Source organism: Enterobacter sp. HMSC16D10 (assembly GCF_001807145.1).
Lineage (GTDB): Bacteria > Pseudomonadota > Gammaproteobacteria > Enterobacterales > Enterobacteriaceae > Enterobacter > Enterobacter roggenkampii.
Genome location: NZ_KV787862.1, coordinates 180,514 through 234,201 on the forward strand (window position 1 = coordinate 180,514; position 53,688 = coordinate 234,201).

Sequence of the window (53,688 nt, forward strand, 5' to 3'; positions counted from 1 at the left end):
TAAACGGCCTTTTCGTTCAATATTTTCTCAATCTAGCAACGGGATCTGCCTTTTGCAAACTTAATTTAACATTTGACAAACAATTTATTTGCATACAGATTCGATAGGGTGGACATTATATTTGACAGTCCAGAGCAGCGAACGCAAATCCCAAAAACGGTGGTAAATCATGGAAACCAATATCGTAGAAGTTGAGAACTTTGTGCAGCACACGGATGAGAGGCGGGGCAGCGCCTTTACGCAGGAAGTGAAGCGCTATTTAGAAAAGTATCCTGACACCCAGTTTATTGATGTCCTCCTGACCGACCTGAACGGCTGTTTTCGCGGCAAGCGCATCCCGGTTGCCGGACTGAGCAAGCTTGAAAAAGGCTGCTATTTCCCGGCATCGGTTTTCGCCATGGACATTTTAGGTAACGTCGTGGAAGAGGCGGGTCTGGGGCAGGAGCTCGGCGAGCCGGACTGTATCTGCGTGCCGGTGCCGGGCACCCTGACGCCGTCCGCCGCCGACCCGGAATACATTGGTCAGGTGCAGCTCACCATGGTCGATGAAGATGGCGCTCCCTTTGACGTTGAGCCGCGGAACGTACTCAACCGACTCTGGCAGCAGCTGCGCCAGCGCGGCCTGTTCCCCGTGGTAGCGGTAGAGCTGGAGTTCTATTTACTTGACCGTAAACGCGATGCCGACGGCTATCTGCAGCCACCCTGCGCGCCGGGCACCGACGTGCGTAACACGCAGAGTCAGGTCTACTCGGTTGATAATCTTAACCATTTTGCTGACGTGCTGAACGACATTGACGAACTGGCGCAGCTGCAACTGATCCCCGCCGACGGGGCAGTGGCTGAGGCCTCCCCGGGCCAGTTTGAGATAAACCTGCACCATACGGAAAACGTGCTCGATGCCTGCGATGATGCGCTGGCGCTTAAACGTCTCGTCAGGCAGATGGCGGAAAAACATAAGATGCACGCCACGTTTATGGCAAAGCCGTATGAAGAACATGCGGGCAGCGGGATGCATATCCACATCAGCATGCAAAACAACCGAGGCGAAAACGTGCTCGCAGACGCCAACGGCGAGGATTCCGCGCTGCTGAAACGCGCGCTGGCCGGGATGATCGACCTGATGCCTGCGTCCATGGCGCTGCTGGCACCGAACGTCAACTCCTACCGCCGTTTCCAGCCGGGGATGTACGTGCCGACGCAGGCGTCATGGGGACACAATAATCGCACCGTTGCCCTGCGTATCCCCTGCGGCGATCGCCATAACCATCGGGTCGAGTACCGGGTGGCGGGCGCTGACGCGAATCCGTATCTGGTGATGGCGGCGATTTTTGCCGGCATTTTACATGGGCTGGATAACGATTTACCCCTGCAGGAAGAAGTGGAAGGCAATGGTCTGGAGCAGGACGGGCTGCCGTTCCCGATTCGTCAGAGCGATGCGCTGTGGGAATTTATGCAAAACGATAGCCTTCGCGAGCGGCTGGGCGAACGTTTCTGCCACGTCTATCACGCCTGCAAAAATGATGAATTGCTGCAGTTTGAACGCCTGATTACCGAAACGGAAATTGAGTGGATGCTGAAAAACGCCTGATGACGTGCCCCGGTAAGGGGCCGCTTTGTTTCATCTGACACGTATCACCAAACGGCCTGCGCGGAGCCTGGCCTAACTGTTCGCTGGCACGCCAGCTTTCTCCCGGGAGTCGCGTTATGGAGCGCAGGCGGCACAGGGATTTTCTTAACGACACTGTGTGACGAGGTAGGAAATGATGCAGATGTTCAACTATCCGCAGGGCGAAGGGGGCCAGTCAGGCGCCTGCTGTGAGTGCGAGCCAGAGACGGTGCGCTGGTACGATCGCGTGTGTTCTTTACAACTTCCCCCTTTGCTAAGCAGGTTTGCGTTAAGGACAGCGCGATTGCAAACCACGGTAAGCATGGGGGGGACGGTTTATGGCGACTAACACCTCTCTTGACTCGCCGCGCATGGCCGGCAGAACCCGGCTGCGCAGTTCCCTCAAGCTCTGGCAGGTGGTCATGATGGGGCTGGCTTATCTCACCCCCATGACCGTGTTTGATACCTTCGGCATTGTGTCCGGTATCAGCAATGGCCACGTGCCCGCCTCGTATCTCCTGGCGCTGGCTGGCGTTATGTTTACCGCCATCAGCTACGGCAAACTGGTACGACAGTTCCCGGAAGCGGGCTCTGCGTACACCTACACGCAGAAATCGATCGGCCCCCATTTAGGCTTTATGGTCGGCTGGTCATCGCTGCTGGATTATCTCTTCCTGCCGATGATCAACGTGCTGCTGGCGAAGATCTACCTTTCCGCGCTGTTCCCTGAAGTCCCGCCGTGGGTCTGGGTGGTGGGGTTTGTGACGATCCTGACGCTGGCGAACCTGAAGAGTGTGAATCTGGTCGCCAACTTTAACACCCTGTTTGTGCTGGTGCAGATCGCCATCATGGTGGTGTTTGTCATACTCGTGGTGCACGGTCTGCATAAGGGCGAGGGCGTCGGCACCGTCTGGTCGCTCCAGCCGTTTATCAGCGAGAACGCACACCTGATCCCGATTATTACCGGCGCGACTATCGTCTGCTTCTCTTTCCTCGGCTTTGACGCGGTCACCACGCTGTCGGAAGAGACGCCAAACGCGGCGCGGGTGATCCCCAAAGCCATTTTCCTCACCGCTTTGTATGGCGGGCTGATATTTATTGTTGCCTCGTTTTTCATGCAGCTCTTTTTCCCGACGATCGCGCGCTTTAAAAACCCGGACGCCGCGCTGCCGGAAATCGCGCTGTACGTGGGCGGCAAGCTCTTCCAGTCGGTGTTTCTGTGTACCACGTTTGTGAATACGCTCGCTTCAGGCCTGGCCTCGCATGCCAGCGTCTCTCGCTTACTGTATGTGATGGGGCGTGACAACGTGTTTCCGGAGCGGGTGTTTGGCTACGTGCATCCGAAATGGCGTACGCCAGCCCTGAACGTCATTATGGTTGGGATAGTGGCGCTGTCGGCCCTGTACTTCGATCTCGTGACCGCGACGGCGCTGATCAACTTTGGCGCGCTGGTGGCGTTTACGTTTGTTAATCTCTCGGTGTACAACCATTTCTGGCGGCGCAAGGGGATGAACAAAACGTGGAAAGATCGGTTCCACTATCTCCTGCTGCCGCTCATTGGTGCCGTCACGGTCGGCGTGCTGTGGATAAACCTCGAAGCGACGTCCCTGACGCTTGGCCTCATCTGGGCGGCGCTGGGGATCCTTTACCTGACATGGCTCACGCGCCGTTTCCGAAAACCGCCTCCGCAGTTTGAAGCCGGTAAGATAGAACAGGCCTGGGATTCCTGAACGAAAAACGGCACCAGTATGCTGGTGCCGTTTTTCGGGAAACGGACGTCTGCCCGCGAGCATATTATCTCAGACGTTTATGCAGGCTTCCCCCCACCAGCAACGCCGCGCACAGCATCAACGCAATAAACCCGCCCACGCCGTTCCAGCCGTAGTGATGCCAGAACACGCCGCCGAGCGTCCCGGCGATGCTGGACCCCAGGTAATAGCTAAACAGATAAAGAGACGATGCCTGACCTTTGGCGCGACGCGCGCGCGGGCCAATCCAGCTGCTGGCAACCGAGTGGGCGGCGAAGAAACCCGCGGAGAAGAGCAGCATGCCGGCAAAAATCAGCCACAGGGAGGAGAAGAGCGTCAGCAGCAGGCCGACCAGCATCACCGATGTGAAGAACAGCATGACCGGGCCGCGGCCATAGCGGGCGGTCATTGCCCCGGCCTTCGGCGAACTCCACGTTCCGGTCAAATACGCAACCGAGAGTAAACCGACAAGAGCCTGGCTGAGATGCCACGGCGAGAGCATCAGGCGATAGCCAATATAGTTAAACAGCGTGACGAACGAGCCCATCAGCAGGAAGCCGGTCAGGAACAGGCGCGGCAGCCCTTTGTCGCGCCAGTGCAGGCGGAAGTTGATAAACAGCGTTTTCGGGCGCAGCGATGTCGGGCGGAAATGACGCGATTCCGGCAGAATTTTCCAGAACATCAGGGCAGAAGCCAGCGCGAAACAGCCGATGACCGCCAGCGCAATACGCCAGCTAAAGAAGTCCGTGAATACCCCGCTCAGCAGACGCCCGCTCATCCCGCCAATCGAGTTCCCGCTGATGTATAGCCCCATAGAGAAGGCAACAAAGCTCGGGTGGATCTCTTCGCTGAGGTAGGTCATCCCGACTGCCGCCACGCCGCTGAGCGAGAGCCCGATCAGCGCGCGCATCACCAGAATGCCGTGCCAGCTGGTCATCATGGTCGAGAGTAGCGTACAGACCGAGGCCAGCATCAGCGCGGTTACCATCACCTGTTTACGGCCGATGGCGTCGGACAGCGGCCCGGTAAAGAGCAGGCCAACCGCCAGCATACCGGTTGAAATAGAGAGGGATACGCTGCTGCTGGCGGGTGAAACGCCAAACTCATGGGAGAGCACGGGCAGGATCGGCTGAACGCAATAGAGCAGGGCGAAGGTCGCCAGACCGGCGGAGAAGAGCGCCAGCGTGACGCGCATAAATTGGGAGGTACCACGTTTAATGAACTGAACCGGCTGCGATGTTGCAGGTAAATCATCGATATCGCTCGCCGGATCGATATCAATGGCAGTTGTACGACTCACACAGTTTCCTTGCTTAAACATCCCCGTGATTTCTGGTGACGGGTATGACCACCTGATAAGGGTAGGAAAATGTAAATATTCTGTCTAATATATTAATAATCTCAAATGATACTTTAGAAATATGAATATCGAGCTGCGTCATCTCCGCTACTTTGTCGCCGTCGCCGAAGAGCTGCATTTTGGCCGCGCGGCGGCGCGGCTGAACATCTCTCAGCCGCCCTTAAGCCAGCAGATTCAGATCCTGGAGCAGCAGGTCGGGGCGCGCCTGCTGGCCCGCACCAACCGCAGCGTGAGCCTGACGGCGGCGGGTAAGCAGTTTCTCATCGACAGCCGACAAATTCTGAGCATGGTCGAGGACGCCGCCGCCCGGGCAGAACGGCTCTATCTCGGGGAGGCCGGAGAGTTGCGCATCGGGTTTACCTCGTCGGCACCGTTTATCAGCGCCGTCTCGGAAACCCTGTCGTCATTTCGTCGCCATTTCCCGGATGTTCATATTCAAACGCGCGAGATCAACACCCGCGAGCAGATCGCGCCCCTCAATGAAGGTTCGCTGGATCTGGGGCTGATGCGTAATACCCAGCTGCCGGACTCGCTGGCGTGGGAGGTGATCCTGCGCGAGCCGCTGATGGCCATGATCCCGCACGATCACCCGCTGGCGTCGCGTCCGGCGGTTTCGCTGGCAGACCTGGCAAACGAGCCGTTTGTCTTTTTTGACCCGCAGGTCGGAACGGGTCTGTATGACGATATCCTGGGGCTGATGCGCCGCTACGATCTTGCCCCGGTCATCACCCAGGAAGTCGGGGAAGCGATGACCATTATCGGCCTGGTCGCCGCCGGGCTGGGGGTGTCTATTCTTCCGGCCTCCTTTAAACGGGTACAACTGCGCGAAATGCGCTGGGTGACCATCGCCGAAGAGGATGCCGTTTCAGAGATGTGGCTGGTCTGGGCAAAACATCGCGAACAGAGCCATGCCGCACAGCGCTTCAAAAAGCAGTTGATGAACGCCTCCGCCGGGCGGCATTTTCAGGGAAAAGTGGGCAAAAATGTGCAGTAAATCACATGGCTAAGTAAATATTTGACGACAGCCCTGCAAGTGCTTCACCATAGCCAACAGTTTATTTCGAAGCTCGAAAATAAGGGAGTACGAGGTGGTCGCTGATAGTCAGCCAGGGCATATTGATCAGATTAAGCAGACCAACGCTGGCGCGGTGTATCGCCTGATTGATCAGCTTGGTCCGGTTTCGCGTATCGATCTTTCGCGCCTGGCACAGCTGGCACCCGCCAGTATTACCAAGATTGTCCGCGAGATGCTGGAAGCGCACCTGGTTCAGGAGACGGAAATTCAGGAGCCGGGCAGCCGTGGCCGTCCGGCAGTCGGGCTGGTGGTGGAGACGGAGGCCTGGCACTACCTGTCGCTGCGCATCAGCCGGGGGGAGATCTTCCTTGCGCTGCGCGATCTCAGCAGCAAGCTGGTGGTGGAAGACCGTCTTGATCTGCCGCTCAACGCCGGGGAACCGCTCCTCGACGCGATTGTTTCGCATATCGATCGCTTCTTTATTCGTCACCAGCAGAAGCTTGAACGCTTAACGGCCATTGCCATCACCATGCCGGGTATTATTGATACCGAAAATGGCATTGTTCACCGCATGCCGTTTTACGACGATGTTAAAGAGATGCCGCTGGGGGAAGTTCTGAAAAACCATACCGGCGTGCCGGTCTATATTCAGCATGACATCAGCGCCTGGACCATGGCGGAGGCGCTGTTCGGCGCGTCACGCGGGGCGAGGGATGTGATTCAGGTGGTTATCGATCATAACGTCGGGGCAGGCGTCATTACCGACGGACGTCTTCTCCACGCCGGAAGCAGCAGTCTGGTGGAAATTGGCCATACCCAGGTCGACCCATACGGCAAGCGCTGCTACTGCGGGAACCACGGCTGTCTGGAGACCATTGCCAGCGTGGAAAGCGTGCTGGAGCTGGCGCAGGTCAGGCTCAGTCAGTCCATGAGCTCATCGCTGCACGGACAACCCCTCACGGTGGATTCTCTCTGCGCCGCGGCGCGTCAGGGCGATCTGCTGGCGAAGGACATCATTACCGGGGTGGGGAATAACGTTGGCCGCATTCTGGCGATTATGGTGAACCTCTTCAACCCGCAAAAAATCCTTATTGGCTCACCGCTGAGCCAGGCGGCGGAGATCCTCTTCCCGGCGATTACGGCCTGCATTCAGCAGCAGTCGCTTCCCGCCTACAGCCGGAACATTGCGGTAGAAAGTACCCAGTTTTCCAATCAGGGCACGATGGCCGGCGCCGCGCTGGTCAAAGATGCCATGTATAACGGCTCGCTGTTGATCCGCCTGTTACAGGGTTAACTCTTTTTTGCAGATGTAAGAAAAATTGCGCTATCTCAAGCCGGGTAGCGCACGCATCCCGTAGACTTCCTCCACTGAATTATTTACCTGGTTTATATTTTCGAAGCATACCCAAGAGGTGGAGTGAGTCATGCTTAAGCGTTTCTTTGTTACTGGTACAGATACCTCTGTCGGCAAGACCGTTGTATCCCGCGCATTGCTGCAGGCGCTGGCAGCAAGCGGTAAACGAGTGGCAGGGTACAAACCGGTCGCAAAAGGGAGTAAAGAGACGCCAGAGGGATTGCGTAATAAAGACGCCCTGGTACTGCAAAGCGTCTCGTCACTGGAACTGCCTTATCACGCGATCAATCCTATTGCGTTAAGCGAAGAGGAGAGCAGCGTGGCGCACAGCGGCCTGATTAATTACCCTCTGCTGTCCAACGGTCTGGCGAGCCTGTGCGAGAAGGTCGATCACGTGGTGGTGGAAGGCACGGGCGGCTGGCGCAGCCTGATGAACGACCTACGCCCGCTGTCGGAATGGGTGGTGCAGGAACAGCTTCCGGTGGTGATGGTGGTGGGGATCCAGGAAGGGTGCATTAACCATGCGCTGCTGACGGCGCAGGCGATTGCCAATGACGGCCTGCCGCTGGTTGGCTGGGTGGCCAACCGCATCAACCCTGGTCTGGCGCACTATGCGGAGATCATCGACGTGCTGAGCACCAAACTACCCGGACCGCTGGTGGGTGAACTGCCTTATCTGCCTCGCGCCGAGCAGCGCGAGCTAGCGCAGTACATCGATCTCTCTGCCCTCAGTGGCGTGTTGACCGTAGATCGAGTCGTGGCGTAACGTCCGCGACAGCACGGACGCCAGCACGCAGGCGACCAGCAAACCGGGCAGTAAAAAATATTGCCCGGTCATTTCACAGACCATCAGCGCCGACATAATGGGCGCATGCGTGGTCGCGGCGAGTAGCGTCGCCATCCCCGCCAGCCCAAGCAGAATCGCCGTCTCAGCGCCCGGCAGCCACAGCGCGAAAAGCTGTGCAAACAGCATGCCCGTCGCCATGCCGACAAACAGCGTGGGCGTGAACACCCCGCCCGGCGCGCCCGATCCGCTGCTCGCCAGTACCGCCAGTAGTTTACAGATAAAGACGCCTGCAACGATCGACAGCAGCGGTGGGGCGAGCAGAAAAGCCTGCACCACGCTATAGCCGTTCCCCCACACCTTCGGCGTCAGAAGAGACAGCAGCCCGACGATCGCACCGCCGAGCGCCAGCTGCCACGGCGGCGAAAGCTTAAGGCGCAGGAACAGCCCGTGGCTGAACGCCATCAGCCACATCAGCAGCGGTCCGCAAAGACCCGCCAGCAGCCCCATGGCGACCAGCAGGGCATAATCAGTTGCGGTGAGTGTGCCGCTCAAATGGACCGCGTAGAGCGTGCCGGTTCCCGGCGCCAGGAGCTGCGTGGTGAGAAGCGCCACTACCGCCGCGATAACCACGGGCCCGAGCGAGGCCAGCATCAGCGTGCCAAACAGAATCTCCGCAATGAACAGGCTTCCGGCTAACGGAGCATGGTAGGCGCTGGCCATCCCGGCCGCGGCACCGCAGGCGATCCATAACTTCCATTCGGATTTGGGCGTAAAGCGCCGGGCAAAAAAGGAGGCGGCGAGGGCGGCAAGCAGGATCATCGCCCCTTCACGCCCGATGGCGCTTCCGCTGGCCACGACCAGCAGCGAGGCAAGGGATTTCACCAGGCTGGCGCCGTAATCAAACTGACCGTCGCCGGTCTCCAGCGCTTCCATATAATCGGTGGGGGCATGAGGCCGCTGGGCGGTCAGCCGTTGCCATCCCCATAGTAACAGTCCCGCAGCCAGCCCGCCCAGCGCGGGCGTCAGCGCGCGCCGCCAGGGTGAGAGCGACGCGGCGGCATTCACCAGGCTACCGCTGTCGTTGCTGAGAAGCAGCCATTCCAGCAGATACATGCTGTGGCGGAACACCGCCACGGCCAGCGCGGCCAGCACGCCGGTGACGGTAGCAATCAGCAGTCGACGAAACATCGCGCGGATGTCGGGGTACGTATGAAGACGTTGCATGGGTCGCGAGTAAACGGGAAAGATACAATATTGTGGCGGGAAATCGCGGGGTTAGCAAAAGGTATGCGTGCGGAAAAGCCGGGCGATGCCCGGCCTGAAAGATTAGTTCTCGCTATGTATATTCAGCGCCCGACGCGTACGACCTGAACTGAGATACTCGGCTATATAGTCCTGAGAAATCTCGCCGTTGTAGCGCCCGTCCTCATCCACGATCGGCATCCAGCTGGTGTTGCTCTCATACAGGCGTGACAGCACCACGCGCAGGTTGTCTTCGGCTTTGCCGGTCATGCGGAACGGATGCAGGATGTCGGCGCAGGTCCCGCTGGCGTTACGCGCTTCGCGACGCTTCACAAAGCCCAGCGGCTTGCCGTGCTCGTCCACCACGGTGATGGCGCGGATATCGTTATCATCCATGGTGGCAAAGGCCTCTGGAAGCGGGGTAGAGCCACGTACCGTGATAGTGGGCTGCTGGTCAGTGACGTCGCCCGCCGAGACCAGCAGCAGACGCTTCAGCGTGCGGTCCTGGCCGACAAACGAGCCAACAAACTCATTCGCCGGTTTCGCCAGCAGTTCGTCCGGGCTGGCGCACTGGACGATTTTCCCCTGCCGGAACACCGCAATACGGTCGCCAAGCTTCAGGGCTTCATCGATATCGTGGCTGACCAGCATGACGGTTTTTTTCAGCTTGCGCTGCATCTCGAGGAACTGGTTCTGGATCACCTCGCGGTTGATCGGGTCCACCGCGCCGAAGGGCTCATCCATCAGCAGCACCGGAGGATCCGCCGCCAGGGCGCGGATCACGCCGATGCGCTGCTGTTGGCCGCCGGACATCTCGCGCGGATAGCGATTCAGGAACTTATGCGGATCCAGCGCCACCATATCCATCAGCTCTTCGGCGCGGGTTTTACAGCGTGCTTTATCCCAGCCCAGCATGCGCGGTACGACGGTAATGTTCTCTTCGATGGTCATGTTCGGGAACAGGCCAATCTGCTGGATCACGTAGCCGATGTTGCGGCGCAGGGTGACGGTGTCCATCCCGCTGGTGTCTTCGCCGTTGATCAGGATCGTCCCGCTGCTCGGCGTAATGAGGCGGTTAATCATCTTCAGGGTGGTGGTCTTCCCGCAGCCGGACGGGCCGAGCAGGACGCACATTTCCCCTTCGGGCACGTTCAGGTTGACGTTGTCGACGGCCTTAAAGGTCTGGCCGTGCTTCTGTGAAAAGTGTTTGGTGAGGTTTTCCAGTTTTATCATTATCGAATCCCCTTCGGAGTCAGTACCACCTGCAAACGGTGCAGCAGCCAGTCGAGCACAATCGCTAAAAGACAAATCATCAGCGCGCCCGCAATCAGCATGCGGATATCACTCCCGCCAATACCGTTAAGCAGCAGCAGGCCCAGACCGCCCGCGCCGATCACCGCGGCAATCGCCATCACGCCGATGTTCATCACCACGGCGGTGCGGATCCCGCCGAAAATCACCGGCAGCGCCATCGGAATTTCGACCCAGCGCAGGCGCTGCCAGAAGGTCATGCCGATGCCGCGCCCGGCTTCGCGCAGGCCCGGCGGCAGGCTGTCGAGCGCCGTATGGGTGTTACGCACAATCGGCAGCAGCGAGTAGAGAAACACCGCTGTGATCGCGGGCAGGGCGCCAATCCCCTGACCGATCAGCGAAAAGAGCGGAATCATCAGGCCAAACAGCGCAATGGACGGGATGGTCAGCACGATGGTGGCAATCCCCAGCACCGGCGTCGCCAGCCACTTGTGGCGAACAATCAGAATGCCCAGCGGTACGCCGATGAGAATGGCTAAGCCCACGGCCAGCGCCACCAGCCACAGATGCTGCAGCGTCAGGGTTAAGAGGTAGTCCCAGTTGTCCAGAATGTAGTGAATTGTCTCCATAGCGCCTCCTACAGCAGCTGTTTGCTACGCAGGAAATCACGGGCGACCTGCTGCGGTGACTGATGGTCGATATCCACCTTCTTGTTCAGTTCGGTGATAACGTCGTTGTTGAGCTGGGCCGAGAGGGTGTTGAGCGCCTCTTCCAGGCCCGGATTGGCCTCCAGCGTGTCCTTACGCACCACCGGGGTGACGGCATAGCTCGGGAAGAAGCCTTTATCATCTTCCAGCACCTTGAGGTCGAAGCCCTTCACGCGCCCGTCGGTGGTATAAATCAGCCCGGCGTCGACGAAGCCGTCGCGCACCGCGTTATAGACCAGACCGGGGTCCATCTGACGGATCTGCGGGCGGTCCAGGTCCATCTTATAGGCGGCCTGAAGCGGCTTCATGCCGTCGCTGCGCCCGGCAAATTCCAGGTCTAGGCCCAGCAGCCAGTTTTTGTCCGGGTTGGTTTTACGGATCTGCTCAATCTTCGCCACCATGTCCGACATGGTGTTGATATGTTCCGCCTCGGCGCGCTTGCGCTGCATCGCGAACGCATAGGTGTTGTTCATGTCGGCGGGCTTGAGCCAGACCAGACCGTGCTTCGCGTCCAGACGTTTCACCGTCTCGTAAGACTCCTGGGGCGACATGCGCTTGTTGATATGGTTAAAGATGATTAATGACGTGCCGGTGTACTCCCAGGTCATATCAATCTGCTTGTTGATCATCGCGTTGCGGGAGATCACCGTGGCGATATTGGTTTGCGGCTGAACCTGAAAGCCTTTCTTTTGCAGGTACTGCACGGTCATCGCCGAGAGAATGTGCTGCTCGGTAAAGCTCTTGGTCGCCAGAATAAGCGGGGCCGCAATGGTCTGGCCGGTGAACAGCGCCGCGGCACACAGCGCCGCCAGGCCGGATATCAGTCTCATAAAAGCTCCTTGTTATTGTTATCGAGCGAGATGGGGACTCATCACGCGACCCAGCGCCGCCAGCAGGGTATCGAGGATCAGGGCGAACAGGGCAGTGGCCGCCGCGCCGAGGATCAGGGTCGGGAAATCGTTCAGGTAAATGCCGGGGAAAATCAGCTCGCCGTAGCTGCTGGCACCGATCAGGAACGCCAGCGGTGCGGTACCGACGTTAATGGCGGTGGCGATGCGGATCCCCGAGAGCATGACCGGCCAGGCGGCAGGCAGCTCCACCTGGCGCAGACGCTGCCATTTGGTCATCCCGATGCCCTTTGCCGCTTCCAGCAGCGACGGCGGGACCGAGCACAGCCCGGCATAGGTGTTGCGCACGATCGGCAGCAGCGAGGCGAGGAACAGGGCGATGATGGCCGGCGTATCGCCAATACCAATCACCACCATCGCCAGCGCCAGCACGGCCAGCGGCGGCAGCGTGTTGCCGACGTTGAAGATTTGCATCACATATTCGGCGATACCCCGCGCGGCCGGGCGGCTCAGCAGAATACCGGCCGGAATACCCACCAGCAGGGCAAAGAACATTGATGAGAAAACCAGAATCATATGCTGTTGCCCGAGATAGATCAGGTCAACCTGACGCGCTCTGAGGGTCTCCAGCCCGATCCCCCAGACGAGGAGGGCGAGAACCACGATAATGGCGCCGACAAACAGCAGCGAACGTTTGAATAATGGGTGCATTGCGGTGTGTCTCCCTGTGCGCATGCGTTATAGCAACCACCGGTTGCCTGTTGTTATGCCATGTTTCGGCAGGGGTAATTGACCTATAGCAAGCGTTTGGGAAGGGTTCCAGCGAAGGGGCAAAATCAGTAACCCCATGAAACTAGTGGCAACCTGAGGTCAGGCCTTATGGCATAAGGCCTGATTGTGGGGCGGGCAGAATAGTCCTAAAGCGAATATTTAGATGTGACAGTGTCACATTTAAAGGGCGCTTACGCCGATTACAGGTCATTACCTTCATAGAGGGGCACGAACCCGTCGAACCCGCGACGAGACGGTGATTATTGAGACGGTGGCGACAACCGCAAGCATCACCCCCAGCGTCAGCATGGCGTTAAAGCCAATCCATCGGAACAGCAGCAGCCCCGCGATGCCGCCCGTAATGAACGAAAACAGGGTGGTTAAGTGGGTTTTTAGCTGACTTTTTTGCGCCGCCGTATCTTTGGAGTAATCCCTGCGCAGCATCGCCACCATGACGGAGGCCAGGGAAATCCCCGCGTCCGTCAGCGTGCCGGTAATGTGCGTCGATCTTACCCGTCCGCCGGAAAGCTGCGTGGAGGTGGAATTATGAATGCCCATCAGAAAGCAGAGAAAAAGAATAATCTCGCGATTGCTGGTGAGCGCATGGAAATACATTTCGTAGAAGGAAACGCCGGTCAGTAATATCCCCTCGACAAAAAGGATCTGGCAAAAAACCAGCCTGACGTTATGGATAATTCCCCATATCACGATCGTGCGCGCAATAATGGCGCCAGCCACAAAAGAGAGAATTATCGAGCCGAAGAAAATCATATCGCTCAGATCGGTAGAAGAAACTTCGCTGGATAACTGTGAGGTGTTGCCGGTCATGTGTGAGGGGAAAAAGCCAAATGCCCCGAGGGCGATGGCGTTCAGCAAACCTGCCGAGGTCGCCAGCCAGAGAGCAAGCCGGCGATCCTCCTTATGCGTTCGTTCTTTCTTGAGTTTAATCAGCAAGAATACCTCCGGGTTGAGCTTTGCCTGACTATTCAGGCTAGCAAAGCGGTGCAACGGGCTGTCCAGGATATGGCTTAATTATTATTCCCTCTGACGACAATCAGGGTTTCGTAATTAAATAAAACAGCCTCGTTGCGGTATTCATTCAGGCATTAAGTTTTATATCATGCCGTTATTGCCGTGACGCAAAAATGCCGGACGCTGGTTAAGTCGCTCGAACCAGGCCTCAATGGCGGGCACGTCTGGCTTATCAAACGGCGTCATTTTCCAGCGATTCACCGACAGCCCAAGCACCACGTCCGCGAGGGTAAACGTCTCGCCCGCCGCAAAGGCCCCGGTGCGCTGCAGCTGGTTTTCCAGAATGGTGATGCAGTGGTTCCACTCTTTGATTCCCGCCGCAATGCGCTCAGGGTCGTTAAAGTCCGGGTTTTTACGCCCCAGCGCCGGGAAGACATAGCGCCAGGCGTTGTTAAATTCAGTGGCCTGCCAGTCCATCCAGCGCTCAACGTTGGCGCAGGCCTGCGGTTCTGCGGGCAGCAGATCGTGACGTTCGGCCTTGCGCGCCAGATAACGGCAGATGGAATTGGACTCCCACAGCACGAAATCACCGTCTATCAGCACCGGCACCATGGCGTTGGGGTTCAGGGCGCGAAAGGCATCCGTTTCCGTCGAGGCGAAACCGCTGCCGTAATCTTCCTGCTGATAAGTGATGCCCGCTTCTTCGCAGGTCCAGAGCACTTTACGAACGTTGATGGAGGTGGTTTTGCCGAGGATGCTGATCATTGCGCAGGTGTCCTTTAATGGATGTTATTGTTTAAAAACAATACACGATCGGTGAAGAAAAGCGTCAAAAAATCATCCGGCGCGTTATTTGTGAAGACGCGAAAGCAGAAACGTTAGCGCTGCCGCAAAGAGGAGCACTATGCCACTCAATGCAAACGTGCTCTGCCAGCTATAACGATCGAAGGCTATACCGCCCGCCGTTGAGCCGAGCGCAATGGCGAGCTGGATCACCGCGACCATCAGTCCACCGCCTGCTTCAGCATCCTTCGGCAGCGTTCGAGCAATCCACGTCCACCACCCCGTCGGCGCTGATGTTGCCAGCATCCCCCATAGGCCTGACAGCAGGGCCACAATCCACACGTTATGCCCGGCGAGAATCAACGCGACTGCGATGACCGCCATCAGTAGAGGGATCGCGATCAGCGTTATGTAAAACGCGGCATTAAGCACCAGGGCAACGAAAAGGGTGCCCACAAAACCTGCAACGCCTATGGTGAGCAAAATTAGCGACAGCCCGGCTCCGCTCACCCGGGTGACGGTTTCAAGGAACGGGCGCAGATAGGTAAACAGCGCAAACTGCCCCATAAAGAACAGGCCGCAGGCCAGCAGACCAACGGAAACGGCAGGCTGGCGGAATAACCGAAAAACACTTCCTCGTGATGTACCGTTTTTACGCGCGTTCATGTCAGGCAGGCTTAAACACTGCCAGATGAACGCGACTATCGCCACGGGCACCAGACAAAGAAATGCGCCGCGCCAGCCAATAGTGGCCCCAAGATAGCTGCCAAGCGGGGCGGCCACCACCGTTGCCAGCGCGTTACCGCCGTTGAAAATGGCCAGCGCGCGCGCAACCTTATGCGGCGGAACAAGGCGAATAGCCGTTGCGGCAGACATGGACCAGAACCCGCCTATAGCGATACCGATCAGCGCGCGGCCCGTCATGTAAACCAGATAGTTTGGGGCGAAAGCGATAATCATCCCCGAGAGCGCCATCAGGAGCGTCATGCCCAGAAGAAGGTGTTTGCGGTTTATATTCCCGGCAAGCCGGGAAAGGAAGAGGCTGGTCAGCACCGCCAGCGCGCCGGAAATCGCGATCCCCTGGCCAGCGAGACCCTCCGTAACGCCCAAATCTCTGGCAAGGGGAGTAAGCAGGCTGACGGGCATAAATTCCGAGGCAATCAAGACAAATACGCACAGGGTCATGGCAAAAACGCCACTCCAGTGTGCATGCTCTGTGTTCTGTGATGTGGTGCGGCTCAGTGTAGACATAGTCAGATTTCACAAAGAGCCACCCGTATAGGGCGGGTGGCGTAGAGGTTTATTTCAGGTTGGTTTTGAAAAACTGCTCAAACTGGCCGAACGGGATCTTCCCGGCAACGTTGTCGTAGAGATCGACATGGTTTGCGCCCGGAACAATCACCAGTTCCTTCTGCTTGCTGCCGACCGCTTTAAACGCATCTTCCGCAAAGTAGCGGGAGTGTGCCTTTTCACCGGTTACGATAAGCGTTGGGATAGTAATTTCCCTGCCGTAGCTCAGCAGCGGCATATTCATAAATGATAATGGCGTGGTCGCGGTCCACGCGCCGGTGGAGTTGACGGAGCGCGCATGGAAGCCGCGCGGCATACGGTAGTAGTCAAAGAATTCTTTGAGTACCGGATTCGGGTTGTCACGTAACGCCTCCGGCAGAATACGTTCAGCTGCCGTCACCTTGCCGTTCTCATCGACATAAATGTCATGGCCGCCGTGCGCGAAGGTACCGTTCTCAGCATCTTTCCAGCGCTGTGCGTTCAGATACTGCAGAACGGCACGGCGGTCAGACGTTGAATAGCGATCTTTCCCGTCGCCCACGCCGTGGCCCATCGCCCGGCTCATGTCATACATCACGCTGGTGGCGACCGCCTTCACGCGGGTGTCCATGGATGCTGCGTTGAGCGCCATACCGCCCCAGCCGCAGATGCCGAGAATACCAATGCGGTTACGATCAACCTCTTTCTGCAAACCGAGGAAGTCCACCGCCGCGCTAATGTCTTCGGTGTTGATATCCGGAGACGCTACGTTGCGCGGCTGGCCACCGCTTTCGCCCGTATAGGACGGATCGAACGCCAGGGTTACAAACCCATTTTCTGCCAGGGTTTGCGCATACAGGCCGCTGGACTGCTCTTTGACCGCGCCAAATGGCCCGCTGACCGCAATCGCCGCCAGCTTGCGGTCGCCGCGGTTTTTGGGAAGATACAGATCGCCTACCAAAGTGATCCCGTATCGGTTCTGGAAGGACACCTTACGGTGATCGACTTTGTCACTTTCGGCAAAGGTTTTATCCCATGTGCTCACCATCGAAACAGGCGCGTTTGGGTTGGTGGTTTCTGCATAACTCATTGTTGTCACTCCACTTAATGATGCACATAGCAGCATCGCAACGGACAGTTTTTGGGTAAATGTTTTCATAGAAATGAACCCTGGGTTGTTGTGTTGCGGTCATTATAGTTAGCAGAAATAGTGCTGATTAGAGGGCGAAAGCTGCTAGGATTCATATCATATTGTTATAAATGGGTGGGGATGATGGCGAAACGGGAAAACTATAATGAGCTGTACCTGTTCATGCAGGTGGTACGGGAGGGGAGCTTCACGGCGGCCGCGCTTCGGCTTGGGCTGGCGCAATCCGGGATCAGCCGCTCGGTTCGCGAGCTGGAAGAGCGATTGGGCGTTCAACTTCTGGTCCGCACCACGCGCAAGCTCTCGCTCACCCATGCCGGGGAACAGCTTTATCAGACCGCCGAGTCTGCATTCGATACGCTCGATACGGGTCTGGCGACCCTGGCACACTATCGTCAGACGCCGTCCGGCACGGTGCGTATTAATGCCAGCCAGCACGCTATCGATAAATGTCTGCTGCCAAAGCTCGCCATTTTTAAACAGCGTTACCCGGACATCAGGCTGGAACTGATCAATGAAAGCCGCTTCGTCGACATTATCGCCGAGCGGTTCGATGCGGGTGTCAGACTGGGGCCGGAAGTGGGGCAGGGAATGATTGCTGTGCGTATCACGCCTGATATGGAAATGGCCGCGGTGGCTGCCCCGGAACACTTCAGACGCTACGGTTTTCCGCAGACGCCAGCCGATTTAGTGGCCCATCCCTGCATTGCTTACCAGTTCGCCGACGGTAGTGACTATCAGTGGGAACTGGTGCAGGACGGGAAAAAAATCACCCATCGGCCAGAGGGGCAATGGGCGCTGTCTGACAGCTACATGGAAGCCGAGGCCGCCCGGCTGGGGCTTGGGCTGGCCTATGTCCCGGTGGAGCTGGTGGCTGACGATCTGGAGCGCGGAACGCTTATCCGGGTGTTGCAGCGCTATAGCCTGCGCATGGACGGGTTGTACCTCTATTATCCGCACCGCAACGTGTCGCCTGCCCTGAGGGCTGTGATCGATACGCTGAAAATTTAGGGCGGCATAACATCACGAGAGCGGACATTCAAACTGCCCGCCGGTGAGCCATGACTAAAAATAAATCAGGACCGCTGTGGTGAGGCAAATTTTGCAGCAATCATTTCAGATGTGGGCTGTATTCCCCCAAGACTCCACTGTTCCGGTTCATGCTCGTCAATACGGATCCATACTGAACGCCGGAATTCAGGATCGCCGTTTCCCTCAATTTCAACAATAAGGTCAGTCATACGACGTAGCAGTTCTTTTTTTTGCTCCGAATTCATCATTCCTTTAATGGTTTGCACATTTACGAAGGGCATTGTATTCTCCTTAAATAACTAAGTCTTTAAATCATACTCAGGTTACGAGGCAAACGAAGAGATGTCAAAAAATAAATCATTACCGTACTTATTACCTGAGCTTTGTGGGTTAGCGGCGGCCGCTGAGCTTCTTGGCGATCAATGGGTTTTGTTGATTCTGAGAGAGGCGTTTTATGGGGTAACACGCTTTGAAACGATACGGGATCATACAAAAATCACCCGGCAGACGCTGGCGAACCGGTTAAAAAAAATGACTGAACTCGGCCTGCTTTGCAAAATCCCTTATCAGGAAGAAGGGGCGCGTGAACGGTATGAGTATGTTCTTACCGCCAAAAGCCGCAGCCTTGCGCCGATTCTTTTCTCTTTGATGGAGTGGGGTCATAAAAACATACTGCACGACGCACCACATATTGCCTTAACAGACAAAGAAAGTGGAGAAGTGGTGAATAGCGCCTATGTTACCGTCGACGGTAAGTTCGTTGATCCTAAAAACGTTCGGTTAACGTTTCACGACAGCCAATACTCCGCCGCCATGCCCCAGGCGCCTGACCATACTGACGCTTAAAGCTGCGGTTGAAGGAATGCCGGGAGTCAAAGCCCAGCGAGAGCGGTGATTGATACCCTTAAAATTTAGGGCAGCGTTGTCATTCTGGAAGGCGCCTCGCAAACCGCAAAGTAACCTTATGAAATTCAGCGTGATGTCTTTTCCTCTACGGGGCGCGGTCGTAAAGTGCCTGCGTTGCGGCACATCCGCAATCGGGCGTAGGAACCCGCATCTACAGAGCGATATTTATATGTCGCGACAGCGCCGATCTCGTTAAAATTGCGGTGGCGCTGACGGAGCAGCCGCAAGGCTGGCCGTTTTCTCTGTGGGCGGTATTCCTACCTCTGTCAGCGCTACCCCCTCGAGCGTAGGAACTCATCGGGTGGTTCACCCAATTTATACACTGAGGATGCCTTACGATGGCTACTATCCCAACCCTGACTTACCTTCCATCTGACGAAAACGTCATTCTGCAACCTATCTCCCGACCGCTTCCGGCCGATGCCGATCTCTTTGAGGTCGCCGACAACTGCGCCGCGCTGGTGAGCGTGCTGGTCGAAACCGATGATGTCGCGAGCCGTACTGCGCTGTGCGAGCGTCTCCTTGAGGCTCTGCGCAGGCTGCGCGCACTCTGCGATGCCGATCTTCCGCCATACCTGATTGAACAGTTGATCATGGGTGAGAAAACCAACTCCTGCGTGCCCGACTGCTGGCAGGACACCTTAACGCAGGTGGACTATGTTCTGGCGCTGACGCAAGCCGTTATGGGGGGAACGCTGTCCGCTCACGTAGTGAAGGAGCTGACAGGCCTGCTGCACGATATGGTGTGGCTGCTGGCTGAGTTTGTGAAGGAGCCGCGCATTACTGCGCATTAAGGGGCTGGCATGGAGGGGCGGCAGCGCCCCTTTGAAAGTGTGATTAACGCGATCGGTTCCCGGTATCCAGAAGCGACGTGCCGTAGGAGTTGTCGATAGTACAAAGCCAGCGACCGTCGCTTTCCTGCCGAAAAACATAGGTCGCGCGGCGCGACATTTCCGTTATTCCACCCTGACCATCAGGAAAACGCAGAACGGTTTCCATGATAACGAGGGCATTGTCACCGCCTTCGATCACCTGCATCTCTCCTTGTTCCGCAATCAATTGGTCCTGGAAATAATCCGAGATGGCAACAAACGCGCTGCGGATGTTGTCTTTGCCTTTAACAACCATTCCGGGCTTGACCACCAGAGCTGCATCTTCGGCGTAGTGTTTCATCAGCGCGTCATAGTTTTTGGTGGTGATGGCGTGATCGCAGGATTCGATTATCTGGCGTAGCGGGTGTGGGGTCATGCGTATTTTCTCAGAGAGGGGGAAAGCGTATTAACTTAACAGTCTGGCGTGTTTGTATAGCTACCAGGTTTTGTGGTTGGAAGGTTTAGCATAGAAGCGGATAGTTTTAAGGTTACGCCTGCTATGGGTGGTGAGCTCAACGGGGCGATTTCTAAACTGATATCGAGTCATTAAAACCTTCATCTGTCAGGTTTTGTGTCAGCAGTCACTACAGCAGGATAATAACTTCCTTGGGTAACTAAAGATTTTTTGCACAAAGTCGATAACTCCCCGGAAGACAGTCATTTGACGAAACAGTATTTATCAGGGGAAAAAGAAGTTGAGATTTCTTACATTGTTTATCCTCCTTATTGCTATTACTCTACATGCCGAAGAACATGATTATGGCCCACCTGTCTCTGTATGCCTGAACAAACATACCATTCCCTATATCAACACGATGATTCCAGCTGAAAATATTGTTAATGACGCTTATCTGACATGCCAGGGTGTCGTTGATGAATGGAATCGTGAGAGAGAATCCTTGCCCAAAGAAATGGTCATCAAGCAGAATAAGGAGTTGCGTGATATGTATATCAGGATGATTGAGATCCGTCGGAAAGCGAGTGCACACAAAAAATGAGGGACCCTTGTATCGATTGATTAGAACAAAAAGCAGACACTTAACGTTTGTCATGGAAACGCTTCGATTATTCGTAAAATATGAGAGCGCGAATTCACATCATCGTTGAATGCTATTTTATTAATAAAGGGATGACTTATGAAAGCAGGTGTTTTTTTAAATCTATTATTATTGACGTTATCATTTGATGTCGCGGCATTTACTCAATTCAAACCGGCGGTCTTAAATGCTGCTCTTTTATTCGATCATGATGCAACAACCGGGAACGTAAAACATAGCCTCCAGTGGATGCGGGATGTTACAGGTAAACTTCAGGTTATGACAGAAGTTAGATATGATCGCAGCGGATGCTTTACGAGTATCAACATGGTTGACAAGGCAAATGATCGAGAGTTTCATGTGGTCAATAAAGATGGCTTACTGACGTCACTTAAAGGCCAGCGTATTACCGGAAAAATAAATGAGCGCTGCGAAATTACTGAGCTTGAGAATGAAAAAGGTAATTACTTACTCAGTTATAATATACGTGGCTTGCTGGAAAAAATAATGGACAAAGATACGGGCGAAGTTGTAGAGCGATATGAATATCACAGCAGCCAATTCCCCGTTCGCATAATAAACTACAAAGATCCAAAAGATGAACGCATCGTTTACCCATCCGGGAGTGCGCAATTCCTTGACTCAGAATTAGTGTCGAAAAGAGAGGACATCACTTTCATGGTGAAGCAAAGCTGTGCTTACACCGCTGATGGTAATGCAGATAAATGCTCGCTGATAGCATCCACTAACGACGACTATCGTGACTCAAGCCTCGTATGGATTTCTAATCACAAAAATGAATATTTCTAAATTATATTAAAAGGACTGAACCCACGTCACCTTCCCGAAAGGTTGATTAACGTCCTATTTTTTTTGTCAGTGCATCATCTCCTGCTTTGAAACGATGGTATCGTTAACATCAATCAGCAGGAGAGTACTACAGACAGCCAAAAAGCCGTAAGCAGTTATCTGCTTACGGCTTCCAGAACGGTGATGATTTTCTGACAATCAGGCCGCTTTCACAGCCCTGATTTTTTTCGTGTCAGCCGCATCGGATTCTGTTTTATCAACAGCAGCAGTGAGATCGGGAAGCTTGCTGGTACGCAGAATATGCTGCACGGTCTCTTTCTGCTCGGCGAGATACAGGCCAAGATTTTCAGCCTGCGTTTCATCCATCTGCATTCCGCTTTGCAACAGCCAGTCGGTGAACGCATCTGCCATATCGAGCAGCTTGTCGTGAGCGTCAGCCTCTTTCTTACTGGCAAATGTCATTTTCTCTTCACCTTTTCTTACGACAACAAATTTTGTTTCAACAGCCATCGTGCACCTCGCTATACTGTATTTATATACAGTATAACAGCAACAAATCGACGTTGCAGCAAAATATGCATTACTGGCGAAGCTGCTGCGTTTCCGGGCCACCCATACTGCGTCGCCATGCCCCAGGCGCCTGACCATACTGGCGCTTAAAGCTGCGGTTGAAGGATTGCTGGGAGTCAAAGCCCAGCGCGATCGCCACGTTCAGAATCGGTTCGTCACTGTGGGATAACCGCTCAACCGATTTTTGCAGCTTTTGCGCGCGAATATACCCGGCGAGGGGATAGCCCGTATGCTCTTTGAACAGGCGCTGGAGGTGCCATTTTGAGTAGCCGGAACGCCTGGCGACGGTCTCAATGTCCAGTCGGCTGTCCAGGTTGTTGTCGATCCATTCGAGTAAATCATGCATAAATGCGCCAGTGTTCATCTGGTTACCCCCACGCAGCGAATGAAAAAGTATCTTTGTCTGTTGCATTTAAAGGTGGCGCGTTTTTGCAGTAATTGCAAGTTTTATTGTTGCATTTAAATCCCTGACCGAAACGGGTCTTTTCACATCCGCTCAAATAGCACATAAAGTGCAACAATTATTCTTGCACTTAGTTAAGCGCCTTCCTACAATCGCCGCGAATAGTGTATTCGCAACTGTTACAGTTTTGTGGCGATGAACGACACAAATGGCCTTAAGACAGCCCCCGGACAAAGGAAGTGGCGCGGTGCCTCCTGCTGCGTCTTGCCCGGTGGCGACAATTATCGGAATAAAAATAATGAGCCTGCAAAAAACCTGGGGTAACTCTCCTCTGAGCGCGCTGGGGGCAATGTTGCTCTCCGTGCTGCTCGTCGGATGCGATAACAGCGTCGCGCAAAATGCCGCGCCACCTGCGCCTGCCGTGAGTGCCGCTGACGTGGTGGTGAAATCGATTAGCCAGTGGGATAGCTTTAACGGCCGGATTGAAGCGGTGGAGAGCGTTCAGCTGCGCCCGCGCGTGTCCGGCTACATTGATAAGGTGAATTACACCGACGGCCAGGAAGTGAAGAAGGGCGAGGTGCTGTTCACCATTGATGACCGTACCTATCGCGCCGCGCTGGAGCAGGCGCAGGCGAACCTGGCGCGGGCCAAAACGCAGGCCAGCCTGGCGCAAAGTGAGGCTAACCGTACCGATAAGCTGATCAATACCCATCTGGTCTCACGGGAAGAGTGGGAGCAGCGTCGCTCGGCTGCCGTTCAGGCGCAGGCCGATATTCGCGCCGCGCAGGCGGCGGTTGACGCAGCCCAGCTCAACCTGGACTTCACCAAAGTGACCGCGCCTATCGATGGTCGCGCCAGCCGGGCGCTGATCACCAGCGGGAACCTGGTGACTGCGGGCGATACCGCCAGCGTCCTCACCACGCTGGTCTCGCAGAAGACGGTGTACGTCTACTTTGACGTGGACGAGTCAACCTACCTTCACTATCAAAACCTGGCCCGCAGCGGGCAGGGGGCGTCCAGCAATCACACGGCGCTGCCGGTTGAGATTGGCCTGACGGGCGAGGAGGGCTATCCCCATCAGGGCAAAGTGGATTTCCTGGATAACCAGCTTACGCCGAGCACCGGGACCATCCGCATGCGCGCGCTGCTGGATAACTCGCAGCGTCAGTTCACGCCGGGACTGTTTGCCCGCGTACGCCTGCCGGGCAGCGCGGAGTTCAAAGCCACGCTTATCGACGACAAGGCGGTGCTGACCGATCAGGATCGTAAATACGTCTATATCGTCGATAAAGAGGGGAAAGCGCAGCGTCGCGACATTACGCCGGGTCGTCTGGCAGACGGTTTACGCATTGTGCGGCAGGGGCTGAACCCTGGCGACAAAGTCATCGTCGAGGGTTTACAGAAAGTGTTTATGTCGGGTATGCCGGTAAACGCCAAAACCGTTGCCATGACCGCCAGCGCCGCCCTCAACTGATCCCTTGACCTGAGAATCCAACCCATGGACTTTTCCCGCTTTTTTATCGACAGGCCGATCTTTGCTGCCGTCCTGTCGATTCTGATTTTTATCACAGGGTTAATCGCCATCCCGCTGCTGCCGGTGAGCGAATACCCTGACGTCGTGCCGCCAAGCGTGCAGGTGCGCGCCGAGTACCCGGGCGCCAACCCGAAAGTGATTGCCGAGACCGTGGCGACGCCGCTGGAAGAGGCGATCAACGGCGTTGAGAACATGATGTACATGAAATCCGTCGCGGGCTCGGACGGCGTGCTGGTGACCACCGTGACCTTCCGTCCGGGGACTGACCCGGATCAGGCGCAGGTTCAGGTGCAGAACCGCGTCGCGCAGGCCGAAGCGCGTCTGCCGGAGGACGTGCGGCGTCTGGGCATTACCACCCAGAAGCAGTCGCCCACGCTGACGCTGGTGGTGCATCTGTTTTCGCCAAACGGTAAGTACGATTCGCTGTATATGCGCAACTACGCCACGCTGAAGGTGAAGGACGAGCTGGCGCGTCTGCCCGGCGTCGGCCAGATCCAGATTTTCGGCTCCGGCGAGTACGCGATGCGCGTCTGGCTGGACCCTAATAAAGTGGCGGCGCGCGGGCTGACCGCCTCGGACGTGGTCACGGCGATGCAGGAGCAAAACGTACAGGTCTCCGCCGGTCAGCTTGGCGCCGAGCCGCTGCCGAAAGAGAGCGACTTCCTGATCTCCATTAACGCCCAGGGCCGCCTGCATACCGAAGAAGAGTTTGGCAATATTGTCCTGAAAACAACGCAGGATGGTACGGTCGTCCGCCTGCGCGACGTGGCGCGGATTGAAATGGGGTCCGGGAGCTATGCCCTGCGTTCCCAGCTGAACAATAAAGACGCGGTCGGGATTGGTATCTTCCAGTCGCCGGGGGCGAACGCCATCGATCTGTCTAACGCGGTGCGCGCGAAAATGGACGAACTGTCCACGCGCTTCCCGGCGGACATGAAGTGGGCGGCACCTTACGATCCGACGGTCTTTGTGCGTGATTCAATCCGTGCGGTGGTGCAAACGCTGCTGGAAGCCGTGGTGCTGGTGGTGCTGGTGGTCATTCTGTTCCTGCAAACCTGGCGCGCGTCGATCATTCCGCTGATCGCGGTGCCGGTGTCGGTGGTGGGTACCTTCAGCATTCTTTACCTGCTGGGCTTCTCGCTGAATACCCTGAGCCTGTTCGGGCTGGTGCTGGCCATCGGTATCGTGGTGGACGACGCCATCGTGGTGGTGGAAAACGTCGAGCGAAACATCGAAGAGGGGCTTGCGCCGCTGGCGGCCGCGCACCAGGCGATGCGTGAAGTGTCCGGGCCGATTATCGCGATTGCGCTGGTACTGTGCGCGGTGTTTGTGCCGATGGCGTTTCTGTCGGGCGTTACCGGCCAGTTCTACAAGCAGTTTGCGGTGACGATCGCGATATCGACGGTGATTTCAGCGATTAACTCGCTGACGCTCTCTCCGGCGCTGGCGGCACTGCTGTTAAAGCCCCACGGCGCGCCGAAAGATTTCCCGACCCGGCTTATCGACCGTCTGTTCGGCTGGATTTTCCGTCCGTTTAACCGCTTTTTCCTCCGCAGTTCAAACGGCTATCAGGGGCTGGTGGGCAAAACGCTGGGACGGCGCGGTGCGGTATTCGTGGTTTACCTGCTGCTGCTCTGTGCCGCAGGCGTCATGTTTAAAGCGGTGCCCGGCGGGTTTATTCCCACGCAGGACAAGCTGTACCTGATCGGCGGCGTGAAAATGCCGGAAGGCTCCTCGCTGGCCCGCACCGATGCGGTGATCCGCAAAATGAGCGAAATCGGGATGAATACCGAAGGCGTGGATTATGCGGTCGCGTTTCCGGGGCTGAACGCGCTGCAGTTCACCAATACGCCGAATACCGGAACGGTCTTCTTTGGCCTGAAGCCGTTCGACCAGCGTAAACATTCCGCGGCGGAAATTAACGCGGAGATTAACGCGAAAATCGCGCAAATCCAGCAGGGCTTTGGCTTCTCTATTCTGCCGCCGCCGATTTTAGGGCTGGGTCAGGGGTCGGGCTATTCCCTGTACATTCAGGATCGCGGTGGTCTGGGCTATGGCGCGCTGCAAAATGCGGTGAACACCATGTCCGGAGCGATTATGCAGACGCCGGGGATGCATTTCCCGATCTCAACCTACCAGGCTAACGTGCCGCAGCTGGACGTCCAGGTTGACCGCGACAAGGCGAAAGCGCAGGGCGTGTCGCTGACCGATCTTTTCGGGACGCTGCAAACCTATCTGGGCTCGTCGTACGTCAATGACTTCAACCAGTTCGGACGAACCTGGCGCGTGATGGCGCAGGCTGACGGGCAGTTCCGCGACAGCGTGGAAGATATTGCGAATCTGCGTACCCGCAACAGCCAGGGCGAAATGGTGCCGATTGGCAGTATGGTGAACATCACGACCACCTACGGGCCGGATCCGGTGATCCGTTACAACGGCTACCCGGCGGCGGACCTGATTGGCGATGCCGACCCGCGCGTGCTCTCATCTGCACAGGCGATGACGCAGCTGGACGCGATGTCTAAGCAGATCCTGCCGAACGGGATGAACATTGAATGGACGGATCTGAGCTTCCAGCAGGCCACCCAGGGCAACACGGCGCTGGTCGTCTTCCCGGTCGCGGTGCTGCTGGCGTTTCTGGTGCTGGCGGCGCTGTATGAAAGCTGGACGCTGCCGCTGGCGGTGATCCTCATCGTGCCGATGACCATGCTTTCCGCGCTGTTTGGCGTCTGGCTGACCGGGGGCGATAACAACGTCTTCGTGCAGGTGGGGCTGGTGGTGCTGATGGGGCTGGCCTGTAAAAACGCCATTCTTATCGTGGAGTTTGCCCGCGAGCTGGAAATTCAGGGTAAAGGCATTATGGAAGCCGCGCTGGAGGCGTGCCGCCTGCGTTTACGCCCGATTGTGATGACCTCCATCGCCTTTATTGCCGGGACCATTCCGCTGATCCTCGGCCACGGCGCGGGTGCGGAAGTACGCGGCGTCACCGGGATCACGGTGTTCTCCGGTATGTTGGGGGTGACGCTGTTTGGTCTGTTCCTGACGCCGGTGTTCTACGTGACGCTGCGTAAGTTCGTCACGCGCGGCAAAAAAGAGGAAAGGGACGTGCTGCCCGCGTAGGGACGTTGCGGATAATAAAAAACCGCCTTCACTGTGAAGGCGGTTTTTTTTCGCATCAGGAAAACGTTATGACGTTTTTTGATACTGGGCAATAAGGTCGGGGAGCGGATCCCATCCGCTGCTGTCGGCGTTTTTCACCGCTTCCAGGGCGCTAGCCACGGTATGGCGCTCCAGTACCGCTAACGACGCCTGCTCGGCCTCTTCAGAAATCGATTTAAAGTACCAGCAGGCGTTAGCGCTGACCACGCAGCGGGCCGGTACGTCAGGGCGCGATGCCCACAGTTTTTTATCTTCGATGACCGAAAGGTAGATGTCGCGCAGGGTGATCTCTTCCGGCGGACGACCAAGATGAATGGAGCCGTTACGGCCAAGCGTTGAGACGATAATGCCGTCTCGCGTCAGCGGAACCATCAATTTGCGGATGAAGCTCGGGTTTGCTTCCAGACCGTAGGCCAGAATCGCGCTCGTCGAACGTTCACCCAATTGCTCCGCCATCGCTACGCTGAGAACCATCTGCAAAGCTGTCGGGAAGCGGTAATCTAACATTTCTCTGTCCTGGGTTGCGGTGAATCTTGTTCTTTTTGGCACCGCAGAGGTGAATAAGCAATAAACAACAATATAACAAATACGGTAATTATTTTGAAGCAATCTGCGGCATTTGCGATCAAACCCCCTGTTCTGCTTTAGCTAAACGTGCGGTTCGGGAAGTCAACCGTCACCAGGAGGCCGCCTTCCGAGGACGTACTCAGGTTTACGCTGCTGTTGTGCTGCTGCGCCACCGCTTTGACGATGGCAAGCCCCAGCCCGCTGCCGCTTTGCACCTGATTGGGATCGCGGAAAAAGCGGTCGAACACGCGCTCCTGCAGCTCATCCGGAATGCCCGGGCCCGCATCGGAGACGCGCAGTTGAACGACGCGATCGCAGGCGCTCACGTCGACCTGAATCCGCCCGCCCTCGGGGCTGTACTTCACGGCGTTCTCAATGAGATTATCAATCAGCGACACCAGGCGTTCCCTGACGCCGTGGATCCAGACGTCATCCTCGGCAAAGAATTCCAGCTCAATTTTGCGCGCAGACGCTAGCGGTTCCAGCTCGGCCATTCGTTCTTGAATAAGCGTAGTCAGCGGCACGGGTTCCATCGCCGTATCAATGCGCGCTTCACTGTGCATCATCAGCAGCAGCTGATTGACGAGGCGCGCGGCGCGGCTGTTGCTGCGAATCACGCCCGCAAGCAGCTCCTTCTGGCTCTCGCTGATGACCCAGGACTGCAGCGCCTCCACGTTGATGCGCATCGCCGCGAGGGGGGTACGCAGCTCGTGTGCAGCATCCGCGATGAAAACCCGCTCCCTTTCCGCGCTTTCACGCACCCTGGCAAGGAAGTCGTTGATCGCGTCCACCATCTGGCGAAGCTCCCGGTGCTTCGGTACGGCTCTTAAAGGGGAGAGGTCGTCCGGCGTGCGTAACGTAATTTCATTGACCACCTTATTCCATGGATGCATCGCAATGCGGATTGAGAGCCACGCGGGAAACAGCAGAAACGGGAAGCAGACCAGCAGCGGCAGGATGTAGTACCCGCGAGAGTTCAGATAGATAAAGAAGTTCCAGCCGCTGGCTGGCGTGAAGAGGGTGACCTCAACGTCAGAGTGAGGGGATTTAAGGGTGCGGCTGGGCCAGGTACGATCTCCACTCTGAACGTGCTCCAGTTCGCCGAACCGGGTGTTTGTTATCCCCGCAGGTGCACCGTCGGAGGCAAAAATAACGGCATTATTCTTGCGAACGATGAGGTTAATCGACAGCACGGGATCTTCCCCTCCGCCGTAACCTTCCCGCAGGGCCTGGCTAAAGGCTTCCAGCACGGCGGTACGATCCTGAGGACGTCCGTCCATACGCTCAGCCAGGGTAAAAACAGTTTCGTATGTTTTACTGCCCGTGAGGATGGGAGGGCTGCGCAGGTCCTCCCACAGAATGAAGGTTAGAAAAAGACACCACAGCAGGGTCAGCAGCAGCATCTGGGCGATGATAATTCGGCGCACCAGCGTCGGGCGCCTCAGGTGATACCAGACGTTTTGCATTAACCGGTCACCTTTTGAATGGAGACGGTATCAATGACGTACCCGACGCCCCGGACCGTTCGCACATAGCCGTCGCCGATTTTCCGCCGCAAATTTCCCATATGCACGTCGAGCGCGTTGCTGAGGTTCTCTTTGTTGCCGAATATCCTTTCTTCCAGAAACCGCCGTGTCAGCACGCGGTCCGCGCGCAGCATCAACGTTTCCAGCAGCGCGTATTCACTGGCCGTTAAATCGATATGGCGCGCACTCACCGTCACGCGACGCGTTGGGACATGAAGAGAGAGCCCGCGAATTTCTATCGCCTCATTTTCAAAACCGTAGCTGCGCCGTGCAAGGGCTCGCACTCTCGCCAGCAGCTCGGCGAGAATAAAGGGTTTGACGAGATAGTCGTCCGCGCCGGCATCCAGCCCGCACAGGCGATCCTGCAATGTCCCTCGCGCCGTCAGGATGATGACGGGGATCCCCTTGAGCTGCTGGCGCAAACGCGTCATCAGGCTCATGCCATCGCCGTCGGGCAGCCCCAGGTCGAGCAAAATAAGTTCCGGCACGCAGACGTCAAGCTGATGCAGCGCATCCTCTTTACGGCGAACCCATATGACGTCAAACCCTTGATCTGAGAGGGCGATACGTACGCCATTGCCGAGATCCAGGTCGTCTTCGATAAGTAGAATTTTCACATTGGTAACGGTATCAACCGTGAATGAAGAATTTCTTAAGAAAAAAACGGTAGCAGGAAATCTGTCCGGATGACAGCACCCGCGCGCGCTTCAGTCTTTCTTCATTTTCGGCTCATAAGAACCTTAGGGTCACGCTTCAAAATGGGCGTTCCGGCGTTTAACCGCCTGCATCGTCATCATTTGCATCCATAAGGACTTCCTTAATGAGAAATATCGAACTGCGTCATACGTTCCCTCATTTACTTTCGGGCCGCTGCCTGAAAACCCTCGTGCCGGGCGTCGTTCTGGCGTTACTGGCTACGCCTGTACTGGCGGAAGAACAGCGCCAGGGCAACGTCTTAACCCTGGGGGGCGGCGTGGATGTGGGGCCGCGCTACTCGGGTTCAGAGAAAACCCGCGTCTCAGCGGCTCAGGTAGTGGATTATTCCATGGCAAATGGCTTCTTTATCGGCACCACGCGAGGGATCGGTTATGGTAACAATGTTGGCAACCTGGATTACAGCGCAGCGCTGAGCTATCGAACGGGCCGTAAAGATAAAGACGTGAGCAGCGATTCCATCAGCTCCGGCAGCGACGAGCTGCGGGGGATGGGTGAGATTAAAGGCTCGGCTATCGTGGTACCTGGGCTGGGGTACAAGGTGACCGACTGGCTGAATCTGCAGCTGCAGGCTGAAGTTCCGGTGTCTGAGAGAGACAACGGTGAGGCGGTACATTTCGGCATTTCCAGCCCGTTCTACACCTCACCCAAAAATGAGGTGACGATGGAGGTGACCGGCAGTTGGGGATCCGACAAGTATATGCAGACGTACTATGGGGTCAGCGCCGCCCAGTCGGCCGCATCGGGCTTTGCCCGACATGACGCCGGGGCCGGGATTTATGCCTGGTCGATGAACCTTGACTGGACCCACAAGCTCACCTCGCGCTGGAGCGTGCTTGCCTCTGCGGGCGTGACGCAGCTGACGGGGGATGCGGGCGATAGCCCGATTGTGCATCGTAAAACGTCGCCGACGGGGAGTTTGAAGGTAACGTACAGTTTTTGAGCATGTGATAACGACGTTTATAAGCCGCTCCGGTTAAGATGGCGGGGCGGTACTGCTGGGTGACGGGAAGAGTGATGGACTCTCTCGATCTCATGGTGTGTAACAACCTGCTATCTATGCCAAAATGATTCAACATTAGCGATTAACGAGACTTATTGATATTGACCATTGTATTTATTCCATCACTTGCTTTCATCATGGCATCCGGCACGGCCAACCCCGGTTACGCCGCAGTATCTGAACTACGTTTAACATCAGTCAGAATAATAAAAGAGTTAACGTTTTATTAGATTCGCAACAGTGTCGGCCTCCGTCCGGAGCATTTGAAAACCAGAACCTCACTAAGAAATGTGCCAACATGACGCGAGTAATATCTCTGTCCGGAGAATAATGTGTTCGGAAAACTGTTGTTAAACTACATGCCCGGTTTACAAAATTTGTTGGCCTACGATAAAAGCTGGCTAAAACATGATGTTAAAGCGGGGTTATCCGTTGCGGCCGTAGCGCTACCTGTTGCGATTGCTTACGCTGAGCTGGCGGGGGTGGGGGCAATTGTAGGGCTCTATTCCTGCGTTTTACCGATGATAGCTTACGCACTGTTTGGCTCTTCACGCCAGCTTATTGTGGGCCCAGATGCCACAACCTGCGCGGTGATTGCGGCCGTCGTATTTCCGCTTTCTGCAGGAAACCCCGAACTGCACTGGCAGCTGACGATCATCATGACATTGATGATGGGCGGGTGGTGTTTGCTTGCCAGTAAATTTCGGCTGGGCGCGCTCGCCGATCTGCTGTCTCATCCCATTCTTACCGGTTTACTTAATGGCGTAGCCGTGACGATTATCGTCGGGCAATTAGGCAAGGTGTTGGGGATTAAGCTTGATGAAGCGCAGGTTATTGAAAAAATAATCGCCTTGCCAGGTCGACTTTCAGATAGCCATTTATTAACCGTAGGAATATCCCTTTTTACGTTAATTATTTTAATGGTGATCAAAACGTATCGCAGCCAGTGGCCAGCACCTTTAATCGCCATTGTAATAACAACGGCACTGGTATGGGTGACCTCTGCACAACAGTATGGGATTGCCACGATAGGGGGAGAAGGCTTCCAGCCTGGTTTACCGGTCGTTCACTGGGGGGCGTTCCAGCCGGGGCCGATGCGTGATTTGGTGATCCCGGCGCTGAACCTGGCGTTGGTCAGTTTTGTCAGTCTGATGCTGACCGCCCGCAGTTTTGCCGCGAAAAATGGCTACGAAATTAATGCGGATGCAGAGTTCCGGGCTTTGGGTATTGCGAACATTATGTCGGGGTTATCTCAGGGGTTTGCTATCAGTGGAGCCGATTCCCGGACTGCGGTGAATGATTCGGTTGGGGGGAAAAGCCAGCTGGTTTCCGTGGTCGCCGCCTTGATCATCGGTATCGTCGTAGTATTTTTCACTCAGCCATTACAATTCATTCCGGTATCTGCGTTAGGGATTGTTCTAATGTATGCATCGTGGTCATTGATTGATTTACGTGGGCTATGGAACCTGAGGCGCAGAAATAAACAGGCCTTTCGCCTGGCCTTCTTCACGTTTGGCTGTGTGTTAATTATCGGCGTTATCCAGGGGATCGGCCTTGCGGTGTTGCTTGGCCTGTTGCAGTTCCTTCGTACGGTATTTCGTCCCTCTGAGCACCTGCTGGGCACTGACGAAGAGGGAATGATTCACTCGTTAGGGAATACCACCGATATAAAAATGGTCCCGGGCGTGCTGATGTATCGATTTAACTCACCGTTGACCTATTTTAATGTGGCTTATTTTAAACGTCGGGTATTGAACCTGGTTGATGGGGCAGCCATACAGCCTAAATGGGTGGTCATTGATGCCGTTGCCTGCTTCACCTATTCAGACATCAGTGTCCTGGCAACTATTAATGAGTTAAAGCGCGATCTGAAAGGTCGACAGATTAAATTAATTCTTGCGGGCAGGAAAACGGAGTTAACACGCTGGTTTAAAGACAGTCGGCCAACAATGAATGATGATGACATGATTCTGGCGCCAGACCTCTACCTGGCACTTCGGTTCATTCAAAGCAAAGAGAGTGCGAGTGAGGGGGAATCAGTCGGTGATATATAACCAAATACTGGTGAAAGGCTTGTAGCACATGCTACTGGCAGGCAGGGAACACTCACAATTTCTACCACCGAGCCTCAGCTACTGTTGGCCTGGACAGTGAGATGTTCCTTGCCTGCCTTACTTTCTTCTGCCATCTATCTCAGTAAAACCTGAATCAGCTGAACAAAGATATACACTGCCGCCGCCACTCGTATTGCCTGCCAGCCCCATCTGAGATAGCGCCATTCATAGCGTTCTCTGGCATTAGCCTCTGCTATAGCGGAGTCATAACGCTTTTTTTTCTTTCTCCTGACTACGTCTATTACCCACAGGATGAGAATAAAGATAATGATGGTTTTCTGAAGTATGGGATTATCCACTAAAAATGACTCCGGCTTGCTCGCTGAAAAAGCAGAATAGAGGAACAGTCGTCACGTATCCACCACTAAATGTGGGGGTATGAATGAAATTTACCCTGATTCGATTTTGAGATGACCCTGCCCGTAGCCGGTTTCTCCGCTGTGAATGCGCAATCTCTGGTGCGACGTATCAGGCTGACGGCTATAAGCAAGGAGCGGGCCTTGAGTACCATTCATTTTCGCCAGAACAAAAATAGATAGGGTCGTGCCTACAAATAAATAAACTCATAACTCACAATGTAACTTCCAATATTATTCACACGGGCCGTTACCCACACCCCAGTCATTCCCTGCTTACGGTGGCTGTGCAGATATTCTTTGTTTGTACAAAGCTGAATCCATCTGTTGGTGTTCTGATCTTTTAACCAGAGACCCGCTTCACAATGGCCATGCTTACCTCTCGAAGGCCCCGGAAAGACAACCTCATATTCAGATTCATAGCCAATTATTTTGTCCGGGAAGAGATAGACATAAATATCATAACAATTTAAGCTCAATACAAACCCAAGGCAAAAGCCGCTAAAAAAAGCACTGGCAATATATTCTAATGTTTTGTTAAAAGTGCGCAGGTAAAAAGCGCGCATAACAAAAATTGTTCCAATCAAAACGCCAAGTGAAATATATGTCATCCATTCAGGGACGGATTTTTTTAATATAGTATTATGGGAGATGCCAGATGCCCATGACATATACCAGAGCCATCCACCTAAAACGCTGAATATCACGGCTGTAACAAGTAATTTCTTGCGTTTATCTTCGAAAGAATAATTTTTAGTCATGGTTTTGTTTTGTATGTATCAAACGAAAGTGTTGACCTTACCAGGAAAAGCTATTTTATATTATTAAATTCAATATGCCTCCTGTTTCGAGTTAAATTTTTTAAGCTTCCTCTTTTGACCGTAGCTTGCTCGCTACCCGCGAGCAAGCCACACCCCTTAGCGATACAGCGTCTTTTCCGCAACCGGAATAAGGAGCCCGGATCGCCAGTCCGCGAGCGTCAGCTGCGCAAGCTTACCCAGCGCGGTATAAAACGGATGGTTGGCGTTCTCGACAAACACCGTCAGGAAGCGGGTGCTCCACGGCAGCAGGTGCCACGCCAGAAGCTGAGCGCACTCCGCCTCGCGGCCGTTCTCGGCCAGCCATGCCGCCAGCAGCAGCAAAGTCCCGAAGTGATCTTCCGGTTCATTCTGCTGCATTTCAAATGCGATAGCGTTCTCCCGCATCCACTGGCGCAGCGCGAGGGTCGAGTCGCCGAACAGCACGGATTCTCGGTCCAGCCAGACGGAGCCCCACGGTGGCGCGGGCAGGGCGTAAGGGCCAATAAACAGTCGTTGCCAGGCGTCCGTCAGCGGCTCATCGGCAGACGCGGCAAAGGTGTCGGCTACGGGTCGTAGCGTTTCCGAAGGCAGAGGCCAGTCCTGTACCCATTCGCCTGCGGTGAGAGCCTGCACCAGCGGCGCGGCCTGCTCGCTGTCTGGTGCGAAATAAAACAGCGCACCCAGCACCCGGGCGCTGAACGCGAACGATTCACGATGTGAGACATCTTTCATTACATCTTCCTTGCTCGCGCGGAGGGTGTCCGCGCGACTGAGTTAACCGATAATACAAACCATAGAATAAACCACGGTCACGCCATTCACCCGTTACACCTTCTCGATCTGTACCAGATTGGTGTGCTGCGGGTTGCCTTTGGCCAGCGGTGACGGGCGGTGCGTGGTCAGGGTGTTGATGCATGAGCCGTGGTCGACACGATCGCCACTCATATTGGCGTCGTGCCAGGCCCCCTGGCCCATAGCGCTGACACCGGGCATGATGCGCGGCGTCACTTTCGCTTCAATTCGTACCTCGCCGCGGTCGTTAAAGACGCGCACCGTATCGCCGTTCTTAATGCCGCGTTTTTCGGCATCGACAGGATTAAGCAAGACCTCCTGGCGGCAGGCGGCTTTCAGCACGTCCACGTTACCGTAGCTTGAGTGGGTACGGGCCTTAAAGTGGAAGCCAAACAGCTGAAGCGGGAACCGCGCGCGCTCGGGCGCGTCCCAGCCGTCGAAGGTTGACGCGTAGACGGGCAGCGGGCTGATGGTCTCATCTTTTTCCAGCTCCCAGGTGGCCGCAATCTTCGCCAGCTTGCTGGAGTAAATTTCAATCTTACCCGATGGGGTTTTCAGCGGATTGGCTTCCGGGTTTTCACGGAATTTTTTATAGGCCACAAAATGGCCGTTCGGATCTTTGCGCTTGTAAATGCCCCTTTTTTTCAGCTCGTCATAGGACGGCAGTTTGGGATCTTTTTCGAGCATTTTGGCATACAGATACTGCAGCCACTGTTCCTGCGTCCGTCCTTCGGTGAATTTCTGGTGGATATCCGGCCCGAGGCGTTTCGCCACTTCGCTCATGATCCAGTAGATGGGCTTGCGTTCAAACTTCGGCGCGGTCACGGGCTGAAGGAATATCAGGTAGCCCATGTTGCCCGCATAATCGTTTGGAATGATGTCTTCCTGCTCGACGGTCATCAGGTCCGGCAACACGATATCGGCATACTTCGCTGACGATGTCATGAAGTTATCGATGACCACAATCATTTCGTACTTGCTTTCATCCTGCAGGATATCGTGGGTTTTATTGATATCGGAGTGCTGGTTGATGAGGGTGTTGCCCGCGTAGTTCCAGATGAACTTAATCGGCACGTCCAGCTTATCCTTGCCGCGCACGCCGTCGCGCAGGGCGGTCATCTCCGGCCCACGGGCGATGGCGTCCGTCCAGCTGAAGCAGGAAATTTGCGTTTTGACCGGGTTATCCGGCAGCGGCATACGTTCGATGGTGATGGTGTAGGTGGACTCACGCGCGCCGCTGTTCCCGCCGTTGATCCCGACGTTTCCGGTGAGGATCGGCAGCATCGCGATAGCGCGGGAGGTCAGCTCGCCGTTCGCCTGGCGCTGAGGTCCCCAGCCCTGACAGATATAAGCCGGTTTAGCGGAGCCGATTTCCCGGGCAAGCTTAACGATACGATCGGCGGGAATACCGGTGATGCGGGAGGCCCACTCCGGCGTTTTCGCCGTGTGGTCATCGCCCTGGCCGATAATATACGCTTTGTAGTGACCGTTAGCGGGCGCGCCTTCCGGCAGCGTTTTTTCGTCGTAGCCAACGCAGTATTTGTCGAGGAATGGCTGGTCGACCAGGTTTTCGTCGATTAATACCCAGGCAATACCCGCCACCAGCGCGGCATCGGTTCCCGGACGGATCGGGATCCATTCATCTTCGCGTCCGGCTGCCGTGTCGGTGTAGCGCGGGTCGATAACAATCATGCGCGCGTTGGACCGCTCGCGAGCCTGTTCCAGATAGTACGTAATCCCGCCGCCGCTCATGCGCGTTTCCGCCGGGTTATTGCCGAACATCACTACCAGTTTGGTGTTTTCGATGTCCGAGGTACTGTTGCCGTCGTTGCTGCCGTAGGTGTAGGGCATCGCGCAGGCAATTTGCGCCGTGCTGTAGGTGCCGTAGTGGCTCAGGAAGCCGCCGTAGCAGTTCATCAGGCGCGCCACCAGCGAAGCGTAAGGGGAGGAGCGGGTGATATTGCCGCCGACAATCCCGGAAGAGTAGTTGATATACACCGCTTCGTTGCCGTAGTTGGCCACCACGTCTTTCAGGCTGGCGGCGATCGTGTCGAGCGCTTCATCCCAGGTGATGCGTTCGAACTTGCCTTCGCCGCGTTTGCCCACGCGCTTCATCGGGTAGTTCAGACGATCAGGGTGATTGATGCGGCGACGAATAGAACGTCCGCGCAGGCAGGCGCGCACCTGGTGATCGCCATACACATCCTCGCCGGTGTTATCCGTTTCGACCCAGTACACTTCGTTGTCGCGGACGTGCAGACGCAGCGCGCAGCGGCTGCCGCAGTTGACCGAGCAGGCGCCCCACACCACGGTATCTTCAGGAGGCGGGACGGCGTGCTTTACCGCAGCGGCAGCGCTTTTAAGGCCAAAGGGAAGCGAGATCCCACCAGCGGCAAGCGCCAGAGAACCTATCGCCGTAGATTTCACGAGAGTTCGACGGCTAATTCCGCCGTCGTAATGTTCAGCATCGGACATGGCTCACCCCATCATTATTATTGCGTATTATTTCTCCCGAAATGATATCCGGGCTAATGATGGGGTGAGTGTTACTTATTTGGGGGTAGTAGATCTTAATCCTTATCAAATCAAAGGGAATTGACGCTCAATTACTGAGGTTCAGCTGCCGCACCGCTGCCTGTGCGGGTGTACAGAATTTTAAAGGTGTCGTTAGCGCAGTGGCCTACGACCTGCGTGCCCGGCTGATCGGCCTGGTCGTTCGGCACAATGTTCAGCGTAAAACCTGACTCAGGCACGCCGTTGTTGACGATCTTCTGCTGAATGTCGCTTTTCACGCGCTCGCAGGAATCCGGTGCCGCCAGCGCGGCCGTTGAGGCACTCATTAACAGCAGGGCGGTAATCCAGGGTAACCGTTTCATCTGTAGCTCCTTTTCTCTGTGTAGAGATTAATTTTAGCAGGCTTCGTGTAAACATCTGTATTTGCTAATATGATTGGGAATAATCTCCCTGTACGGAAATGAATGTGAAGAAATATGCAGCGATAACGCTCCTGGCAGCAACACTGGTGGGGTGCGACAACAGCTCCGCGCCGCTGTCGTTTACGCCCGAGATGGCGAGTTTTTCAAACGAATTTGATTTTGATCCGCTGCGCGGCCCGGTCAAAGACTTTACCCAGACGCTGTTCAACGAGAAGGGCGAAGTGTCCAAACGGGTCACCGGCACCGTCTCGACGGAAGGGTGTTTCGATACGCTGGAGCTACACGACCTGGAGGCCAACACCAGCGTGGCGCTGGTGCTGGATGCTAATTACTATCTTGATGCGGAAACCCAGCAGCGTAAAGTGAAGCTGCAGGGCAAATGCCAGCTGGCCGAACTGCCGTCAGCCGGGGTAACGTGGGATACCGACGACAACGGATTTGTGGTGGCGGCGCACGGTAAAGAGATGGAAGTGAAGTATCGCTACGACGCGGATGGTTACCCGCTGGGCAAAACCACCGTATCAGGGGATCAGCATCTGTCCGTCCAGTCGACGCCGTCGAAAGACCTGCGCAAAAGAATGGATTACTCGGCAGTCAGCATGTTGAATGACAAGCCGCTGGGCAACGTGACGCAGAGCTGCGACTACGATCGCCACAATAACCCGGTGAGCTGCGATCTGACCATCACGGACGACAGCGTCAAACCCGCCGTTGAGCACAAGTACACCATCAAGAACACGATTGAATATTACTGAGCGTAAAGTGCATTTTGTGCGTTTCGCCCGGAGGTGCTACGCTTGCACGGGCCTACAATGAAGCACCCTGTAGGCCGGGTAAGCACAGCGCCACCCGGCAAGAAAGACAGCTCAACGGTTTATGACACGGTTTGTCATCGATCTCACTGCGCGGTAGGTTTCAGCAGGCTGGCGCCTGACGGTTTATGTCCGGCCAGGTGCTGATGCTGGAAAATGCACATGCGGATGGTGTTGCGGTATTCACCGTTGATAAAGAACTCGTGAATCAGCTCGCCTTCCACCATAAAGCCCAGCTTGCGATAGATATGGATCGCTTTTTCGTTCTCTTTGTCCACAATCAGGTAAAGCTTGTAGAGATTCAGAACGTTGAATCCGTAATCCATTGCCAGCCTGGCCGCGCGTGACGCAAGGCCTTTTCCCTGATGCTCAGGGGAGATGATGATCTGGAACTCCGCCCGACGGTGAACGTGGTTGATCTCAACCAGCTCTACCAGCCCGGCTTTTTCACCTTCACACTCCACCACAAAACGACGTTCACTCTGATCGTGAATGTGCTTATCGTAGAGATCGGACAGCTCGACAAAGGCCTCATAAGGCTCTTCGAACCAGTAGCGCATCACGCTGGCATTGTTGTCGAGCTGGTGGACAAAGCGCAGGTCTTCACGCTCCAGCGGACGGAGTTTAACGTCGCATGGCGCCGACATTATGGGGCTACCGTGCGGCCAGTGCGGCGATCCAGGCAGCGCAGGGTGTTAGGCTCCCAGTAGGCATTGACGTTTGCACTTTGCTGACACTTATCGCGCGCGTCAAAAGCGACATCTTCTTTGTCCCACTCTTTTTCGGCACGTTTGTTGACCTTCTGGCGAAGGCTACGGGTGTCATTCCATTGTTCTTTGTCCATGGCGGCGTTCTGGCGGCTTTGCGCGCTGTCACCAGACTCGATAATGAGCTTGCTGGTTTCCGCTGTCGCAGAGGCGGCAAAGGCGAACGATGACAGCGCCAGCAGGGCTGTCAGACAAAGGCGTTTGCTTAATGTGGTCATAGCGTTTCCTTTTAAATGGGTGCAGATAATCAAGTTACCCCGTACAGATTCTACACTAAAGCGAAATGACGGCATACCCGCGGAGCAAGTATGGAAAAGTAAAGGGCATCATCAGGTATGATGGTTAAATAAATCCTCACCTGACGTGAAATATGCTTAAAACGACGCTGCTTTTTTTTGCGACTGCGCTGTGTGAAATCATCGGCTGCTTCCTGCCCTGGCTCTGGCTCAAAAAGGGTGGAACCGTATTGCTGCTCATTCCGGCAAGCGTTGCGCTGGCCCTGTTTGTCTGGCTGTTAACGCTGCATCCGGCGGCCAGCGGGCGCGTTTACGCGGCTTACGGCGGCGTCTATGTCTGCACGGCGCTGCTGTGGCTGCGCGTGGTGGACGGCGTCAAGCTCAGCGCATACGACTGGGCCGGGGCGCTGATTGCCCTGTGCGGTATGCTGATTATTGTGGCGGGATGGGGCCGCGCATGAGCCCCCGGTTTTGTGATCGTTAGCTTATTTTACGATCATTATACTTGTATGGTAGTAGTGTAGTTGCGTAAATTTCCGGCATCACAACGAACGATGTAAGGAAAGGAATTATGAAGATTGTCGCGGCTGACGTGTTTGTTACCTGCCCGGGGCGGAACTTTGTCACCCTTAAAATCACCACCGATGAGGGGATTGTCGGCCTCGGTGACGCTACGCTAAACGGACGCGAGCTCTCCGTGGCCTCATACCTGAAGGATCACCTTTGCCCCCAGCTCATTGGCCGCGATGCGCACCGCATCGAAGACATCTGGCAGTTCTTCTACAAAGGTGCTTACTGGCGTCGCGGTCCGGTTACCATGTCGGCCATCTCCGCCGTGGATATGGCGCTGTGGGATATCAAAGCCAAAGCGACCAACATGCCGCTCTACCAGCTGCTGGGTGGCGCCTCACGCGAAGGGGTGATGGTCTACTGTCACACCACCGGCCACACCATTGACGACGTGCTGGAAGATTACGCCCGTCACAAAGAGATGGGCTTTAAGGCGATCCGCGTGCAGTGCGGCGTGCCGGGCATGAAAACCACCTACGGCATGGCCAAAGGGAAGGGGCTGGCCTACGAGCCTGCGACCAAAGGCGACTGGCCGGAAGAGCAGCTCTGGTCCACCGAAAAATACCTCGACTTCACGCCGAAGCTGTTCGACGCGGTGCGTAATAAATTCGGCTTCAATGAGCATCTTCTGCACGACATGCACCACCGCCTGACGCCCATCGAAGCGGCGCGCTTCGGCAAGAGCATTGAAGCATACCGCATGTTCTGGATGGAGGATCCCACCCCTGCGGAAAACCAGGCCTGCTTCCGCCTGATCCGCCAGCACACCGTCACGCCAATTGCGGTAGGCGAAGTGTTTAACAGCATCTGGGACTGCAAGCAGCTCATCGAAGAGCAGCTTATCGACTATATCCGCACCACCATTACCCACGCGGGCGGCATCACCGGGATGCGCCGCATCGCGGACTTCGCGTCGCTCTATCAGGTGCGCACCGGCTCGCACGGTCCGTCGGATCTGTCGCCCGTGTGCCATGCCGCGGCGCTGCATTTCGACCTGTGGGTGCCGAACTTCGGCGTGCAGGAATATATGGGCTACTCCGAACAGATGCTGGAGGTCTTCCCGCACAGCTGGCGCTTTGATAACGGCTATATGCATCCGGGAGACAAGCCGGGTCTGGGCATCGAGTTTGATGAAAAGCTGGCGGCGAAATACCCGTACGATCCGGCCTATCTGCCGGTGGCCCGTCTTGAAGACGGCACGCTGTGGAACTGGTAAGCGAGGAGCAAACGATGAAAAGCATAGTGATTCAACAGCCGAACGAACTGGTAATTGAAGAGCGTCAACTCCCGGTACCTGGCGCAGGTGACGTCCGCGTCAGTATCAAGCTGGCCGGGATCTGCGGGTCGGATAGCCACATCTACCGCGGCCATAACCCGTTTGCGAAGTATCCGCGCGTCATCGGCCATGAGTTTTTTGGCGTGATTGACGCCGTGGGCGAGGGCGTTGACAGCGCGCGCCTGGGCCAGCGCGTTTCGGTCGATCCGGTAATCAGCTGCGGGCACTGCTACCCGTGCTCCGTGGGAAAACCGAACGTCTGCACCTCGCTGGTGGTGCTGGGCGTTCACCGTGACGGCGGCTTTAGCGAATATGCGGTCGTGCCCGCACAAAACGCCTGGCCCATTCCGGATGACATTCCTGATAAGCACGCCGTCATGGTTGAGCCCTTCACCATCGCCGCCAACGTAACGGGGCAGGCGAAACCGACTGAACAGGACGTCGCGCTGATATATGGCGCCGGGCCGATGGGGCTGGTTACGGTTCAGGCCCTGAAAGGCGTCTATCAGGTGAAGCAGGTTATCGTGGTTGATCGCATAGACGAGCGTCTGGCGATGGCCCGGCGCAGCGGCGCGGATTGGGTCTTTAATAACGGTGAGCAGTCGCTGCAGGCCGCGCTGGAGGAAAAAGGCATCAAACCGACGTTAATCATTGATGCCGCCTGCCATGCCTCCATTTTGCAGGAAGCGATAACCCTGGCCTCACCGGCGGCGCGCATCGTGCTAATGGGGTTCTCCAGCGAGCCGAGCCAGATTGTTCAGCAGGGCATCACCGGCAAAGAGCTGGCGATCTTCTCCTCGCGCCTGAACGCCAACAAATTCCCGGTCGTTATCGACTGGCTGAAGAGGGGGCTGATCGACCCGGAAAAACTGGTCACCCATACCTTTGACTATCGCCACGTTAAAGACGCCATTGAACTGTTTGAGAAAGACCAGCGGCAGTGCTGCAAAGTTTTGCTCACGTTCGGCCAATAATCATTTACGCGGTTAAGTGCCTGCGCAGACAGGCGCTATGTGGTACGCATCTTACCTTTCAGAGATAGCCATTATGACGCAAGTACAACCTCAAAGAACCACATCCGATTTGGTGAAAGCCGCCGTTTCCGGCTGGCTGGGCACCGCCCTGGAGTTTATGGACTTCCAGCTTTACTCGCTGGGTGCCGCTCTGGTCTTCCATGAGATCTTCTTCCCGGAACAGTCCGCCGCGATGGCGCTGATCCTCGCGATGGGCACCTACGGCGCAGGCTATATTGCGCGCATCGTCGGCGCCTTTATCTTCGGCAGAATGGGCGACAGCATTGGTCGTAAGAAGGTGCTGTTCATTACCATCACCATGATGGGGATCTGTACCACGCTGATTGGCGTCCTGCCGACCTACGCGCAGATCGGGATTTTTGCCCCCGTGCTGCTGGTGACGCTGCGCATTATTCAGGGCCTCGGTGCCGGGGCCGAGATCTCCGGGGCCGGGACCATGCTGGCGGAGTACGCGCCGAAAGGTAAACGCGGCATCATCTCCTCGCTGGTGGCGATGGGGACTAACTGCGGGACGCTGAGCGCAACGGCGATCTGGGCCATCATGTTCTTTGCCCTCGATCGTGAACAGCTGCTCGCCTGGGGCTGGCGCGTGCCTTTCCTCGCCAGCGTCGTGGTGATGATCTTCGCCATCTGGCTACGTATGAACCTCAAGGAGAGCCCGGTCTTTGAGAAAGTGAACGATGTGCAAGCTGCGCAGCCGGACACCTCACTGGGTTCCATGGTGAAAAGCAAATCCTTCTGGCTGGCGACCGGCCTGCGTTTCGGCCAGGCGGGGAACTCAGGTTTGATCCAGACCTTCCTCGCGGGCTATCTGGTCCAGACGCTGCTGTTCGATAAGGCCATCCCGACCGATGCGCTGATGATCAGCTCCATTCTCGGGTTTATCTCCATTCCGCTGCTGGGCTGGCTTTCCGATAAAGTGGGGCGCCGTCTGCCGTACATTATCCTCAATATCTCCGCCATTATTCTGGCCTATCCGATGCTGTCGATCATCGTCGATAAGAGCTATGCGCCGGGGACGATCATGCTCTGCATCATCGTTATCCATAACTTCGCCGTGCTGGGGCTGTTTGCGCTGGAAAATATCACCATGGCGGAGATGTTTGGCTCGCGAAATCGCTTTACCCGTATGGCGATCTCCAAAGAGGCGGGCGGTCTCGTAGCGGTGGGCTTTGGTCCGGTACTGGCAGGGATTTTCTGCAATATGACCGGCTCCTGGTGGCCGATTGTCGCCATGCTGGTGGCCTATTCCGTGATTGGACTGATCTCGGCGATCCTGATGCCGGAAGTGCGCGACCGTGATTTAAGCGCGGTGCAAGACGCAGCCGAGTCTGCGCCGAGAGAGACGGTCGGTTACGGTGCCGTCTCCTCGCGACGCTGATGGTTTATAGTTTACGTTACCTGTCACACAACTTTGATTTTGTGTCACACCACATGAACAAAAGTTAATATAAATCAAAAACTCAAACGGCAGTATCAGTATGGTTGATGGCAGTTCGCTTTTTTACTCCAGCTGCCATTCTAGTTGGTGTAGTCAGCAGGCGCTGCCGCTTCAGCATGGGCGGCAGCGAACCACAGCTTTCTAATTAACGAGTTTTAATCATGGAAAATACCTTATTACAGGCCAACGCGACGCTGCCACAGTACGATCGCGACAGCCTTAAAGCACGCATCGTTCATTTAGGGTTTGGCGCATTTCACCGTGCGCATCAGGCAGTGTACGCCGACATCCTCGCCGCGGAACACGGTAGCGACTGGGGATACTGTGAGGTTAACCTGATTGGCGGCGAACAGCAGATTGCCGATCTGAACGCGCAGGATAACCTCTATACCGTGGCGGAAATGTCTGCCGATGCGTGGACCTCCCGCGTGGTTGGCGTGGTAAAAAAGGCGCTGCATGCGCAGGTTGACGGGCTGGAGACCGTCCTGGCCGCGATGTGCGAACCGCAGGTGGCGATTGTCTCGCTGACCATCACCGAGAAAGGGTACTGCCATTCCCCGGCGACCGGGCAACTGATGCTCGATCACCCTTTTATCGTCGCAGACCTGCAAAACCCGCACCAGCCGAAATCTGCGCCGGGTGTGGTCGTGGAAGCGCTGGCGCGGCGTAAGGCTGCGGGTCTGCCTGCGTTTAGCGTGATGTCCTGCGATAACATGCCGGAGAACGGTCACGTGATGCGGAATGTCACCTGCGCGTACGCCCGTGCGGTAGACGGTGAACTGGCGGACTGGATCGAATCCCACGTTACTTTCCCGTCAACGATGGTGGATCGCATCGTGCCTGCGGTTACCCCCGACACGCTGGATAAAATTGAACAGCTTACCGGCGTGCGCGATCCGGCGGCGGTGGCCTGTGAACCGTTCCGTCAGTGGGTGATCGAAGATAACTTTGTGGCCGGCCGTCCAGCGTGGAAAAAAGCCGGAGCCGAGCTGGTGTCAGATGTTATCCCGTTTGAAGAGATGAAGCTGCGCATGCTTAACGGCAGCCACTCATTCCTGGCGTACCTGGGCTATCTGGCGGGCTATCAGCATATTAACGACTGTATGGAAGATGAAAACTACCGCGTCGCCGCGCACGCGTTGATGCTTAACGAGCAGGCGCCTACGCTGAAGGTCAAAGGCGTCGATTTAGGACGCTATGCCGATCTCCTGATTGCCCGCTACAGCAACCCGGCCCTGCGCCATCGGACCTGGCAAATTGCGATGGACGGCAGCCAGAAGCTTCCGCAGCGCATGCTGGATTCCGTGCGCTGGCACCTGGTGCATCAGAAGCCTTTCCCGCTGCTGGCGCTGGGCGTGGCAGGGTGGATGCGCTATGTCGGCGGCGTGGACGAGCAGGGTAACGCGATTGACGTGAGCGATCCGCAGCTGGCAGTGATTCAGGCGGCGGTTAAAGGCAGTGCGGAAGGGGAAAGCCGGGTCAGGGCGCTGCTCGGCATCGAGGCCATCTTCGGCAAGGAGCTACCGCGTGAAGCCGTCTTTGTTGATGCGGTGATGAAGGCATACCAGACGCTGCTGCAAAAGGGCGCGAAAGCGACCGTGGCGCAGTACGTGTCTCAACGGTAATTCAGTACATGCCGCCGTTCGCGGCGGCATGTCTGCGCACCGTTTAGTGCATACCCAGGCGAATCAGCTCAATCGGTTCGAACTTACCTTCGCATCCTTCCACTTCAACCGTTTTGCTGCGGCGCACCTGCGCGGCATCCAGCCCGTCGCTGTGGATCGCTTTAATCACGCCAGTTTTGCCTGTGCCGCTAATCATGACGCGGCTGCCGGTGGTGATTGCATTGCGGTTACGGTCGTATGTCATCATGGTATTTTCTCCTCTCTAACCTGTTCGTTACGGCGTTATTTCAGGGTTGCCGTTCACGGGGCATATAAATACGCCTGTCTGCATCAGATGTTTTTGTTTTTGATCAAACTCACCCTTTTTTCTTTATTGCGTCGGGCGCTGACGGTTCACGACAGCAATTGACAAAGCAGACCGTTATTTTCATTAACTGATAGTTTCAGCAGGGAAGCGTTGAGGGTTGGTTTATATTCCCGATGCCATTCTGGATACAGGAAATAACCCTTTCATCGGAATAAGGAGCCAGGCTTATGTATAAGAAGATTTTGATGCCTGTTGATGTATTTGAAATGGATTTGAGTGACAAAGCGGTTCGCCACGCGGCTAACCTCGCGAAGGCCGAGGGCGCGACGATTACCCTGGTCAATATTCTGCCGACCAGCAGCCGATCCCTGCTGCGCGGTTTTAACGCCGATATTAAAAAGTTCGAAGAATATATGACTGAGGAATCCGGGAAGAAAATGAACGCCTTAAAAAGGCTGTTCGACATCTCGCCGGAGAAAATTGACAGCCTGGTTCGCTTTGGCAACGTCCGCGATGAAATTATCAGGCTGAGCAAAGAGGGGGAATATGACGCGATCGTCATCGGGTCGAAAAACCCGGGTATCACCACCCATCTGCTGGGATCAAATGCGGAATCTATCCTGCGCTACGCAACCATTCCGGTGTTAGTCGTTCGCTAAACCCATCGCCGCGTCCGAAAGGGGGCGGCGTAATATTACTCTTCGCTAAACCACTCGCTATTTTCCTGACGAATCAGCTGCACGGATTCGCTAATTTCCTGCAGATGCAGCGTCATCGCCTTTTCCACGCCGTCCGGGTCGCGTTTTTCCAGCGCGCTGAAAATATCATGATGCTGTCGGAGCAGCATTTCCGGCGGAGAGACGTGATCGAGACTCATATAACGCACGCGGTCGATGGTGGCCTTGATGTTTTCGATGGTGTCCCAGGCCAGCTGGCAATCTGCAATCTGCGCCAGTTTCTGGTGGAATTCATCATCAAGCTGGAAGAAATCATTCAGCTGCTTACGGTCAATCGCAATCCGCTGCTGATGCAGGTTTTGCTCCAGCAGGTAACACTGCTTGTCGTTGATAAGCGTTGCGGCACGGCGCGCCACCGCGCATTCAATGGCCTGGCGAACAAAACAGCCGTTGCGCACCTGAGAGAGTGAAATTTTGTTCACGTAGCTGCCGCGCTGCGGGCGGATCTGAATCAGACCGTTTTCCGCAAGCTTAATAAACGCTTCACGCACCGGCTGACGGGAAACGTCAAAACGCACGGACACCTCTTTTTCAGAAAGCGGCGTTCCCGGTGGGATCAGGCAATGGACAATATCACGTCGCAAAATGCGATAGATTTGCTGGTTTACGGGCTGGGTGGGATTGAGTTGCGATTCAGCGGCCATGAGTTGTCATTTCTCAGAGAGTTAGCCTGAACATACTACCATTCTTTTATAACCCGAAACAGACCCGGCCCGCAGGCCGGGAAGGGCAGCGTTAGCTACGATGGACGCTAAGCCCGGCAAAACTCTGGCTGACCGGCATCATTTCTACGGTATTGATGTTGACGTGTTTTGGCAGCGTCGCCACCCACCAGACCGTTTCGGTGACATCTTCCGGCGTCAGGGCGTTAGCGTTTTCATAGGTTTTGTCTGCTTTCGCGTCATCGCCTTTAAAACGCACGTTGGAAAACTCGGTGCCACCTACCAGGCCCGGCTCGATGTCGGTGACGCGAATGGCGGTGCCGTGCAGATCGGTACGCAGGTTAAGGCTGAACTGGCGCACAAACGCTTTCGTCGCCCCGTATACGTTGCCGCCTGCATAGGGCCAGCTTCCGGCGGTGGAGCCGATATTGATAATGTGGCCGCGATTGCGCTCAACCATGCCCGGCAGCACCGCGCGGGTCATATAGACCAGCCCTTTGTTGTTGGTGTCGATCATGTTTTCCCAGTCTTCCACGCTGGCTTTGTGTGCCGGCTCCATGCCCAGCGCCAGACCGGCATTGTTGACCAGCACGTCGATGGCGCGCCACTCGGCGGGCAGGTTGGCAATCATCTCTTCAATCGCCGCGCGGTTACGCACGTCCAGCTGCGCGGTCAGGATGCTGTCGCCTAATTCGTCCTTCAGCTCCTGCAGACGTTCCTGACGGCGGCCCGTTGCAATAACCTTGTGCCCGTTGGCGACGAAGCGACGCGTGATGCTTTCACCAAAACCTGCCGTTGCCCCGGTAACTAAAATAATCATCTCACTGTTCCTCAACGCTTTTTGTGTTTTACTAACATAGCACGGCCGCAGAGGGTGCGTTAAGGCAACATTTGTATGAGAGCGTTGCAGGGGATGGCGGCCTGGCCTACTCTGGGAGGATACCCGTACTCAGGAGTGAAAGATGACGGCCACGAATCCCTTTTTTGACATCAGCCTGCTGCCTTACCAGGCCCCCCATTTTGATCAGATCGACGACAGCCACTATCGTCCGGCCTTCGATGAAGCCCTTCGTCAGAAGCGTGCGGACATTGACGCGATTGTCTCTCAGGCCGCTGCGCCTGATTTCACGAACACCGTGCTGGCGCTGGAGAAGAGCGGCGCCATGCTCTCGCGTGTCAGCAGCGTGTTCTTCGCCATGACTTCCGCGCACACCAATCCGTATTTACAGGAGCTGGAAGAACAGTTCTCCACCGAGCTTGCCGCGCTGGCAAACGATATCTGGCTGAATGACGCGCTGTTCGCCCGCGTGGAGAGCGTCTGGCAGGACCGTGCCGCGCTGGACGCCGAATGCCGTCGTCTGGTCGAGGAGCTGTATCAGCGGTTTATTCTGGCCGGCGCGCGTCTGAATGAGACAGAAAAGGCCGAGCTGAAGGCGCTGAATACCGAGGCGGCCTCCCTGACCAGCCAGTTTAACCAGCGTCTGCTGGCTGCCGATAAGACCGGTGGGCTGGTGGTGGATTATGCGCACCAGCTTGACGGGCTCAGCGCAACGGAGATCGCTGACGCGGCGCAGGCTGCCGCGGAGCGAGGGCTAAACGATCGCTGGCTGATCCCGCTTTTGAACACCACCCAGCAGCCCGCGCTTTCCGCGCTGCGCAATCGTCAGACCCGCGAAAACCTCTTCAACGCAGGCTGGACGCGTACCCAGAAAGGGGACGAAAACGACACCCGCGCGCTGATTCTTCGTCTGACGGCGCTGCGCGCGCGGCAGGCCCGTCTGCTGGGCTTTGAGGATTACGCTAGCTGGAGCATCGCTGACCAGATGGCGAAAACCCCGGCCGCCGCGCTGGAATTTATGCGCGGCATTGTGCCTGCCGCCCGCGCCCGCGCGGAACGCGAGCAGGCCGATATTCAGAAAGTCATCGACGACGAGCAGGGCGGTTTCACCGTGGAGGCCTGGGACTGGGCCTTTTATGCGGAGCGCGTGCGCCAGGCAAAATATGCCCTCGATGAGTCGCAGATCAGGCCCTACTTTGCGCTCAATACCGTGCTGCAGGATGGCGTATTCTGGGCTGCCAGCCAGCTGTTTGGCATTCGCTTCGTCGAACGCTTCGATATCCCGGTGTATCACCCGGACGTCCGCGTATGGGAAATTTTCGACCACACCGGCGAAGGCATGGCGCTGTTTTACGGTGACTTCTTTGCCCGTGATTCCAAACAGGGCGGGGCATGGATGGGGAATTTCGTCGAGCAATCCTTCGAGTTTGCTGCCCGTCCGGTGATCTACAACGTCTGTAACTACCAGAAACCGGCGAATGGCGTTATCGCGCTTCTCTCCTGGGATGACGTAATAACCCTGTTCCACGAGTTTGGCCATACGCTGCACGGTCTCTTTGCCAGCCAGCGTTTCGCAACCCTTTCCGGCACCAATACGCCGCGTGATTTTGTTGAGTTCCCGTCGCAAATCAACGAGCACTGGGCCAGCCATCCTCAGGTGTTTACCCACTATGCGCGCCATTACGAAACCGGCGAACCGATGCCGGACGCGCTGCGGGAAAGCATGCTCAACGCGACCCATTTCAATAAGGGTTATGACATGACCGAACTGCTGGGTGCCGCGCTGCTGGACATGAACTGGCACGGCATCAGCGAGGCCGTTTCGGACGTGGAGGATTTTGAAGCGGCAGCGTTGAAGAAAGAGGGGCTGGATCTGCCCGCCGTTCCGCCGCGCTACCGCAGCAGCTATTTTGCCCATATTTTTGGCGGCGGCTACGCGGCGGGGTATTACGCCTACCTGTGGACGCAGATGCTCGCTGACGATGGCTATCAGTGGTTTGTCGAGCAGGGCGGGTTGACTCGCGAAAATGGACAGACATTCCGCGAGGCCATTTTGTCCCGCGGGAACAGTACTGATTTAGCTGAACTTTACCGGAACTGGCGCGGGCACGATCCGAAGATTGAGCCGATGCTGGATAACCGCGGATTGAGCGAATAGAGTCAATGTCGTATGAAAAAAGAACCGGGCTTTACGCCCGGTTTTTTATACGCCTGTAACCGTTACAGCATAAAAACTAAGATTATGTTCTTTATAAATAAAACCGGCGAGGTTAAAGGTCACTCCCTCCGGGAGATGTATTTAACCGAATTCAGGCTGTAAGAGAGCTAATAATTTGATCTGGATTGTAAAAATCAAATGTTCTTTAAGCTTAAGGGTTTTAACTATAAATTTTTATTATTCTTTGCCGATAAATAAAGGTGGCATAAAAATTGACGTATTAGCAGTATAAGAAGGCGAATGATGACCCTACCTCTGAATAATCCCGGTTTTACGGATGCCGAGCCTTCTAAGGGGCTGATAAATAAAACCTTTACCTATATAGTGACATTGTTGATAAGTATTTTCATTGCGGCAATAATTTCCCTGCTATTAATAAAAAATAATGTTAATAAAATCAGCGATAAGCACGATGAATTTTTGTTAAGGAAAGCCCTGGATTCCCGCCAGGAAAGCATGCGAAGTCACTTGAAAGATAATGCTGAATGGGGAGATGCCTACAAACATCTTCATTTGAACACTGACGTTCACTGGGCATGGGATAAGCAGAACCTGGGTAAGTCCCTGTATGACAACTTTGGCTACGAAGGGGTGTTTATTCTCTCCCCGGAAGGAACCACGCGATACAGCGTGCTTGACGGGAAACTGAAGCTTCAGGATCTCGGGCGCTGGTTAGATAAATCAACCAAGGAGCGATTACTCCGTGAGGTGAGCGTTAACAATGGATTGCCGGTTTCTATACTCACGCTTATCGATTCCGTTCCAGCCATTGTTTCTGCTGAATGGATAACAACGGGCGATGACGCGAGCGTGCAACCCTTGCCGGGGAAACCGTCGGTAATGGTGTTTGTAGACAAGTTAACGGCTAAAAAACTCCTCGCGATTGGGCAGGATGCCGGTATTAAAAGTGTTCGTACTTCGCCTAATGCAGTCACTTCTCAAATAAACAATCAAACAGAATTTACCTTAAGCACCCAGAATGGTGATGTGCAAATTATCTGGGACGGTGAAAATCCCGGCCAGGCATTGATTATTTATTTTTTACCATTACTCATTCTTTCAGTTATTCTGACGGTATCGATGACGGTTATTCTCATGCGCCATATTATGCAGAAGGCGAGAATGCTTGACGAAAATACCTTTCTCCTCGAGCAGGCGCGGTTGAATCTTATCACCAGTGAAAAACGATTCCGGGACGTCAGTGAAACAACCAGCGACTGGTTCTGGGAAACAGATTTATCGTTAAAGATAACCTGGCTTTCAGGTCGTTTTTCTACAGTAACGGGATATGAAAATAGCAAATGGATAGGCCGCAGGCTGGATGAGCTCTTTCCTTCTACAACCGGATTATTACAAGACTGTGTGAGGTTCAGGGAATTAACTGAACGCTTTGAATTTAAGAGCTGTCCTTATATTCATGCGCAACAATCTACGGCCTATTGCACGCTTCTGGCAAAGCTTTCTGCTCAGCCTGATGGAACGGTGGTCTTGCGAGGCGCGGCAACCGACGTTTCTCTGGAAGTTGAAGCAACTAAACGGGTGGAGTTTCTGTCACGTCATGATGAATTAACCGGTCTGCCGAACCGCTATCATATTAAGGAATTTCTGGCAGGCCAGTTGGCTAAAGAAGACCTTAACCATTATCCCTTTGCCATGATTTGCCTCGATTTAGACAAGTTTAAACCCGTCAATGATATTTTTGGGCACTCCACGGGGGATGCGCTGCTTGGCGAGGTCGCTCTACGTCTTAAAAATTGCGTTCGTCGAGGTGATTTTGTCGCACGGCAGGGAGGGGATGAATTTATGCTTCTTCTCGGCAATACCAGCCAAAAAGACCAGATTGATGAGGTGTGTCACCGCATCGTACAGGAACTAAACCGTCCTTTCTCCATTGAGGGTAATGATGTCGCAATAGGCGTAAGCATGGGGATTGCGCTGGCTCCCCTGGATAGCAGCAGCGCAAACGATCTTTTACGCTATGCCGATATTGCGCTTTACCAGGCTAAGCAATCCGGCAGAAACAGATGGGTCTATTATCGCCCGGACATGTCGGAAAAGTTAACTGAACGGAGAAAACTGGAACTCGAACTGAAAACCGCGATTCGCGAAGAGCAACTCTATCTGGTGTACCAGCCGCGTTATAACCTCCGATATTCTAAGATAGAGGCCGTCGAAGCGCTGGTACGTTGGCAGCACCCGCACCGGGGGACGATGATGCCCGATCAGTTCATTCCGCTGGCTGAAGAAACAGGTCTGATTATTAACCTCAGCAACTGGGTCATACGCAAAGCGTGTGCGGAGACGAAAGATAAATTACCGGGACTATCGGTATCCGTAAATATTTCCGCTATCGAATTCCAGGCAAGCGATCTTGCTGAAAGGATAAAAGAGATCCTGCACGAAACAGGGCTAGAACCTGACCGACTGGAAATAGAAGTGACGGAAAATGTCACGCTTTCCGATCCTGAAAAGACCTTGCATACCATGAAGGCTCTCAAAAAAATGGGCGTCCGTATTTTGATTGACGATTTCGGTACCGGCTATGCCTCTCTGAGCTATCTCCGGAAGTTTCAGTTTGATGGACTCAAGCTCGACAAGAGTTTTATTTTTACCCTGGCCGATTCGCCGCAGAACCAATCAGTCGTAGAAAAAATTATCGATCTGGGTAAGGCCTATTCGATGGCGGTCACTGCAGAAGGGGTGGAGACCACCGAACAGCTCTCTTTTCTTAAAAAAAATAGATGTGATGAAGTTCAGGGCTACTTGCTTGGAAAACCGGCTTCCATTACGGAATTAAATTTAAACGCAAACAGAATAGATCTTTAAAGTGTGCTTCCATCAGCTTCACACGCTTTACGCCGGGAAGCGAAAATGAAAAACCGGGCTTCTCGCCCGGTTTTTTGTCATCTGCTATCTGACCGTATACTGAGACGCAAGCGCGTTCTATCTAACGACCAGCACAGGGCATTTCGCATGCCGCACCACTGCCGCAGCGTTCGAACCCAACAGATAGGTCGAGATGTCCGGCTTATGAGAGGCAATGATGATCAGGTCGGCGTCGATTGTGTCAGCGAGCTTAAGGATTTGATCCTTAGGCGATCCCGTCACGGCGTGAGTCTGTATCTTATCTGCAGGAATTTTGAATTGCTTAACAATCTCATCCAGTTTCGCTAA

At 55.3% G+C, this 53,688-nt stretch carries 51 protein-coding genes; 23 read left to right on the forward strand and 28 right to left on the reverse strand.

From position 1 onward, the window contains the following. Positions 1–169 precede the first annotated feature (169 nt). Both HMPREF3143_RS08855 and HMPREF3143_RS08865 read left to right on the forward strand, forming a co-directional pair. A complete protein-coding gene (locus HMPREF3143_RS08855) occupies positions 170–1,588 on the forward strand; it encodes a glutamine synthetase family protein (RefSeq protein ID WP_008502452.1) in 1,419 nt (472 codons plus the stop codon). 356 nt (positions 1,589–1,944) lie between these two features. Next, complete coding sequence (locus HMPREF3143_RS08865; RefSeq protein ID WP_023292582.1) at positions 1,945–3,336, forward strand: APC family permease; 1,392 nt, start codon at positions 1,945–1,947, stop codon at positions 3,334–3,336. 64 nt (positions 3,337–3,400) lie between these two features. Here the strand turns inward: HMPREF3143_RS08865 and HMPREF3143_RS08870 are convergent, their stop codons facing one another. Beyond that, positions 3,401–4,654, reverse strand: coding sequence for an MFS transporter (locus HMPREF3143_RS08870; RefSeq protein WP_070532725.1), 1,254 nt, complete (start codon positions 4,652–4,654; stop codon positions 3,401–3,403). Positions 4,655–4,775: 121 nt separating this feature from the next. Between HMPREF3143_RS08870 and HMPREF3143_RS08875 the strand changes: the two genes are divergently transcribed. The 3 genes from HMPREF3143_RS08875 to bioD all read left to right on the forward strand — a co-directional run bounded on the left by HMPREF3143_RS08875 (position 4,776) and on the right by bioD (position 7,849). Then, the gene (locus HMPREF3143_RS08875) at positions 4,776–5,708 is read left to right on the forward strand and encodes a LysR family transcriptional regulator (RefSeq protein ID WP_070532728.1); all 933 of its coding nucleotides are present in this window, start codon (positions 4,776–4,778) and stop codon (positions 5,706–5,708) included. A gap of 94 nt (positions 5,709–5,802) precedes the next feature. After that, complete coding sequence (gene mlc, locus HMPREF3143_RS08880) at positions 5,803–7,023, forward strand: sugar metabolism global transcriptional regulator Mlc (protein ID WP_059365155.1); 1,221 nt, start codon at positions 5,803–5,805, stop codon at positions 7,021–7,023. A gap of 130 nt (positions 7,024–7,153) precedes the next feature. Then, the gene (bioD, locus tag HMPREF3143_RS08885) at positions 7,154–7,849 is read left to right on the forward strand and encodes a dethiobiotin synthase (protein ID WP_008502446.1); all 696 of its coding nucleotides are present in this window, start codon (positions 7,154–7,156) and stop codon (positions 7,847–7,849) included. Here bioD and clcB read toward each other — a convergent pair. The 9 genes from clcB to HMPREF3143_RS08930 all read right to left on the reverse strand — a co-directional run bounded on the left by clcB (position 7,784) and on the right by HMPREF3143_RS08930 (position 16,872). Next, complete coding sequence (gene clcB / locus HMPREF3143_RS08890; protein WP_063453369.1) at positions 7,784–9,094, reverse strand: voltage-gated ClC-type chloride channel ClcB; 1,311 nt, start codon at positions 9,092–9,094, stop codon at positions 7,784–7,786. The two genes, bioD and clcB, sit on opposite strands and share 66 nt — an antisense overlap. Before the next feature lie 102 nt (positions 9,095–9,196). Then, positions 9,197–10,345: an osmoprotectant ABC transporter ATP-binding protein OsmV gene (gene osmV, locus HMPREF3143_RS08895; RefSeq protein ID WP_023344013.1), complete on the reverse strand. Its 1,149-nt coding sequence runs from the start codon at positions 10,343–10,345 to the stop codon at positions 9,197–9,199. Beyond that, positions 10,345–10,992 carry an osmoprotectant ABC transporter permease OsmW gene (osmW, locus tag HMPREF3143_RS08900; protein WP_014169860.1) on the reverse strand — a complete coding sequence of 216 codons (648 nt, stop codon included), beginning with the start codon at positions 10,990–10,992 and terminating at the stop codon, positions 10,345–10,347. Before osmW ends, osmV begins: the two co-directional genes overlap by 1 nt. Positions 10,993–11,000: 8 nt before the next feature. Further along, the gene (gene osmX / locus HMPREF3143_RS08905; RefSeq protein ID WP_046092841.1) at positions 11,001–11,900 is read right to left on the reverse strand and encodes an osmoprotectant ABC transporter substrate-binding protein OsmX; all 900 of its coding nucleotides are present in this window, start codon (positions 11,898–11,900) and stop codon (positions 11,001–11,003) included. A gap of 18 nt (positions 11,901–11,918) precedes the next feature. Further along, the gene (gene osmY, locus HMPREF3143_RS08910; protein ID WP_070532731.1) at positions 11,919–12,629 is read right to left on the reverse strand and encodes an osmoprotectant ABC transporter permease OsmY; all 711 of its coding nucleotides are present in this window, start codon (positions 12,627–12,629) and stop codon (positions 11,919–11,921) included. Between the two features lie 276 nt (positions 12,630–12,905). Beyond that, on the reverse strand, positions 12,906–13,643 hold the full coding sequence (locus HMPREF3143_RS08915) for a YoaK family protein (protein ID WP_070532734.1): 738 nt from the start codon (positions 13,641–13,643) through the stop codon (positions 12,906–12,908). Positions 13,644–13,802: 159 nt separating this feature from the next. Further along, positions 13,803–14,426, reverse strand: coding sequence for a glutathione S-transferase family protein (locus tag HMPREF3143_RS08920; RefSeq protein WP_044596707.1), 624 nt, complete (start codon positions 14,424–14,426; stop codon positions 13,803–13,805). Between the two features lie 84 nt (positions 14,427–14,510). Continuing rightward, positions 14,511–15,695, reverse strand: coding sequence for an MFS transporter (locus tag HMPREF3143_RS08925; RefSeq protein ID WP_070532737.1), 1,185 nt, complete (start codon positions 15,693–15,695; stop codon positions 14,511–14,513). 49 nt (positions 15,696–15,744) lie between these two features. Then, the gene (locus tag HMPREF3143_RS08930) at positions 15,745–16,872 is read right to left on the reverse strand and encodes an alpha/beta hydrolase (protein WP_070532740.1); all 1,128 of its coding nucleotides are present in this window, start codon (positions 16,870–16,872) and stop codon (positions 15,745–15,747) included. A 114-nt stretch (positions 16,873–16,986) separates the two neighbouring features. Between HMPREF3143_RS08930 and HMPREF3143_RS08935 the strand changes: the two genes are divergently transcribed. Then, entirely contained in the window at positions 16,987–17,871 is an 885-nt protein-coding gene (locus HMPREF3143_RS08935) for a LysR family transcriptional regulator (RefSeq protein ID WP_023292572.1), read from the forward strand. Positions 17,872–17,936: 65 nt separating this feature from the next. Here HMPREF3143_RS08935 and HMPREF3143_RS08940 read toward each other — a convergent pair whose 3' ends face one another. After that, entirely contained in the window at positions 17,937–18,173 is a 237-nt protein-coding gene (locus HMPREF3143_RS08940) for a tautomerase family protein (protein WP_021241201.1), read from the reverse strand. A 61-nt stretch (positions 18,174–18,234) separates the two neighbouring features. On the opposite strand from HMPREF3143_RS08940, the gene HMPREF3143_RS08945 reads away from it, so the two are divergent. Then, positions 18,235–18,738 (forward strand): winged helix-turn-helix transcriptional regulator, encoded by a 504-nt coding sequence (locus tag HMPREF3143_RS08945; protein ID WP_023292571.1) that lies wholly within the window; start codon positions 18,235–18,237, stop codon positions 18,736–18,738. Between the two features lie 398 nt (positions 18,739–19,136). After that, the gene (locus HMPREF3143_RS08950) at positions 19,137–19,592 is read left to right on the forward strand and encodes a hypothetical protein (RefSeq protein WP_070532743.1); all 456 of its coding nucleotides are present in this window, start codon (positions 19,137–19,139) and stop codon (positions 19,590–19,592) included. Between the two features lie 43 nt (positions 19,593–19,635). On the opposite strand, the gene HMPREF3143_RS08955 is transcribed toward HMPREF3143_RS08950, so the two are convergent. Further along, on the reverse strand, positions 19,636–20,046 hold the full coding sequence (locus HMPREF3143_RS08955) for a YybH family protein (protein ID WP_070532746.1): 411 nt from the start codon (positions 20,044–20,046) through the stop codon (positions 19,636–19,638). A 319-nt stretch (positions 20,047–20,365) separates the two neighbouring features. Between HMPREF3143_RS08955 and HMPREF3143_RS08960 the strand changes: the two genes are divergently transcribed. Together HMPREF3143_RS08960 and HMPREF3143_RS08965 are read left to right on the forward strand one after the other, a co-directional pair. Further along, positions 20,366–20,668 (forward strand): hypothetical protein, encoded by a 303-nt coding sequence (locus tag HMPREF3143_RS08960; RefSeq protein WP_050009950.1) that lies wholly within the window; start codon positions 20,366–20,368, stop codon positions 20,666–20,668. 138 nt (positions 20,669–20,806) lie between these two features. Continuing rightward, positions 20,807–21,517, forward strand: coding sequence for a YnfC family lipoprotein (locus tag HMPREF3143_RS08965; protein ID WP_070532749.1), 711 nt, complete (start codon positions 20,807–20,809; stop codon positions 21,515–21,517). Between the two features lie 198 nt (positions 21,518–21,715). Here HMPREF3143_RS08965 and HMPREF3143_RS08970 read toward each other — a convergent pair whose 3' ends face one another. Together HMPREF3143_RS08970 and HMPREF3143_RS08975 are read right to left on the reverse strand one after the other, a co-directional pair. After that, positions 21,716–22,027, reverse strand: coding sequence for a YebG family protein (locus HMPREF3143_RS08970; protein ID WP_070532753.1), 312 nt, complete (start codon positions 22,025–22,027; stop codon positions 21,716–21,718). Between the two features lie 70 nt (positions 22,028–22,097). After that, complete coding sequence (locus tag HMPREF3143_RS08975; RefSeq protein WP_070532755.1) at positions 22,098–22,451, reverse strand: helix-turn-helix domain-containing protein; 354 nt, start codon at positions 22,449–22,451, stop codon at positions 22,098–22,100. Between the two features lie 337 nt (positions 22,452–22,788). On the opposite strand from HMPREF3143_RS08975, the gene HMPREF3143_RS08980 reads away from it, so the two are divergent. Then, entirely contained in the window at positions 22,789–23,964 is a 1,176-nt protein-coding gene (locus HMPREF3143_RS08980) for a multidrug efflux RND transporter periplasmic adaptor subunit OqxA (protein WP_070532758.1), read from the forward strand. A gap of 24 nt (positions 23,965–23,988) precedes the next feature. Continuing rightward, positions 23,989–27,144, forward strand: coding sequence for a multidrug efflux RND transporter permease subunit OqxB (oqxB, locus tag HMPREF3143_RS08985; RefSeq protein ID WP_070532760.1), 3,156 nt, complete (start codon positions 23,989–23,991; stop codon positions 27,142–27,144). Positions 27,145–27,210: 66 nt separating this feature from the next. Here the strand turns inward: oqxB and HMPREF3143_RS08990 are convergent, their stop codons facing one another. From HMPREF3143_RS08990 to HMPREF3143_RS09000, 3 genes are all read right to left on the reverse strand, one after another. Continuing rightward, the gene (locus HMPREF3143_RS08990; protein ID WP_008502426.1) at positions 27,211–27,690 is read right to left on the reverse strand and encodes an efflux pump transcriptional repressor OqxR; all 480 of its coding nucleotides are present in this window, start codon (positions 27,688–27,690) and stop codon (positions 27,211–27,213) included. A gap of 137 nt (positions 27,691–27,827) precedes the next feature. Continuing rightward, positions 27,828–29,216 carry a sensor histidine kinase gene (locus tag HMPREF3143_RS08995; RefSeq protein ID WP_070532763.1) on the reverse strand — a complete coding sequence of 463 codons (1,389 nt, stop codon included), beginning with the start codon at positions 29,214–29,216 and terminating at the stop codon, positions 27,828–27,830. Continuing rightward, a complete protein-coding gene (locus tag HMPREF3143_RS09000; RefSeq protein ID WP_025911426.1) occupies positions 29,216–29,893 on the reverse strand; it encodes a response regulator in 678 nt (225 codons plus the stop codon). Before HMPREF3143_RS09000 ends, HMPREF3143_RS08995 begins: the two co-directional genes overlap by 1 nt. Before the next feature lie 203 nt (positions 29,894–30,096). Between HMPREF3143_RS09000 and HMPREF3143_RS09005 the strand changes: the two genes are divergently transcribed. Further along, positions 30,097–30,933 (forward strand): MipA/OmpV family protein, encoded by an 837-nt coding sequence (locus HMPREF3143_RS09005; RefSeq protein ID WP_070532766.1) that lies wholly within the window; start codon positions 30,097–30,099, stop codon positions 30,931–30,933. Positions 30,934–31,325: 392 nt separating this feature from the next. Further along, a complete protein-coding gene (locus HMPREF3143_RS09010; RefSeq protein ID WP_070532769.1) occupies positions 31,326–33,047 on the forward strand; it encodes a SulP family inorganic anion transporter in 1,722 nt (573 codons plus the stop codon). A 134-nt stretch (positions 33,048–33,181) separates the two neighbouring features. Here the strand turns inward: HMPREF3143_RS09010 and HMPREF3143_RS26255 are convergent, their stop codons facing one another. The 5 genes from HMPREF3143_RS26255 to HMPREF3143_RS09035 all read right to left on the reverse strand — a co-directional run bounded on the left by HMPREF3143_RS26255 (position 33,182) and on the right by HMPREF3143_RS09035 (position 37,931). Continuing rightward, positions 33,182–33,406: a hypothetical protein gene (locus HMPREF3143_RS26255; RefSeq protein ID WP_070532771.1), complete on the reverse strand. Its 225-nt coding sequence runs from the start codon at positions 33,404–33,406 to the stop codon at positions 33,182–33,184. Between the two features lie 248 nt (positions 33,407–33,654). Next, a complete protein-coding gene (locus tag HMPREF3143_RS09020) occupies positions 33,655–34,224 on the reverse strand; it encodes a hypothetical protein (protein WP_021241217.1) in 570 nt (189 codons plus the stop codon). A 156-nt stretch (positions 34,225–34,380) separates the two neighbouring features. Then, positions 34,381–34,995 (reverse strand): Tat proofreading chaperone DmsD, encoded by a 615-nt coding sequence (dmsD, locus tag HMPREF3143_RS09025; protein WP_023327344.1) that lies wholly within the window; start codon positions 34,993–34,995, stop codon positions 34,381–34,383. 93 nt (positions 34,996–35,088) lie between these two features. Then, the gene (gene ynfE / locus HMPREF3143_RS09030) at positions 35,089–37,530 is read right to left on the reverse strand and encodes a selenate/tellurate reductase subunit YnfE (protein ID WP_070532774.1); all 2,442 of its coding nucleotides are present in this window, start codon (positions 37,528–37,530) and stop codon (positions 35,089–35,091) included. A 131-nt stretch (positions 37,531–37,661) separates the two neighbouring features. Next, positions 37,662–37,931 (reverse strand): DUF1161 domain-containing protein, encoded by a 270-nt coding sequence (locus tag HMPREF3143_RS09035; RefSeq protein ID WP_021241220.1) that lies wholly within the window; start codon positions 37,929–37,931, stop codon positions 37,662–37,664. Positions 37,932–38,035: 104 nt separating this feature from the next. On the opposite strand from HMPREF3143_RS09035, the gene HMPREF3143_RS09040 reads away from it, so the two are divergent. Beyond that, positions 38,036–38,746, forward strand: a complete 711-nt coding sequence (locus HMPREF3143_RS09040; protein ID WP_025911417.1) for a YnfC family lipoprotein — start codon at positions 38,036–38,038, stop codon at positions 38,744–38,746. A 143-nt stretch (positions 38,747–38,889) separates the two neighbouring features. Here HMPREF3143_RS09040 and speG read toward each other — a convergent pair whose 3' ends face one another. Together speG and HMPREF3143_RS09050 are read right to left on the reverse strand one after the other, a co-directional pair. Continuing rightward, on the reverse strand, positions 38,890–39,450 hold the full coding sequence (gene speG / locus HMPREF3143_RS09045) for a spermidine N1-acetyltransferase (protein ID WP_008502415.1): 561 nt from the start codon (positions 39,448–39,450) through the stop codon (positions 38,890–38,892). Then, entirely contained in the window at positions 39,450–39,788 is a 339-nt protein-coding gene (locus tag HMPREF3143_RS09050) for a DUF1283 family protein (RefSeq protein ID WP_008502414.1), read from the reverse strand. Before HMPREF3143_RS09050 ends, speG begins: the two co-directional genes overlap by 1 nt. Before the next feature lie 152 nt (positions 39,789–39,940). Between HMPREF3143_RS09050 and HMPREF3143_RS09055 the strand changes: the two genes are divergently transcribed. From HMPREF3143_RS09055 to HMPREF3143_RS09075, 5 genes are all read left to right on the forward strand, one after another. Further along, complete coding sequence (locus tag HMPREF3143_RS09055; protein WP_048989542.1) at positions 39,941–40,267, forward strand: YnfA family protein; 327 nt, start codon at positions 39,941–39,943, stop codon at positions 40,265–40,267. Positions 40,268–40,377: 110 nt separating this feature from the next. Then, positions 40,378–41,592, forward strand: coding sequence for a starvation-sensing protein RspA (gene rspA / locus HMPREF3143_RS09060; RefSeq protein ID WP_070532777.1), 1,215 nt, complete (start codon positions 40,378–40,380; stop codon positions 41,590–41,592). 14 nt (positions 41,593–41,606) lie between these two features. Next, positions 41,607–42,626, forward strand: a complete 1,020-nt coding sequence (locus HMPREF3143_RS09065) for a Zn-dependent oxidoreductase (protein WP_070532780.1) — start codon at positions 41,607–41,609, stop codon at positions 42,624–42,626. 73 nt (positions 42,627–42,699) lie between these two features. Continuing rightward, positions 42,700–44,067 (forward strand): MFS transporter, encoded by a 1,368-nt coding sequence (locus HMPREF3143_RS09070; RefSeq protein WP_070532782.1) that lies wholly within the window; start codon positions 42,700–42,702, stop codon positions 44,065–44,067. Positions 44,068–44,288: 221 nt separating this feature from the next. Beyond that, on the forward strand, positions 44,289–45,752 hold the full coding sequence (locus HMPREF3143_RS09075; protein WP_070532785.1) for a mannitol dehydrogenase family protein: 1,464 nt from the start codon (positions 44,289–44,291) through the stop codon (positions 45,750–45,752). A 43-nt stretch (positions 45,753–45,795) separates the two neighbouring features. On the opposite strand, the gene ydfZ is transcribed toward HMPREF3143_RS09075, so the two are convergent. Then, a complete protein-coding gene (gene ydfZ / locus HMPREF3143_RS09080) occupies positions 45,796–45,999 on the reverse strand; it encodes a putative selenium delivery protein YdfZ (RefSeq protein ID WP_014883679.1) in 204 nt (67 codons plus the stop codon). Between the two features lie 287 nt (positions 46,000–46,286). Here ydfZ and HMPREF3143_RS09085 point away from each other — a divergent pair, with 287 nt between their 5' ends. Then, the gene (locus HMPREF3143_RS09085) at positions 46,287–46,718 is read left to right on the forward strand and encodes a universal stress protein (protein WP_070532788.1); all 432 of its coding nucleotides are present in this window, start codon (positions 46,287–46,289) and stop codon (positions 46,716–46,718) included. Positions 46,719–46,753: 35 nt separating this feature from the next. Here the strand turns inward: HMPREF3143_RS09085 and HMPREF3143_RS09090 are convergent, their stop codons facing one another. Together HMPREF3143_RS09090 and ydfG are read right to left on the reverse strand one after the other, a co-directional pair. Then, entirely contained in the window at positions 46,754–47,440 is a 687-nt protein-coding gene (locus HMPREF3143_RS09090) for a GntR family transcriptional regulator (protein WP_008502405.1), read from the reverse strand. Between the two features lie 91 nt (positions 47,441–47,531). Then, the gene (gene ydfG / locus HMPREF3143_RS09095) at positions 47,532–48,278 is read right to left on the reverse strand and encodes a bifunctional NADP-dependent 3-hydroxy acid dehydrogenase/3-hydroxypropionate dehydrogenase YdfG (RefSeq protein WP_021241307.1); all 747 of its coding nucleotides are present in this window, start codon (positions 48,276–48,278) and stop codon (positions 47,532–47,534) included. Between the two features lie 142 nt (positions 48,279–48,420). Here ydfG and dcp point away from each other — a divergent pair, with 142 nt between their 5' ends. Then, on the forward strand, positions 48,421–50,454 hold the full coding sequence (gene dcp / locus HMPREF3143_RS09100) for a peptidyl-dipeptidase Dcp (RefSeq protein WP_070532791.1): 2,034 nt from the start codon (positions 48,421–48,423) through the stop codon (positions 50,452–50,454). Between the two features lie 300 nt (positions 50,455–50,754). Next, positions 50,755–53,340: a bifunctional diguanylate cyclase/phosphodiesterase gene (locus HMPREF3143_RS09105; protein ID WP_252909218.1), complete on the forward strand. Its 2,586-nt coding sequence runs from the start codon at positions 50,755–50,757 to the stop codon at positions 53,338–53,340. 117 nt (positions 53,341–53,457) lie between these two features. Here the strand turns inward: HMPREF3143_RS09105 and HMPREF3143_RS09110 are convergent. After that, positions 53,458–53,688, reverse strand: a 231-nt coding sequence (locus HMPREF3143_RS09110; RefSeq protein ID WP_175441115.1) for a universal stress protein, incomplete at its 5' end; no start/stop codon positions are given.

Bases quoted from the DNA above. Each gene is read 5' to 3' on its own strand.
- HMPREF3143_RS08855 (WP_008502452.1), top strand. From the start codon at position 170: ATGGAAACCAATATCGTAGAAGTTGAGAACTTTGTGCAGCACACGGAT.
- HMPREF3143_RS08865 (WP_023292582.1), top strand. From the start codon at position 1,945: ATGGCGACTAACACCTCTCTTGACTCGCCGCGCATGGCCGGCAGAACC.
- HMPREF3143_RS08875 (WP_070532728.1), top strand. From the start codon at position 4,776: ATGAATATCGAGCTGCGTCATCTCCGCTACTTTGTCGCCGTCGCCGAA.
- bioD (WP_008502446.1), top strand. From the start codon at position 7,154: ATGCTTAAGCGTTTCTTTGTTACTGGTACAGATACCTCTGTCGGCAAG.
- clcB (WP_063453369.1), bottom strand. From the start codon at position 9,094: ATGCAACGTCTTCATACGTACCCCGACATCCGCGCGATGTTTCGTCGA.
- osmV (WP_023344013.1), bottom strand. From the start codon at position 10,345: ATGATAAAACTGGAAAACCTCACCAAACACTTTTCACAGAAGCACGGC.
- osmW (WP_014169860.1), bottom strand. From the start codon at position 10,992: ATGGAGACAATTCACTACATTCTGGACAACTGGGACTACCTCTTAACC.
- osmX (WP_046092841.1), bottom strand. From the start codon at position 11,900: ATGAGACTGATATCCGGCCTGGCGGCGCTGTGTGCCGCGGCGCTGTTC.
- osmY (WP_070532731.1), bottom strand. From the start codon at position 12,629: ATGCACCCATTATTCAAACGTTCGCTGCTGTTTGTCGGCGCCATTATC.
- HMPREF3143_RS08920 (WP_044596707.1), bottom strand. From the start codon at position 14,426: ATGATCAGCATCCTCGGCAAAACCACCTCCATCAACGTTCGTAAAGTG.
- HMPREF3143_RS08925 (WP_070532737.1), bottom strand. From the start codon at position 15,695: ATGTCTACACTGAGCCGCACCACATCACAGAACACAGAGCATGCACAC.
- HMPREF3143_RS08930 (WP_070532740.1), bottom strand. From the start codon at position 16,872: ATGAAAACATTTACCCAAAAACTGTCCGTTGCGATGCTGCTATGTGCA.
- HMPREF3143_RS08935 (WP_023292572.1), top strand. From the start codon at position 16,987: ATGGCGAAACGGGAAAACTATAATGAGCTGTACCTGTTCATGCAGGTG.
- HMPREF3143_RS08940 (WP_021241201.1), bottom strand. From the start codon at position 18,173: ATGCCCTTCGTAAATGTGCAAACCATTAAAGGAATGATGAATTCGGAG.
- HMPREF3143_RS08945 (WP_023292571.1), top strand. From the start codon at position 18,235: ATGTCAAAAAATAAATCATTACCGTACTTATTACCTGAGCTTTGTGGG.
- HMPREF3143_RS08950 (WP_070532743.1), top strand. From the start codon at position 19,137: ATGGCTACTATCCCAACCCTGACTTACCTTCCATCTGACGAAAACGTC.
- HMPREF3143_RS08955 (WP_070532746.1), bottom strand. From the start codon at position 20,046: ATGACCCCACACCCGCTACGCCAGATAATCGAATCCTGCGATCACGCC.
- HMPREF3143_RS08965 (WP_070532749.1), top strand. From the start codon at position 20,807: ATGAAAGCAGGTGTTTTTTTAAATCTATTATTATTGACGTTATCATTT.
- HMPREF3143_RS08970 (WP_070532753.1), bottom strand. From the start codon at position 22,027: ATGGCTGTTGAAACAAAATTTGTTGTCGTAAGAAAAGGTGAAGAGAAA.
- HMPREF3143_RS08975 (WP_070532755.1), bottom strand. From the start codon at position 22,451: ATGAACACTGGCGCATTTATGCATGATTTACTCGAATGGATCGACAAC.
- HMPREF3143_RS08980 (WP_070532758.1), top strand. From the start codon at position 22,789: ATGAGCCTGCAAAAAACCTGGGGTAACTCTCCTCTGAGCGCGCTGGGG.
- oqxB (WP_070532760.1), top strand. From the start codon at position 23,989: ATGGACTTTTCCCGCTTTTTTATCGACAGGCCGATCTTTGCTGCCGTC.
- HMPREF3143_RS08990 (WP_008502426.1), bottom strand. From the start codon at position 27,690: ATGTTAGATTACCGCTTCCCGACAGCTTTGCAGATGGTTCTCAGCGTA.
- HMPREF3143_RS08995 (WP_070532763.1), bottom strand. From the start codon at position 29,216: ATGCAAAACGTCTGGTATCACCTGAGGCGCCCGACGCTGGTGCGCCGA.
- HMPREF3143_RS09005 (WP_070532766.1), top strand. From the start codon at position 30,097: ATGAGAAATATCGAACTGCGTCATACGTTCCCTCATTTACTTTCGGGC.
- HMPREF3143_RS09020 (WP_021241217.1), bottom strand. From the start codon at position 34,224: ATGACTAAAAATTATTCTTTCGAAGATAAACGCAAGAAATTACTTGTT.
- dmsD (WP_023327344.1), bottom strand. From the start codon at position 34,995: ATGAAAGATGTCTCACATCGTGAATCGTTCGCGTTCAGCGCCCGGGTG.
- ynfE (WP_070532774.1), bottom strand. From the start codon at position 37,530: ATGTCCGATGCTGAACATTACGACGGCGGAATTAGCCGTCGAACTCTC.
- HMPREF3143_RS09035 (WP_021241220.1), bottom strand. From the start codon at position 37,931: ATGAAACGGTTACCCTGGATTACCGCCCTGCTGTTAATGAGTGCCTCA.
- speG (WP_008502415.1), bottom strand. From the start codon at position 39,450: ATGTCGGCGCCATGCGACGTTAAACTCCGTCCGCTGGAGCGTGAAGAC.
- HMPREF3143_RS09050 (WP_008502414.1), bottom strand. From the start codon at position 39,788: ATGACCACATTAAGCAAACGCCTTTGTCTGACAGCCCTGCTGGCGCTG.
- HMPREF3143_RS09055 (WP_048989542.1), top strand. From the start codon at position 39,941: ATGCTTAAAACGACGCTGCTTTTTTTTGCGACTGCGCTGTGTGAAATC.
- rspA (WP_070532777.1), top strand. From the start codon at position 40,378: ATGAAGATTGTCGCGGCTGACGTGTTTGTTACCTGCCCGGGGCGGAAC.
- HMPREF3143_RS09065 (WP_070532780.1), top strand. From the start codon at position 41,607: ATGAAAAGCATAGTGATTCAACAGCCGAACGAACTGGTAATTGAAGAG.
- HMPREF3143_RS09070 (WP_070532782.1), top strand. From the start codon at position 42,700: ATGACGCAAGTACAACCTCAAAGAACCACATCCGATTTGGTGAAAGCC.
- HMPREF3143_RS09075 (WP_070532785.1), top strand. From the start codon at position 44,289: ATGGAAAATACCTTATTACAGGCCAACGCGACGCTGCCACAGTACGAT.
- ydfZ (WP_014883679.1), bottom strand. From the start codon at position 45,999: ATGATGACATACGACCGTAACCGCAATGCAATCACCACCGGCAGCCGC.
- HMPREF3143_RS09085 (WP_070532788.1), top strand. From the start codon at position 46,287: ATGTATAAGAAGATTTTGATGCCTGTTGATGTATTTGAAATGGATTTG.
- HMPREF3143_RS09090 (WP_008502405.1), bottom strand. From the start codon at position 47,440: ATGGCCGCTGAATCGCAACTCAATCCCACCCAGCCCGTAAACCAGCAA.
- ydfG (WP_021241307.1), bottom strand. From the start codon at position 48,278: ATGATTATTTTAGTTACCGGGGCAACGGCAGGTTTTGGTGAAAGCATC.
- dcp (WP_070532791.1), top strand. From the start codon at position 48,421: ATGACGGCCACGAATCCCTTTTTTGACATCAGCCTGCTGCCTTACCAG.
- HMPREF3143_RS09105 (WP_252909218.1), top strand. From the start codon at position 50,755: ATGATGACCCTACCTCTGAATAATCCCGGTTTTACGGATGCCGAGCCT.